Here is a 57671-nt window from a genome sequence, read left to right on the forward strand (position 1 = left end):
GCCGATCCACAGCAGCTCATATCTGAGTTTATGTTGAGCAAACCTAAGTATCGCTCTATCGCTCGCCGCGTATGGACCATGGGACATAAAAAAATGGGTGATATTCAGATGAATGTCTTACATAAGCATACGCCGCCCATGCATCTGCTACGCTGTAAACTATCTATGTTTGGCGCGACCAAGTTCGATCCGAGATCTGATCGCTGGGTGCGAATCACTTTGTTCCAAGGTGCGCCTTTATTTAGCGAAGTACATAGTGATGAATGGCTGTTTCCTTTATTACCTAACTTGTCTACAAAGGATTCATCTACAGAAAATTCGTCTACCCAAAAACTGCCCGCACAAGACTCAACCGTTACTAAGGAGGTTTAAGACATGATTGTATCGCACAATGAAATCGTGGCAATGGTGTATAAAGCCTTTACTGGGATGCACCGAGAAGTAGGCGAAGCTGATGTCATTGCCTCTATGGTGGCTGAGCTTGAGATGGCAGGACTGGACGGTGTACGACATTTTAATAATGCCACCCCTTTTATTTTGTCTGAACAAGATGCGCCCATTGATATTGTCCATCAAGAAGCGGGCGCCATTCGCTTTGATTTGCATAACAGCAGTTTGATTTGTCATTTGCCTGCCATCATGGACTATGCCCTAGAAAAGATGGGCGATTTGGATCATTTTCAGATTTATATAATGAACTGCCACAATCGCTGGCTGGCATATAGTGAGCTGGTCAAGCTCGCTGATAATGGCATTGCCTGTCTGGCGAAATGGGATAATGGCACGGTACCCAAGCATACTTTGTTTACCTTGAACCAAGGCTTTGTCTATCCTGATCTGTACTTTTTTAATGAACCACAAGACAATTATAATACTAATGATATGATCATTGAGCTGGCGACTGCTAACTTCGATATCGAACAAGAAATCGAACACTTTGACCATAAAATATCGACGGATGAATTGTACGCCAACCATCAGCGCTCATGGAAAGAGGGTATCCATATCGATGATGAGCAGTGGGCGATACTCAAAAAAACAGCGGCCGCTATATTGGTAGAAAATAGCGAAGTATCGAGCAAAGGCGCGGGCGGGGTGTAAATCTGACTGATCTTTATACTTTAAATAATTTTTTAATATATTCGGTTGCTCTTGTTGGGTAGTGTAAGCCCAGTTTAGTTGATAGCCTAACTTGTTTATTGACATTAAAAACCCGCTAAATTGTTTTTAGCGGGTTTTTTGCTGTATGATGTGCATTGTCAAAAGTTCTAAGTTATCAATTATCAACACTTCTAATTTATTATTTGTTGAATTATTTTTATATGTCTGTATTATTGGACATATGGAAATAACAACTGCTATCGCAAGCTTCGCGGCACTCTCTCAAGACACGCGTCTAAAAGCCTTTAAATTACTGGTCAGTCAAGAGCCTGAAGGCTTACCAGCGGGTGAAATAGCCCGTCAGCTATGTGTGCCGCATAACACCATGTCCGCGCATCTATCAGTGCTGGCACGAGCAGGGTGGGTGGTGTCAAAACGCCAAAGTCGGCAAATTATCTATCGCGCGTCGTTGTCGCATATGGAGGCGGTCGTGCAGTTTTTGTTGCAAGACTGCTGCGCAGGACATCCAGAGCTGTGTGCTTCGCTGATGGACAGCTTAAGTGGCTGTGAGGCTGCCAAATCTGATAAACAAGATAGTTTTTAGGGCAAGCGCTAAGCTAAGCAGCTAGCTACTTTAATAAACATCTTCTTAATAACTATAGTCGATTCTAAATAAAACAGATACGTTATATGTCAACGTGGAACTGGTATAAATTTTTCTGGCGTGCTGTGCCTGCGCAGACAGAGGCTGCGTAAAATTCATCCCAGTTCCACTGTATCGTTTTTATGCTGAATTCTCTATAGATTCAAAAATAGGTGAAATCGCTATGAAACCATTAATTTTTCATAATCCAAACTGCGGTACCTCTCGCAATACGCTTGCCATCATGAAGGCATCAGGCGAGCAACCGGAAGTAGTGGAGTATCTAAAAAACCCGCCGAGCCGTGACGAGTTGGTTGCGCTATTGGCAAAGATGAATATTTCGCCAAGAGAGTTACTACGTAGCAAAGAAGCCATCAATGATGAGCTGGGTTTAGACAATCCTGAGTTATCTGATGACGACATTATCGATGCGATGATGGCGCATCCTATCTTAATCAACCGTCCTATCGTGGTCACGGATAAGGGCGCAGCCTTGTGCCGACCATCAGAGCGGGTGTTTGAATTGTTAGACAATCCAGTGAGCAGCTTTACTAAAGAGGACGGCGAGACGATTTATCATGACAACAGCCAATAGAAATCAACCTCACGCAGAGGGTTTATTTAATCTAGATGACTTGCCCAATATTGATGCCAGTCAATTACAACCGATCGATATTGATTCCTTGGTTGCGCCAACTGACCCACGTCATCCGCCTAAGATACTGGTGCTATACGGGTCGTTACGTGAGCGCTCATTTTCTCGACTGGCGGCCGAGGAAGCGAGCCGACTACTACGTTGGTATGGCTGCGAGGTGCGGATGTTCAATCCGTCAGGGTTGCCGCTGCCAGATGATGCTGATAGCGATCATCCAAAGGTGCAAGAGCTGCGCGAGCTGGCACAGTGGTCAGAAGGCATGCTGTGGGTGAGTCCAGAGCGCCACGGCAGCATCACCAGTATTATGAAAGCACAAATCGATTGGATACCACTCGCACTGGGCGGCGTACGCCCAACTCAAGGTAAAACCTTGGCAGTGATGCAAGTGAGCGGTGGCAGTCAAAGCTTTAATACCGTCAATCAGCTGCGTATTCTTGGGCGCTGGATGCGTATGATTACCATCCCCAATCAATCGTCTATCCCTAAAGCCTTTTTAGAATTCAATGATGACAATCGCATGGTTATGTCGCCTTTATATCTGCGCCTAGTTGATGTCTGTGAAGAGCTGGTGAAGTTTACATGGCTGACTCGTGGACGCTCGGCCTATCTGACCGATAGGTACTCTGAGCGGGTGGAAAGCGCTGAGGAAGTGTCGCAGCGTGTCAATCAAAAGTCGATTTAGTCTTTTATATAGTTGACCCACTTCAAAAACGATACAGTGCGGTTGGGATGAATTTTGTGCAGCATCGAAAGATAACAGCACGCAAGGAAAATTTATATCAACTGCACGATAGCATCAGCGTATCGATTTTATTTCGAACTGATTATAGATTCAATCGGCTAAACCAAATAGCTCAACAAAATCGGTTAAAACAAGCCGGTTAAACCAATTCGGTTAAAAAAAGCCAGCTTAAATAAGGTTGCTCCATGCTCGCATTAACTATCTTTATCGTGACTTTGGTTTTAGTGATATGGCAGCCTAAAGGCTTGGGCATTGGTTGGAGCGCGCTGGGCGGGGCGTTGGTCGCTTTAGCGTTTGGCGTGGTGCAGTTGTCTGATGTCGCTGTGGTGTGGGATATCGTTTGGGATGCGACCTTTACCTTTGTGGCACTTATCATCATCTCGCTTATCTTAGATAGGGCGGGGTTTTTTGGTTGGGCGGCGCTCCATGTGGCCAGACTTGGCAATGGACAAGGGCGCTTGTTGTTTCCCATGATTGTGATACTGGGCGCGTTTATCTCCGCGTTTTTTGCCAATGATGGCGCTGCATTACTCCTGACACCGATCGTCATCGCCATCTTGCTACGGCTTAAGTTTTCACCGCCGTCGGCATTGGCTTTTATCATCGCCACGGGCTTTATCGCTGACACCGCAAGTTTGCCGTTAGTGACGTCTAATCTGGTCAATATCGTCAGCGCCAATTATTTTGATATTGGCTTTGGACGTTATGCCGCAGTCATGGTGCCAGTCAACATCGTCTCTGTCATCGCGACATTAGCAGTGCTGTGGGTGGTCTATGCCCGCCAAATCCCAACACACTACTCTATTGCCAATCTTAGCGCGCCTACGTCAGCTATCGAAGATCCGCTGGTGTTTAAAGCCGCTTTTCCGCTATTAGCCTTGTTATTGGTTGCTTATTTTGCCACCGAGTCACTAGGTATTCCTATCTCCTTCGTGACTGGCGCTGCTGCGCTGGTGCTGATGGCAATTGCAGGTCGCTGGTGGCAAGGTGGTCGGGGTGCTGTTGTTTCTGTATCTGACGTCGTACGTAAAGCGCCTTGGCAAATCGTATTGTTTTCAATCGGTATGTACTTGGTCGTTTATGGGTTGGGTAACGCAGGACTGACGGCTTATGGTGCCCAAATACTGAATTGGTTAGGGCAGCAGGGCAATATTATCGCGACAGTAGGCACGGGATTTCTTTCAGCGATCGTGGCTTCTATCATGAATAATATGCCATCTACCTTAGTAGGCGCATTGGCTATTGATAGCGCGCAAGTACCCGCAGCGACTCGCGAGCTGATGATATATGCCAATGTCATTGGCAATGATTTGGGGCCAAAGTTTACACCCATCGGTAGCCTTGCGACATTATTATGGCTACATGTGTTGGCAGAGAAGGACTATAAAATCAGCTGGGGGCAGTATATGAAAATCGGGTTGCTCATTACGCCGCCAGTGTTACTAGCTACGCTGTTGGCTTTGGTGGTTTGGTTGCCGATTCTACCGAGTTATTGAGAAGCTATAGTCGATTCGCTTTAAAACCGATACAGTGCTCGCTACAAAATTACCTCAACTTGGAAGTAATAGTCATCTTTGATAGTAATGCTGACTTTGCCGTTATGGGCGTTGACAATAGCTTGCACAATGGATAATCCCAGACCTGATCCTGCGTGCATAGTCTTGGTTTGATCATGTCGATGGAAGCGCTCAAATAATTTATCCGCATCGCTTTGAGTCAGGGGCTTAGCCAATTTATTAGTTATGGTGATTGTTAACGTAGAGGTTGTAGCTGCTTCAATAATAATGACGCTATCACTAGCCGCATAATAGATGGCATTTGACAGTAGATTGGCAAACAATCTTTGCAACAAACTTTTATCGCCTAGCACTGTGCCAAAGCTGCCTGTTTTTTCAAAAGTTATCTCACGATCTTCCGCTATTAACTCAAAGTAATCTATGAGCTTAGTAATAAGTAAGTCTGTATCGACAGGTTTAAGCTGCGAGTCTTCAAGTCCTTTTTGAGTTTTTGCTAGCAAGAGCATGTTATTAATCAGCGCAGATAATTGCTCAAGCGTGTCATGCTGATGATGCAACTGCTCGATATATTCATTGGTGTTTCTTGTCTTGCTAAGCATGACCTGAGTCTGAGTGCCAAGGGTTGCAAGCGGGGTACGCAGTTCATGCGCGATATTATCCGAGAAGCGGGATAGCGATTCAAAGTTGCTCTCAAGCTTACTCATCATCAAGTTATAAGACTCAGCAAGCGGGCGCAGCTCGCGTGGCATATCACTAACGATGACTCGTTCATCCAGCTTTTCAGGGTTGATGCCTTTCATCTTTTGGACGATAGTAGATAAAGGCGCAAAACCCCAGTAGACACTTAATGCGGCGACTGATACCAATAGCAGGGTAATCGCTATCAATATCATACTGAGCTGGCGGTTAAACTGTAATAAATACTGATGATGGACATCAATAGGCAGGGCGATAAGCGCGAGCATTTGATTGTCTTGAATGATAACGGCGCGGTAACTTCTATTATTTATCTCCACGACAAACTGCTGCTCGTGATGGTCTTGCCATAGAGATGGCAGGTTGAAATCTGTGGGTAACTCATCGGCAAAGCTACTCGGAGCACTAGACAATAAGCGACCGTTTTTATCCGCTATGAGCGTCTTTAGATCGTAGTCCAGCCAAGAGGAATGAAGGTGATCAGAGCCAATCGAGGCTGATGTTGGTAAAGTGGGTGAGTTCAGCGAAGTTGCTGCAGATAGTGAAGAAGGTAAAGTTGGAGAAGCCGTTTCTTCATCGAGATGGATTATGCGCTTGCGTAGATTAAACGCGGCATGCGTAATAATCTCTGAATCCATTTGCTCAAAGTGACCATTTACAGAGCGCTGAACCCAGATATAAATAACGATTTGAGAGATGACAACGAATATCGTCAGTAAAAAAATCGTCCGCCATAGCAGAGGTAAGCGTCGATTTTCAAAGTTATATTTCATTTTATTTGGCTTCAGTGCTATTGGTGGCAACACTATTCATTACATTGTCATTGATGGTAGCGTTATCAGTACTCGTATCCGAAGTATTTATGGCATCCAATCGATAGCCCATCCCGCGCACGGTATGAATTAGCTTTATAGCAAATTCATCATCGATTTTGAGTCGCAGACGTCTTATAGCGACGTCAATGACATTGGTATCACTATCAAAATTCATGTCCCATACTTGCGAGGCGATGACGGAGCGTGGCAATACCTCACCTTGACGTTCTAACAAAAATTGCAATAGGGAGAACTCTTTTGCTGTGAGTTTAATGGCGGTATCACCTCTGTGTACAGTGCGCTTGGCAATGTCCATTTTTAGATCTGCTATTTGCATAATAGTGCTTTTATAATCTGCTTGATTGGCGCGGCGGAGCAGACTCTTTATTCTGACTATTAATTCTGCAAAGGCAAAAGGTTTGGTTAGATAGTCATCTCCGCCGATTTCAATGCCTTTGATTTTATCACTCAAATCATCTTTTGCCGTCAAAAATAAGACGGGCGTATGCTTGCCAGCGGCGCGGTAATTGCGTACCAACTCAAAGCCACTGACATCAGGTAGCATCACATCCATTAACACCACGCTGAACTCATCTGTCATCAAGGCATGATAGCCGTCTAGACCAGTTGTATGATGGTCAACGATAAAGCCCGCTTCAGTTAGCCCCTTTTTTATATACTCTCCAAGTTTTATCTCATCTTCTACTAGTAATACTTTCATTGTTGTTCCTTTAAATATCACTCTGATAATTGGTAGCTTAACACTGAATCATTTTTAGACACGTCTATACATCAATTGGTTCGATTGCCTAGTTGTAATAAAGACTTGTATGACAAGTTTGATTTATTTCTAACAAACATGTCATGTCTGCGTCATTAAGCTGTCAGTCTCAGTTTAGTATTCTCAATCAACGCTAAATATGAGGCTTTGTTTGCTAGAGACGGTTTCTAAAAAATAAAGTTAACTTCTATAAATAGCTTCACTAACAAACATTCTACTTGAATGTCCAATTATTTATCTTTGAGAGTATTATATGAAAAATTATGGTCTAAAAAATGCAGCGCTATTGTCGCTATCGATGTCACTGTCAATGTTTGTCGGCATATCAGCAGCAAACGCGCATACTACCAACCTAAGCACTTCAATTCTTAACAACTGCGATGCGGTTACTCAATTTGCAAAAAATGCGGATCACAATGATGCGCAGATATCTGATGCGCAAATGAAAAGCTATATCGATGCAAGAGTAGCCTGTCAAGTTCAGCATCAAGATCAACACCTGCAAGCTGAGAAGTATTTTGTAGACAAGTATGGTCGAGATCGCGACAGTAATGCTAAGGCAATACTAGAGGATTATGTGCAACATTAAAATCTATAGATGCGAAGATGACAGAATTGTCATCTTGGTGTCATCTGTCAGTCAGAATGAGTAAGTTATCATTTAGGCTGATTTGATAGCCTTAGTCTTTGATAGCTTTAAATTTCAATATATTCTTAAGTTTCAAGATGTTAAAGCCAAATTTAACCCAGCGTAAGCTTTACTAGCTGTTAATCAAATCAAATAAGGAATTATTATGTCACCATTTAAATCAATCATCGTTACTGCTGTTGCTCTAGTCGTTTCAACGTCTGCTATGGCTCATGATCCAAAATTGCACGCACAAAAGGATCAAATGAACTGTAAAAAGATGGAAAAACATATGCAAATGATGCAAAAGATGGATCATAGCAAGATGGATATGAACGACCCTGCCATGAAAGCAATGATGGCTAATATGGGAAAAATGAAGCAAATGCATCAAAAACACTGCGTCAGTAGTGACAATGGAAGTAATGACAGTAAATCTTAAGAATTTTGAATATAGTCCTATGAAATATACATCACTATCAGGCAGCTTTGCTGAATAAGCAGTTTTATTAAGTAAACAGCCGTGCTAAATGAGAGTGGTGTATTAACAAAAATAGATTTTAGGATAAATACATGAAATTCTTATTGGGGATACTTTTTGCCGTTGTTGTTGCGATCGCTGGTGTTTTTGCTGTGGTTACTAGTGGTGTCGTAAACGTTGGGGCCGATCAAGAGCATAGCCCAATGATGTATAGCTTCTTAGAAACCGCTCGCAATCGTTCAATAGAAAATGCCAGTAAAGATATCATCGTTCCAGATTTAGCACAGGTAGACATGATTAGCACTGGCGGTGCAGATTATAAAGATATGTGCGCAGGCTGCCATTTATCTCCTGGTGTAGAACAGACTGATCTTAGTCAAGGCCTATATCCAAAGCCACCTAATTTCACCAATACTGATATTGTTGAGCGTTATCAAACGCAGGCGGGTGCTAGACAAGGGTTTTGGGCAATTAAACATGGCATCATGGCGTCTGGGATGCCAGCTTGGGGCGCAACGCATGATGACGATAGAATGTGGGCCATGGTCGCGTTTATCAGATCGTTACCTGAATTAGATAAAAGTCAGTACACTATGCTAACAACAAGATTGGACGACGATATGCTGGATATGGCATTTGATAGTGACATGATGGGTATGTCAGATGACGGATCTGAAATGCAGCATTAATGATTAAATATATACACAAACGCTTAGGAGTGACTTTATGAAGCGCTATACCAATATGTTTTCTAATGAACACAACCGGTTATCTGGTCGTGTTCTTTTAGTGATGGCGACATCTTCACTACTACTAGCGGCTTGTAGCCAATCAAATACGAGCGCTTCTGATTCAAAGCCTGTAGCGTCTGAACCAACGGTCGCTACGCAATCGGCACAGGTAGCACAGCCCCAAGCTGAACTGACGGCGGTTACAGCTCCTATCATTAACCAAACAGAGCTACTTAAAGATGTCTCCGCCACTGTTTATAAAGATGCCAATTGTGGCTGTTGTAAAGAATGGGTAGGTTATGCAGAAGATAATGGTTTAAACGCCACTGCGCAAGACGTTGCAGACTTGTCGGTATTTAAAGAGCGTTATAGCGTACCACCGCAAATGCAGTCTTGTCATACCGCAGTCACCACCGATGGTTATGTCTTTGAAGGTCATGTCCCGGCCAAGCACATGGCACAATTCTTAGAGAATCCACCTAGCGATGCTATTGGACTTGCTGTACCAGGCATGCCAGTCGGTAGCCCTGGTATGGAGTATCAAAACCAGTTTATGCCGTATCAAATCATGCAAATCAATAAAGACGGTACAACCAGCGTTTATGCCGATGTTGAGTCGCCGCAGCAGCAATTGTAATTTGATTGATGTTTAAAGTAGATCGTTTAGTACAAACTCAATTCCCATTTTATGGATTAAGTTAGGTCATTATTATGAATAATAAAAACATGCTTAACCGCAGGCGTTTTTTGACAGGGTCATCGACGCTACTTGGTGCGTCTATGCTATCGACGCTACCAACCATTGCAAATAGTGCCTTGGGTGCAAATCAAAAAAACGTCGTCATTAACAGTGATAAACCCGATCACAAAGTACCCATACTGACAGGCACAGAGTTTGATCTGTATGTCAGCAAAAAGATGATTACGGTTAATGGCAAGACGAGCATGGCGACGCTTATCAATGACTCATTGCCAGCGCCAACGCTAAAAATGCGCGAAGGTGATACGGTAGTGATTCGCGTGCACAATCAGATGAATGAGTCGACCTCTATCCATTGGCATGGTCTGCTAGTGCCATTCGAGATGGACGGCGTGCCAGGTATTAGTTTTGATGGTATCCCAGCCAATAGCACCTTTACGTATAAATTTACCCTAAAACAAGCGGGTACTTATTGGTATCACTCGCATACTGGATTCCAAGAACAAACCGGTATGCGCGGGGCGATTGTCATTGAACCAAAAGGACGCGAACGTCATCCTACCCAAGAAGACCATGTCATTTTACTCAGTGATTGGACGCACCGTGACCCACACAACTTGCTGAAACTATTAAAACAGCGGGCAGACTTTGATAATTATCATTTGCCAGATTTTAAGAAGCTTTTGTCCGATATTGCCGCAACGGATTTAGAAGCTGCTTTTGATAAGCGCAAAATGTGGAATCAGATGCGCATGATGCCGACAGATTTTACCGATCTGTCTGGTGAAAAGACCTTTACTTATTTGATGAATGGTAAAACCACTGCGGCTAACTGGACGCAACTTGTCAAGGCTGGACAGCCTGTCAAACTACGTTTTATCAATGGCTCCGCGCAGACGATATTTGATGTGCGTATACCAGGACTGAAAATAAAAGTAGTTGGTACAGATGGTAATGATGTCGCGCCTGTTGATGTCGATGATTTTCGTATTGGAGTGGCCGAGACTTATGATGTCATCGTCACACCAACCAAAGATGCTCATACTATATTTGCCCAAAATATCGATCGGACGGATTATGTGGCGACCACGCTTGCTACTAAAAAGGGCGCACGTGCACCAATACCGGCTATGGATAAAGTTGAATGGCTAACCATGGCTGATATGATGGGTGCGATGGGAGATAAAGGTTATCACGCTCGACATGCCAAAACAGAATACGACTTTAAGACCGATATGCGCGTCGATAGTCCACGTATGAACCTTGATGATCCAGGCATCAACCTGCGCAACATTGATAGACAGGTTCTGACATACAGTCAGCTGCGTTCTGTTGATGAGCATATTTTGGCTGAGCAGAAAAAACCGACTAGAGAGCTTGAGATTCACTTAACAGGCAATATGGAGCGTTATATTTGGGCATTGGATGGGATTATGTTTCGGGATGCTGCGCCTGTTAACATCAAACCTAATGAGCGCGTGCGTATCACCTTAGTCAATGACACTATGATGAATCATCCGATGCATTTGCATGGTATGTGGAGCGATCTGCGTGCGCCTGATGGTGACTTTCAGGTTCGTAAGCATACGATCACGGTACAACCTGCTCAAAAGATTAGTTTTGATGTTACGGGTGAAGTTGGACGCTGGGCTTGGCATTGCCACCTGCTTTATCACATGGAAGCTGGGATGTTTAGAGAAGTTGCCGTTGTTTAATGAACCTTTGAATATGAGCCTTATTATGAAAATATATAAAGTAGGTCTACCGTTTATTGGCATGTCATCTTTGATATTATTAATGTCACCTTTAGCAAATGCTGCTGAGATGTCGCACATGGATCATGGCAGTATGGACATGTCAGGTGATATGTCAGATATGGATCACAGTGGCATGGATATGTCAGGCGATATGTCAGATATGGACCATAGCGGTATGGATATGTCAGGCGATATGTCAGATATGGACCATAGTGGCATGGATATGTCAGGCGATATGTCAGATATGGACCATAGCGGTATGGATATGTCAGGTGATATGTCAGATATGGACCATAGCGGTATGGATATGTCAGGTGATATGTCGGATATGGACCATAGTGGCATGGATATGTCAGGTATGGATCATGGCAGTATGGACATGTCAGGGATGCAAGGCGGTGAACCGCCAGCCGATGCTCGTAGTCCAGATTATTCAAATGGCGTTCCTTATGGAGAGCATGGCAAGCCTGTGATGATGGGTAGCTTACCGCTATGGGGCGTGTCAGTAGACGATTTGGGCTATCAGTTCGAGGAGGATCAAATCAATTATGAGTTTGACACGTGGTACGGTACAGACAGCAACCGCGTATCGCTACGTAGCGAAGGTAGTATTCAAACTAAAGATGAGAAAGAAATTGATAGCTTAACCTCACTATCTTACTGGAAGCCGCTTAGTATCTTTTGGAATGGGGAGGCTGGTATTGCTTATGATACCGAAAATGACAAGCCTGCTGTGATGGCTGGCATTGTAGGCACTGCGCCATATTTCATCGAAACTGACGCTAGAGCCTATGTATATACCGATGGACAAGTCCGTCTGGATCTAGGTGCGGAGTATGAGTGGCGCTTAGATCAGCATTGGGTAGTCATTCCAGAAGTAGAGCTGACGGCATTTAGTAAAGACGATACGGATAACAATATTAGTAAGGGATTTAACGAACTAGAAACCGAAGTCAGGCTGACTTATGAGACACTGAGTCGACAGCTTGCGCCTTATGTGGGTATTAGCTATGAGACTGCCTTGAGCGACGCACGAGATTTGCGACGCCAAGAAGACGAAGCTGTTGATTCTAGTAGTGTGACAGCCGGTGTGAAGTTTTGGTTCTAGTGTTAATCATCTAAGCAAAAAACAGGCTATAACACTAGCTCCGAAAAAAGGCACCTCTTTAGTTAGGTGCCTTTTTTACTAAATTAAGGACGAAATTATGAATAATCATATGGATAATAAACAGAAACAAATGAACCCCTATGTGAAGTTCACCCTGATGATTTTAACATCGACAGTAGTGATGTTTATCATGATGTACTTTAATACATATAAATGGGATCACGTTTATTTTAGTGAGACCAGAGCTTATATGGCGTTATATATGGGCGCTATGATGGCTATTATCATGCTTGCCTTTATGGGTAATATGTATAAAAAGACCAAGATCAATCTAATGGTCTATGGGATTAGCGTCGTACTATTTGCCTTTGGCATATGGGGCGTTAGATCGCAACAAACGGTTGATCAGGTCGATTGGATGCAAGCGATGATACCGCATCATTCTATTGCTATTTTGACCAGTACCCGTGCTGATATCGAAGATCCGCGTGTGCGCCAGCTTGCTGATGACATTATCGAAGCACAAAAGCGTGAAATCGGTGAGATGCAACAATTGATTGATGAATTGGAATAACTAGAACAGACTATTGCCAATTTCGAGTATTACGTATTCGAGACTATCGAGTAAATAGCTTATTGAAAGGTATACGTTCACCCGCTATTGTTATATCATTACTACTAATAAGGGAATGATAAATAAGGAGTCCTTATAATGGTGATTATGATGCATGGTATGCCTAATGTCGTTATGCACGGCATGATGAATGGTTCAATTCATGGCATGGGATGGGGAAGATCGATAGTCTCCTTATCGTTTACGGTACTGGTTTTTGCTGTACTGATATTGGCTATTTTGGCACTGATTAAATATCTGCGTAAATCAGACTAAGTCTGAGGCTCAATTAAATGGTTAGGCAGGTAAAGCAGAGTAGAAACCACGGCTATCAGCGCTTGATATAATTGGTTCAAAATCTCTACTCGTTGTCTTCAAGGAGTGATTTTATGAAGCATGTTGACGATACAAAGTCTATAGAAGGCGGACAGTACGATAAAGTACCTACTGGCTATAATGGCACAATCTTTATCTGTCCCATGCATCCTGAGGTTAGAGATGTTGAGAAGAGCGATTGCCCAATATGCGGTATGTTTCTACAACCTAAAGACCAAGTTGTTAAAGAGGTCGCTGATTCCAAAGACCATGAAGACAGTCACGCGCATTGTCACGGAGCAGACGCTCACAGCGGCGACGTAAAACCCGTTAAAGGCGGGAAATACGACAAAGTACCAGACGATTACAAGGGTACAGTCTATATCTGTCCCATGCATCCCGAAGTCCGAGACGTTGAGAATAGCGGCTGTCCGATATGCGGCATGGCACTTGAGCCAGAAACGGTTACTGTCGGTGAGGAAGACACGTCTGAGCTTGATGATATGACGCGTCGATTTTGGATTTGTACCGTGCTTACTTTACCGCTATTTATCTACGCTATGGGCGAGATGGTTGGGATAAATTTAGATAATATTGGTCAATATGATATCTCAGGCCCCGTCTCGCAGTGGTTGCAATTAGCGCTTGCTACTCCCGTTGTACTGTGGGGCGCCGCGCCGTTCTTCGTTCGAGGCTGGCAGTCTATAAAAAGCCGCAATCTAAATATGTTTACTTTGATTGCGATAGGCGTAGGCGCTGCTTATATTTTTAGTATTATCGCGACCTTTTTCCCGCATATTTTTCCAGACAGTTTCAGAGATAGCGCTGGTCAAGTCGGTGTGTATTATGAAGCGGCAGCTGTCATCGTAACCTTGGTGCTGTTGGGTCAAGTATTAGAGCTAAAAGCCAGAAGTCAGACCTCGGGCGCAATTCGAGCATTGCTTGAGCTGGCACCGCCAACTGCAAGACGTGTTGATGAACATGACAATGAAGTTGAGGTCGCGCTTGATGAGGTCGTCAGTGGTGATAAGCTAAGAGTTAGACCCGGAGAGAAGCTGCCAGTAGATGGTACTGTACTCGATGGTAATAGCAATGTTGACGAATCAATGGTTACGGGCGAGCCAATCCCTGTCTCAAAAGTAGCAGGAGATACAGTCACTGGCGGTACGGTGAATGGCACTGGCACGTTGCTTATTGAGGCGGTCAACGTCGGAGCAGATTCGGTATTATCCAAAATCGTACAAATGGTTAGCGATGCCCAGCGTAGCCGTGCGCCTATCCAGCGCTTGGTAGATCAGGTGGCTGGCTGGTTTGTGCCTATTGTCATTGTCACCTCCATCATCACCTTTATTGTGTGGGCGATATTCGGACCTGAGCCGGCTATGGCCTATGCACTGGTTAACGCTATCGCAGTACTCATTATCGCCTGTCCTTGTGCGCTTGGGCTGGCAACGCCAATGTCAATCATGGTCGGTACAGGCATGGGCGCACAAAACGGCGTATTGATTAAAAACGCCGAAGCGCTTGAGACTATGGAAAAGGTTGATACTATCGTTGTTGACAAGACCGGTACGCTAACCGCTGGTAAGCCTGAATTGACTGCTATTGATGCGCTGGCAGGTCAAGATGAGGATGAGTTTCTGGCTTTGGTCGCCGCGGTAGAAAGCGCGAGCGAGCACCCTTTGGCAGAAGCTATTGTGAGAGCGGCTCAAGATAAATCGCTTACTATCCCTAAAGCCCAAGACTTTAATTCGACGACGGGTGAAGGCGTACAGGCCGTGGTCAACGGCAAACAAGTCGCTATCGGTAACTCCAAGCTTATGGAGCGTGTAAATAGCTTCGATCAGGATTTATCTACGAAAGCTGACGTGCGTAGAAAAGACGGTGAAACGGTCATGTTTGTGGCGATAGATGGTACAGCTGCAGGTATTATTTCAGTGGCTGACCCTATCAAACCAAGCACCAAGGAAGCTATAGGACTGCTACACGAAGCTGGGCTAAAAGTGGTCATGCTAACCGGTGATAACGAAAAAACCGCGCAGGCCGTCGCCAATAAATTAGGTATCGATGACGTCCATGCCGATGTGTCACCAGAAGACAAAAACCGCATCGTTAAAGAGATGCAAGGCAGTGGTCAGTTGGTTGCAATGGCAGGAGACGGTATCAACGACGCGCCTGCACTAGCGCAAGCAAATGTCGGTATTGCGATGGGCACGGGTACGGACGTGGCGATGGAAAGCGCTGGAGTTACCTTATTAAAAGGTGATTTGATGGGTATTGCCAAAGCCCATAAGCTTAGCCACGCCACCATGCGTAATATTAGACAGAATCTGTTCTTCGCCTTTATCTATAATACGCTTGGCGTACCGATTGCTGCAGGCGTGCTCTATCCCGTGTTTGGGCTGCTGCTTAGTCCTATGATAGCAGCGGCTGCTATGAGCTTGTCGTCAGTCTCGGTGATTGGTAACGCTCTTAGGCTGCGGGGTTTGGATTTATCGAAATAGCACTGGGTATCAAGATCAAACGTAATGTGGTTTAAAAATACCTAAGATAATCTAATAAGAAACAGTGATTGAAAGGGCTAGCACTGCATGCAGTGGTGGCTCTTTTTTATGAACTATAACGATAATTGAACTGTCAAATTCATAATCTTTTAATTTACAAACTTTTCCTGTATCTGAGATTTTAAACTTAAATCAGCATATATCTGTTTGAGTCTGCGGTTTTCTTTAAGCTCTTTTAAATGCTTCACATCAGATGCTTCTATACCACTATATTTAGACTTCCATTTGTAGAAGGTTGAACTAGTGATATCGTATTTACGGCATAGCTTTTTGGCAGGCAACCCCACATCAGCTTCTTTTAAAATGGATATAATTTGCGTTTCAGTGATACGTTTGCTCATGTTAAAACGTTTTATGGATGTTTTATAAAAAACTCTATGGCTAAGGTCTATTAGTTTAGGAAATAGTTATACGAGCATAGAATTTTTATGATTTTTCATCAGCAACTTTTATGCTGATCTCTCGTATATGTTTCTTAGGTTTGTAATTTGGCCTTAAAACTTCTTAATAAAATGATGTCTATTGCACATAACTGACATTAACTGCTCTAGTAGAGCTATGCATTCACATACAAATAAGATACCATCGACAATATTTTCTTAGTCGACTGGTGTACAGCCTACAATATTGTATTTACAGCGATATTTATAACAACTTTATATTAACCTTTTGGACAGTGTTCTTATGAAATTTAGAAAAGATATTAATGGCCTCAGGGCAATCGCAGTTATCGCTGTTCTGCTATTCCATTTCAATCCTTCTTGGATGCCAGGAGGCTTTGCTGGCGTTGATGTCTTTTTTGTAATTTCAGGGTTCTTAATGACTGGAATAATATTTAAAGGGATTGAGCAAGACAGATTTTCTATTCTAAAATTCTATGTTGCTCGCGCCAATAGAATCATTCCTGCTCTAGCATTGCTTTGCTTAGTCCTGATGATTTTTGGTTGGTTTTACCTTACGCCCTTTGATTACAGAGTATTAGGTAAGCATGTTGCCAGTAGTATAGGTTTTTTATCCAACGTCATGTACTGGAGGGAAGCTGGATATTTCGATGCAGCTTCTCTTGAAAAATGGCTGTTACATACTTGGACATTATCAGTAGAATGGCAGTTTTACATTATCTATCCATTGATTCTGGTTGCTATGCGTAAGTTTCTGTCAATAAAGACTATGAAACTTATGATACTAGTGGCAACGGTTCTAGGCTTTATATTTTGTGTTTTTTCTACTTACAAATGGCCCAATGCCTCTTACTTCTTATTGACTACCAGAGCGTGGGAGATGTTGATTGGTGGTGTTGCTTATTCTTATCCTTTTACCTTAAAGGAGAACAGAAAAAGGTTTGTAGAGTGGATAGGGGTAGCTTTGGTTGTCAGCTCTTATTTTTTAATATCAGCAGAAAATCCTTGGCCAGGTTACCTAGCGTTATTTCCGGTTCTAGGATCGTTCCTAATTATCCAAGCACAGCGTAACGACAGTATTATTACGAGTAATATAGTCTTCCAAAAACTAGGAGCTTGGTCTTACTCAATTTACCTTTGGCATTGGCCACTTGTTGTAGCTATATACTACTTCTCACTAAGTAGCTCTTATATTTATTTAGGTATGGCACTCTCTATACTACTTGGGTTTTTGAGCTACAAATATGTTGAAAAAATCAATTTCAGAAGAGAGTTTGGCAACTTATTTACGTATTTAAAGCACAAGCCTATATACATGGTATTGGCAATTGGTGTCCTAGGAAGCTTTGTTTTTGTAGATAAAGGGGTTGAGGAAAGATTTTCGTTAAACGCATCTGACAAAAGTATTATTGATGGCCTAAAAATACCTTATAGAAATAACGGTTATTGTTTTTATTCATCTCACGACCCAAGTTTTGAGGTAAGCCAAAGTAAGGGGATCGATTGTTATTTAGGTAATAAAGAAAAAAATGCCAAAACATTACTATTTGGTGATTCTTTTGCTGGTCATAATGAACCATTTTTTGACGAGGTATTTAAGGCTAATGACGCATCCTTTCAATCAATAGTTACCAACTGGTGTGTTCCGTCTCTTACCGAAAACTTTATAGGTTCGAAAACGAATAAGGCCTATGAGCAATGCTTATTAAACAGGAAATACCTGAAAGAAAATATGCAAAATTATGAAAATTTAATATTCGCAGGATCGTGGGGTAATGCTTTAGAATTTGAACAGTTTAAAGATGTGGAAAAACTGATTGATGAAGCAGCTAAGCTAGATGTAAATATATTCCTTATGGCAGCTCCTTACGATTACAAAAAAAACCCGTTACAAGGTTTTTATAAAAGTATTTACTTTGATCAACCATTTGATATAGATGCTTTCGATGGTAATGACACATTTGTAAGTAAAGCAAACATGAGACTGAACAATTTATCTCAAAAACATGACAATGTTTATTATATTGACAGAACAATGCTCTATGAAAATAACAACACTTTTGATGTTAATGGAACTAATGTTCCGTACACTTTTGATGGAGATCATATCTCAGTTATAGGTTCAAAATATTCTGCAAAACACTTTATGAACCACAGTAATTACCAAGCTATGATAAATAACTTTGAGTTAAACTAACTGTTTGAGGGCTAAAAGGGGGCGTATGCCCCTTATTGTGGCGTCATAACTAGCGATATACGCTAGAACTGTGGTCACAGCTATCAATACAGCGAATTTCTAGTACAAGGCACTATACATGACCAATAACAACCCCTTTAACCTTATTCCGCTCAATCCTACCGGCAGAAACGAAGAAGACAACGTCAATACTTATGCTCCTGAAGACATGATAACCATATACGAGCAACAGTTTCTCACGCCAGTGCCTGAAAATGAGCTGACCGAGTTTTTACCAGCGCTAAAAGCCTTTTATGATATCGATGATAATACTTTAGATATCAGCGCGGTTATCTTTGACGCTATAACTGACGCTACTATCATCTATAATCACAAGGTAAAGACAGGCGATTATCAGATAGTAGGAAGCTTAGTACCAGAGCAGATTGAAAACAGCGAAGACAATGTAGACGATGAAAATAGTGATAGCCAAGCCTACACGATAGACTGTATGCGCACGTTTTTTATCAATGATGTAGAGATACCTTATCATTTTAATTTATTTATCCAAGGCGATGGTTATTCTACCTTGACCGAAAAAAACACCGTGCTAGAAAAAATATATTGGTTCGTCAATGCTGGATTTGATGAGCACTTATTAGGCAATCCTGAGGATGCCGTAAGCTTAGAGTCTATCAATGAAGAGCTGGCCAGATTGGGTATAAGAGAGATGGATCTGAGCACCATACATCAATTGGTTGATTATATTGAAGACAATCTTATCGATGATAAAATGGCTGAAGCGTTGAATACCCTCATAGATGACGCTGAATAGAATTGGTTTTAGTCGTAGGATGCATTGTACGTACTCTATGAGATAGAGCCAGCCAACATATAGTCAGATTGGTATAAAAAAATGCAGAGAGACTGGAATAAATTTTACAAAGCCTCTGTCAGCGCAGACACAGCACGCAAGAAAAATTTGTACCAGTCTCTCATATTAATGCAATGTACCTATTTTATTTAGTAACAACTATATCGTAGATTTTTTAGAACAGTTTTATAAACTAACACACAAAAAAATACCGCTAACCAAATCGTTAGCGGTATTTTAGTATTGGTACCAGTGGTCGGACTCGAACCGACACGCTTTTAAAGGCAACGGATTTTGAATCCGTCATGTCTACCAATTCCATCACACTGGCATGTTAGGGGATAAAGTTTTTACTGCTAAACATTATCGAATTGGGCTACAGGGTTAACTATATAGGCTGCGTATTATAACAGCCTATTTTTAGCCGTCAAGAAATATTTATATAAATTGCATTTTAATGAACTTAGCCTTAGCCAAATTATCCGACGAAGGCACGCTCGACTGCATAATCTGCCTGTACGCCCATACGTGGAGAGACAGTAAGACCAAAGCCATCTAATATCTCTGACACTTCCGCATTAAAAGGCATACTACCACAGAGCATGACGCGATCATCGTCTTTATTCATTGGAGGCAGGCCAATGTCTTCAAACAGTTTGCCTGATTTCATCAAGTCAGTGACGCGTCCAGTGTTTCTGAACGCTTCACGCGTGACAGTCGGATAGTAGATGAACTTTTCGCGGTACCATTCACCAAAGATTTCATCATTTGGTAGCTCATTTTCGAACATATCTCGATAAGCCAAATCATCAACGTAACGTACGCCATGGACCAAAATGATTTTATCAAAGCGCTCATAAACTTCAGGATCACGAGCCAATGCTAAGAATGGCGCAAGCCCAGTACCCGTTGATAGCATATAAAGATGTTTACCTGGCAGTAAATCATCAAGCACTAACGTACCTGTTGGTTTTTTGCTGACCAATAGCTCATCACCGACTTTGATATGTTGCAAACGTGACGTTAATGGACCATCTTGAACCTTGATAGAAAAGAATTCTAAATGCTCTTCATAGTTAGGACTAGCAATCGAGTAAGCGCGCAGTAAGGGTCTACCATCGATAGCGAGACCAATCATCGCAAACTCACCATTACGAAAACGTAAACCGTCATCGCGCGTGGTTTTGATGCTAAATAGAGCGTCATTCCAGTGATGAACCTCTGTGACCGTTTCGGTGCGAAGTTTTGACATAAAGTCCTCGTTAATAGATTGCTGACTACGTTGGTAGGTTTAAATGAGTATTAAATCAAAATTTTCAATGGTAGATTCAATATCTTAAAAGTGTCTGTTGCTTATAACCATTATCAAAATAAAGACAGTTAGCGCAACCGCTTAAGATCTAAAATATTAAACTTACTAATCTTGGGTGTTATAAGTTCAATGGCATTATGAGTCAAGCAAATAGGCTGTATTATAAACCGCTATTTTAGCATTATTATAAGCGTTATAAGGGGCTGGGAATGCCTGCAAAGTCTATGTATAGAGACGCTAGCATACGAATACAAACGATTCTCAACAAATTCCATGCTCATAATACCAAACTTTAGAATAAAAATCCGCTCAGGGGCTCTAAGCGGGCATGATAAAATAGAATATCGTTAGTAAATATTTTTGTATAGTCAGCTCAATATAAAAGAGATACAGCGTGATTAAGGCAGGTTTTTTGGAGAGTTTTATGTCAGGTGGCAATGTGTTAGAGGGCGATAAGTCAAAGGACAATATGTTAGAGAGCTATGCATTAGAAAGCCATCATCACGCGCCAATTATTGGCTACCATCGCGCACCCCTATCACAGAAGTTTGGGGCGCCAAGACAGCCAAATCTGGTGGCATTGACTAGCGTGATTGAGATGTTAGCGCCTTATGATACGCCAGCGGCATTTGTCGGATTAGAAGCCTTTAGTCATATTTGGCTTAGCTGGCAGTTTCATCACAATTATTTAAGTAAAGCCAGTCAAGTAAATGAAAACGGCCATATCAATAAAGCGGATAGCAATTTTCGCGCGCAAGTACGACCACCACGGCTGGGCGGTAATGAGAAGATAGGGGTGTTTGCCAGTCGCAGTATGTATCGACCATCAGGTTTAGGGCTATCTGTGGTCAAACTTGAACGGGTCGAGGTAGTACAAGGTCGCGTATTACTAGTCATTAGCGGTGCTGATATGATTGATGGTACGCCAATTATCGATATCAAACCCTATGTCGCTTATAGCGATGCTGTTGATGATGCAGAGAGTGGCTTTGCACCAACTGCGCCGGTACTGCTGGATGTGACGATAACTGAGTCTGCTCATGAGCAGTTTCTGACTTTGATTAATGTAGAGCAGGTCAAGATAGGTCAATCTGATACAACCAACCATCAAGATGTTGGTACAAATAATGCTACGGTATCTTCGATGGTTTGCAAGATACAAAGCCAATTGCTCATCTCTGATATCGACTCTATAAAAGCCTTAATCGCGCAAGATCCACGTCCCGCTTATCGCCGTACGGAGATAAATACAGCGTTTGTCATGCGTTATAAGACTGTGGATGTCAGCTTTCAGTTGCTAAAGACAGGGCAGTTGCAGATCACGGCAATTGTAGAAGTGGATTGAATTCAAGATAATGAGACCTTGTAGGGTGCTTTTTAAGCACCGCTTACCGATAATAAAAGAAGAAAAATATGTCCGCTCAGCAGTATTCGATAGTGATTGATTTACGTTGGTGTCTTGATGAATTGTTGGCAGACAGGGTGATTGACCAGCGTGGCTACAATTTGGTGATTACCAGTCGCCGTGATAAGGCGCAGCATCCGCTACTGACGATTAGTGAATTTGGTTTGCCAAATGGTCATGCGCTTGATAACAGCTCTGAGAATAAATTAACGCTCGCATGGCTCAACCAATGGCTGGCCGCCAAAGCAGATATGCCAATATTTCGCATTGATCCGTTAAAGGTTGATGTGCCGGCAGTGACGCGGCTGATGTCTTTTGAGTATGCGCGCTCGCAGCATATTTTGCCGATTGAGGTTACATTAGATGAGGTCATCATCGGTACCGATCAGCCGTTTTATACCGATTGGCACACAAACATCGAAAAAATCATCAAATCTAAAAGCTATCGCACGGTTTATATCAATCCTGAACAAATTAATCGCTATCGGCAAGAGTTCTACCAAGTTACGCAAGCGATTGCCGGCGCGAACAGCGTCCATAAGCGTGCAGCTGCTGATGTGACCAATGTTGAGGCCTTATTGCAGCTGGGCGACAATACCAATCCAGATGCCAACGATCAACATATCGTCAAAGTCGTCGATTGGCTGTTGCAATATGCCTTTGAGCAGCGTGCCAGTGATATTCATCTAGAGCCACGCCGTGAGACGGGAAAAGTGCGCTTTCGAATTGATGGCGTGCTGCATACTGTTTATGAGATGCCACTGGCGATTATAGTCGCGGTGACCGCACGTGTTAAAATTTTAGGACGTCTTAATGTCGCAGAAAAGCGCAAACCGCAAGATGGTCGCTTAAAAACACGTACCCATAATGGGATGGAAACCGAGCTACGTCTTTCTACCATGCCGACTGCCTTTGGCGAAAAGCTGGTTATGCGCGTCTTTGACCCAGAAGTACTGGTGCGCTCGTTTGCTCAGCTTGGCCTGTCGGGTAAGCAGCTTGAGACTTGGCATGAGCTGACAGCACATCCCAACGGCATTATTTTGGTCACTGGTCCGACGGGCTCTGGTAAAACCACGACGTTATACAGTACGCTCAAGCAGCTAGCGACGGAGCAGGTCAATGTCTGTACTATCGAAGATCCTATTGAGATGATTGAGCCAGCCTTTAACCAAATGCAGGTCAATGCAGGCGTGGATTTGCACTTCGCTGATGGTATTCGCTCCTTGATGCGTCAAGACCCAGACATCATTATGGTTGGTGAGATTCGTGATGCTGAAACCGCCAACATGGCTGTGCAAGCATCCTTAACTGGACACTTGGTGCTCTCGACGTTGCATACCAATGATGCGCCCAGTTCAATCACTCGCTTACATGATTTAGGAATTCAGCCGTTTTTGACTTCGGCAACTATCTTGGGTGTGATGGCGCAGCGATTATTACGGACGTTATGCCCGCACTGTAAGCAAGCCGTTGATGTTACGCCAGATAGCGAGATAGCTATCCAGTGGCAAGAGTTGGTACAGCCTTGGCGCGCTGCTGTGCCAGCACAAATCTATACGGCGCAGGGCTGTGAGCACTGTCGCCATACAGGTTATCAAGGCCGTGTCGGTCTGTACGAGATCATGCCATTGTCGAATGAGCTCAAAAAGCTGGTCGCCGCTGATGCCAATTTGGATACGCTCAAACAACAAGCGTACCGCGAAGGCGTGCAGCCACTGCGCCTATCTGGGGCAAAGCGTATCAGTGAAGGGGTCACGACCATAGAAGAGGTCATGCGCGTGGTGCCACTTAATTAGCTATTATAGTTTAAGCTATCTTTAGCGCTCCCAGCGTACATTTTGGCGAATGATTTTTGCAGGTGTGCCTGCAACCATACAGTTTGGCGTCTCAATGGGTTTGTTGACAAAAGCGCCTGCTGCAATGATACAACCGCTAGCGATAGTGACGTTTTTAGAAATGGTAACATTGGCGGCAATCCATATGTGATCTCCTAAGACAACATCAGCATGAGCATCATTCAGTCGCGCATTAGAGTCTATATCATAGACCTTGTGGACGTCAGTCGCCCGAATTTCAATGCCGCGCGATATCATGCAAGCGCTACCAATGGTCACGCTCTTATCGCGTGCCAAAATATAGCAATCTATGGCAGTGGTACGCGCACCGATATGAATGTGCAAATGATTGCCAACGATTAATAATTGACCAGAAAATTTGACATGCTCTGCGATAGTGATTTGATTGTGACTGCCATTGATATCAATTTTTAAGGTATTAAATTGTCCATGCTCACTAATGGTGATTTGATTATCATGACCTTTACGAATGGTAATAACTGAATTGCCAATAATACGAGCGTCTTTAGCAATATCGATATGATTATCGTGACCGTTGTCCTGCAATAAGAACCGTTGCTTGTAAAAATACTTAGGTAGCAGAGTCTTTACAATAGGGGGTAGGGTCACGGTTTTTTTCTGATTCATAATGATAAGGCTTGTGAAAGATGAATAAAGGGTACGACGTTTTTGCTAGTGATACGCCATTATTAGGGTAGCGCTTTAGTGTGGTGTTTGCCATATCTATAGCTTTAATAAAGTTAATTTGAATGCCATTAATAGCTAACCTAGTAGTTTACTGTTAAACACCCCTTGAAAACAGTGCTGATTAGAGCAATAAATGTTCAACAGATCCTACACTTATTGATTTTTATTAACGAGATTGTTTATGTTTACTGATACTCATTGCCATCTAAACCGGTTAGATTTAACGAAGTATGACGGTCAGTTGTCCGGTGCAATTGCCGCCATGAAAGAGGCCAATGTCACGCGTGCGATGGCTATTATGTGTGATTTTGCCGAATATGATGAGATTGCCAGTATCGTCAGCACTTACGGTGATGAAACGCTAAATCTTGGTATGAGCGTTGGCATTCACCCTTGTGAAGATATTGGCGTATTGCAATCAGCGACGGTCGAGCGTTTGGTAGAAACCGCTGACGCTGAGCACGTCTGGGCAATAGGCGAGACGGGGCTGGACTACTATTGGTCAACAGAAAATAAAAAAGAGCAACAAGCCAGCCTTGCGCGGCACGTTCACGCCAGCCAAAGTTTGAAGAAACCTCTAGTCGTACATATGCGTGATGCTAAAGAGGATACTATCGATATCTTAAAAGCGGAAGGTGCTGAACATGGCATTATTCATTGCTTTACCGAAGATTGGGAGACGGCCAAACGTGCGCTGGATTTAGGGTTTTATATCTCATTCTCAGGTATTGTCAGCTTTAAGAGTGCGCAAATGATTCAAGATGCTGCGCGCAAAATGCCTAAAGACAGAATACTTATCGAAACAGACAGCCCATATCTTGCACCTGTACCCAAACGTGGTAGGCCTAATGAGCCGGCGTATGTTCCTTACGTTGCCAATTATCTTGCTGATATGTATGGCTGTAGTAGCAATGAAGTAGGAGCGCTAACTGCAAAAAACTTTGAAAATTTACTGGCACAGTACCATTAAAATCGTTATGCTATGACCAGTCAGTCATTAATTGTATAGTCTTTTCGCCGTGTATCCCATTATTAGGTATAAGAGCGTAAGCTTATGATTATGCATAACTATAATTAGTTCGCTATAAAAACGTTACAGCGAGACTGGTATAAATTTTTGCAGCCTCTGTCAGTGTAGACACAGCAAGCAAGAAAAAATTATACCAGTTGCGAATCACGTTACAACGTATTAGCTTTATTCGGTATCGACTACATTAAGCGAATATAAGTATAGTAGCTATTTATAGTTCATTATAGTTTTTATGCAGTCTTTATACTGACATTATCATTTCACTATCTATTGTACTGGTTATCGCAATATGGTCACGTGCTTATTTTGACCAAGTTTTAGGAGAGATTATGAGTCGTCAACATCAGTTTAAAGCGCGCGAAGAGAATATCTTAGCGATGGCTGAGCAGTTATTACTTGAGTCAGGCGACGGTGATATCACTTTAGACAGTTTGGCCGATCAACTAGATTTGGCAAAGGGGACGCTATATAAGCATTTTTCGAGCAAAGATGAGCTGTATCTGCGTATTATTATTCGTTATGAAGAGCAGCTGTTTGAGATAAACCGTATTGATGATTGTCCATCAGCAGGAATTGCGCGGATGATATTTCAGCAACTGCTCAACCCGCAAAAAGCCATGCTGCTCAATCAAATAGAAGAACGTCTGGCAGCTTCAGTGACTGGTCTTAATCGCCTGTTCGGTGAGCTATATGATATTCGCCGCCAGCGTATGAAGCGTTTGCTAGATATTATCAGCATTTATCTAAAAGATGAGCGTAGTAGTTTGAGCACTCGTGATTATTTGTCTTCCATTTGGGCGATGGGTCAAGGCGGGGCGGGGCTGTTAAACTCCAGTTTTTATCAGCGTTATCTAGGTCGCCGCGATACTCTACGTTATGTCTTTGTGCAGCAGATGCTTGAGTTGCCCAGTCATTATCCAGCTGATGCGACGGACCAAGATGTATTGGATGAGGACATGCAAGAATTGGTTGAGCAAATTGATACAGAATCAGAAGAACATCGTAATACGACTTATTGATAACAGGTATAACATGCCGATCACTGCAAAGACCCGTTCCAGCTCAGTGGTCGAGCATGCTTTTTACCCCTCAGAGTATAAGCTATTTGACCTAGGCAACGACTCAGCTATAAAGTTGAGTCATTGTTATCGTAATTCTCCTGAGCATTCTCAAAAAAGCTATTCGCAAAAAAAACATTTCCAAGCATTACCCAATCAAGCACTTTCTTCAAAAACTGTATTGCAAATACTAGCGCGTCCGCAGACTGGTTTTACCCTAGTCGAAATCATGGTGGTCATGGTTATTTTGTCTATATTTGCTGGCATGATTGCTGTATCAGTCGGCAGTAGCGAATCGCGAAAAAACCGCGCCTTTTACGAGCATCTTACTGACTCATTAAGCTATGTCAGGCTACTGGCAGCTGAGCGTATGCAGCCGATGGGTTTAAGCTTACAAGCAGACAAGCAAGGTCAAGTGACGCCCGTTATTATGAGTTTATCAAACCCTTATATTAGCTATCAGACCCAATCAGTCACGCCAAGTAACGGCGATAGTACGCCCAAAAATGCAATGGAGTTGTCTGCAGATTTGTCCGGTATGTCGGGCGCTAATGGCGACAATCCACCAATGCCCAGCTGGGAGCTAGAGACAGAAGTCACATTGCCAGAAATGCCAGCTGGGGTCAGTTTAAGCATTCAAAGTCTGCAGACAAGCAATGCATCGGGACTTGAGTCCACCCAAGTTTTGCAGCCTTGGTTTAATGGGCAGGCAGTGCCGCAGGTATTGTGGTTTGGTACTGGGCAAGCAACTCCTGTCACGATTGAGGTGCGTCATCAGTCACGATTGGTCGGAGAAGTCATCACTATCATGCCGGATGGTAGTATGATGATAGGGCAGGGACTGTAGCAGATGGTAAAGAGAAGTAAACCAACAGCGCACATGGCAACACATAGCACAAGCCAAATCTCGCTTGTCAAGCGTGAAGGTGGATTTACGCTGATTGAAGTGATGGTGGCGCTTGCAATACTAGCGGTGGTTGCTGTTGCCGCTAGCCGTGCCAGTAGTGCATATCTAAGCTCGGTTGAGGTACTACGTACACGCACGCTTGCACACTTTGTGGCACAAAACGCCGCGGCTGATTTACGGATTCAAGAGTCGTGGTTGACAGCCAATAGCACGCAAACGATGGACGCCCAAGGCCGTACGTGGCAAGTAGCCATGACCGTTAATAATACGTTGTCGCCAGCGCTCAAGGAAGTAAATATCAGTGTTGCCCCTATCATTGATGGACAAGTGCGCTCAGCGGTAACAGATATCGATGTGATCTTAGGCAATGCAGAACAAGATGTCGGTAGCTTAGATCTGAGTAGTTTAAATCCAAGTGGAGGTAACTTGTGAGGCAGCAACACGGCTTTACCTTACTTGAGCTGATGGTCGCGATGGCAATATTTGCGATGCTTGCCGTCGCAGGGTGGCAGGTGTTTGATGGGGTTAACCGTGCTCGCGAGCGGGCACAGTTCCATGCCGATCAGCTGGCGGTCTTACAATATGCATATTTACAATTGCAACAAGACATGGGTCAAATCATTGCTTATCAAGCACCTTCTACGCAAAATAGTAGCGCGAACGGCTCCAATCTAAATACCAATACCAATAGCGAGCAAGACTCTGTAGCTGCTGAACCTTTTATGAGTTTAAACGGTGAGCAGCTTAGTTTTGTGCGTTTTGCTGATCCCGATCCGAGCTACCAAACCAGTCCAAGCTTGCAGCGTGTTGAGTATGTCTTTACAGATCAACGTCTTATCCGGCGACAATATAACAGTATCGAAAGTGGAGCTGATAGCGTCAGCCTAGATACAATATTGCTCAGTGGTGTCACAGCAGCGCGCTGGCAGGCCTATTTACCTGAAGTAAGTAACGACTTCCCTAGCGCAGGTAAGCAACAGATTAATAACAATAATAGTAATAACCTTAATATTGATGAGGCAGAGACTGTCTTACTTCCTAAAGGAATAGGGATGAGCTTTACTTATCAAGATATGCCGATTACATGGCAATGGGCGCTCGCGCCGCAACCTCTGCCAGTTAATAGTAGTGGGCTTGATACGAATATAGGCGGTAATAGCGATAACGAAAATGATCCTGATAACATGACAAACGGCCAATAATAGGAGGCGCTTATGACAATGACAGCAGACTCCCAGCGCGGCGTGGCTTTATTGACCATCTTGCTTTTGGTTGTCAGTATTACAGTGGTAGCAGGGGCAATGCTTGCGAGCCAAAAAATCGTTATTCGTCGCAGTGGGCTACTATTTAATCAAGATCAGTTACTACAAGACTTAGAAGCAGGGAAGCAGCTAGCGATTACCATTATTCGCGCTGATGATAAGCTAAATGATAACGATAGCATGCAAGATATTTGGGCGCAGCCGTTGCCGCCTTATACTTTAGGGTCGCATAGTATCACTATCGCGTTGCGCGATGAAGCCAGTCGTTTTAATATCAATAATCTTTATCATGATGACGCAGCCGATACCGATGCATTGGAGATATTTCAGCGTTTGTTAACCCAGTTAAACCTAGAGCCTGAAATTGCGATCGCGGTACTTGACTGGCAAGACCCAGACAATGAAATTTATAACGATGGCGGTGATGAGAGTGTTTTATATGGCGAGCAAACCAATATTCGTGCAAATAAAGCATTGCCCAATCAATCATTGGTTAGTATCGATCAACTCCAAGAGGTACACGGGGTAAACGCTGATACATTGGCAATTTTGCGTCCGTATATTACTGCGGTCCCTTATTTTGTGCCAATTAATATCAATACAGCAAGTCCCGTACTGTTAGCTGCGTTGATGGAGGAGACGACCCCACAGCAGATGCAAACCCTGACAGATCTGCGTGCACAACAAGTATTGGTCTCTGTTGATGATTTATGGCAGCTACCACCATTTATCAGTATGGGTACTGAAGAGCGTCAAGGGTTTGAGTCGTTATTAGCGGTAGATAGTCAAGCGTTCAGAGCGCTCATTACCGCAACTGGCAATAGCGATGTAGGCATCGCGCCGCAGCGGTATGCAACGGTATTAATCAGTAAAACGAACTCTGAAAATGATGACGACGATATAAATAATAATGGTGCTAGCAACAATGATGCTAGTAATACCAGCGGCAATAACAGGGAGGCTAAAACAGTAACAGTCGTAGCACAGCGCTTATGGGCATTTCGCCCTAGTTTTTAACAACCAGTAACATTATTCAAGAATGCATTGTTAATCATTAAGCTGCGTCTTTTCACTTGATTTCCAATTATAAGCACCATAGAACAACATTTGCGCTTGGCGTGTACAGTTGTGTAGCATTAATTGTTTTTTCTCTTCGATTTCTGCCGGATTCATCTCATCATCATGTTCTTCAGAATAGGTGAGTTCCAACCAATCAATAATCCAAGAAAAAAACATATTGACCCCAGCTTCGGCCAATAAACGCCGGTCATAATCATTGATATGCGTAAAGGCAGGCTGCAGTGCTAAATCCTCTCCCAAGATTTTTCCATGCATTTTTATTAGATTACTGATGGCTTTACGGACAGCTTCTGAGCCGCCAAAGCGCTCACTGACCAAAAACTGCCAATAACGAGGCTGTGCATTGACGGTTTGTAAAAACAATTGAATGCTTTTTGCAATTTGACGATCAAAACTGCGCTTGCGACCGATCTGTAGACCATCACGTAAGATAGCAAGGGTACCGCCTAGCTCTTCAACGACCAATGCCTCACCTAGTGATTCCATGTCATCAAAGTGACGATAAAAGGCAGTCGGCACCACACCAACTTCACGAGTGACTTGTCTAAGACTAATGGAGCTAAATGATTGCCCAGTGATGCATAAGTCTAACACTGCATTAAAAAATGCTCGCCGGGTTTGAAGCTTTTTTTGTTCGCGACTGCTCATAATATTTCAAAATTACCTAATAGATGTTTATCATACTCATTTCAACGCAAAAATACGAATGAAATACGCGGTCAGCGTTGATACTGACAGCGAGATTGTCAAACCATTGTACCCCAATGACCCTGCAACTCTTGCGCCAACCTATAAGCTTCATGATCATTCATACCAGTAATAAAATCTAAAATATTTAGAATATTATGATAAATATCATCTGTCAGTATGCGTCTGTTTTCATCAAGATGGGGCTGTAACAAGCTTAATAGGCGTTGCTGCTCAAAAGGTTTCGACGCGCTTGTATGTGCTGTCCATGCCAATGGCATAAATGAATCAAGTAGACGATGCAAGCACTGGTTCGCCATAAGCTCCATGCGAACTTTACTTGGATGATTAAATATCCGTTCGCGCGCTAACTGCTTGGCTTGATTGATACCATTTTGCACACTTGCATCACAATGCGCAAATAGACTGCCATTGAGGGTTCCAGCTAGCAATTTATCGCTATTTACCACAAAAGCATCGGTCACAGTGTTGACCAAGCGCATCATTGCACGTGCTCGCAGTGAGGCTAGGCTCTGTCGGACAGAGAGATGGGCAGGTAAATCAATACTACTAGGACGCTCGCCAATCAACTCATAAAATATCGTCGCCACCTCATGATAGGTGAGCATATTTAAATTGATTCCATCCTCTAGATCTATAAGCGCATAGCAGATATCGTCTGCAGCCTCTAACAAGTAAGCCAGTGGATGACGAGCAAAGCCAGCGTGTTGCTCTGAGCGTGGCAATTGCAAACAGTCCGCCAATTGTTCTAACTGTACAGCCTCACTATAAAAGCAGCCAAATTTTTGTATTTTAGAGGCGTTTTGATCAGCGCTCTGATGCTGGTTGTTTATTGGAGTGCTATTTAGCGGATTGCTGTGCGTCGCTAACCACGGGTATTTCATAAACGCGCCCAAAGTCGCGCAGGTTAGGCGCATACCGCCTAGGTCAGGATGATGCTCATTACGCACCAATAGGCGAAACCCTTGTGCATTGCCTTCATAGGCAAACAGATCAAGACGCTCGTCGTTGCTGATATTTTGCAAGATGGTTTGGCGATCAGGGTGCATAAACCAATCACGAATGGCGTACTCACCAGCATGGCCAAAAGGTGGATTGCCAATATCATGAGCAAGACAGGCAGCTTGCACGATGACGCCTACATCTGCTGGCGTGACACCTGCAGGCAAGCCATTGCCTAATTTATCATGAAGCTTTTCTGCTGCCATGATTCCTAACGAGCGCCCAATACAAGACACTTCTAAAGAGTGAGTCAGGCGCGTATGAATGCCTAGCTGATTGGTTAATGGGTGGACTTGAGTTTTTTGATTGAGCTGGCGAAAGGAGTGTGAGAACACCAAACGATCATAGTCTTTATGAAAGGAGGAGCGAGCACTGTCTTGAATAGGGGCTGGTTTTACACTACCTAATCGCTGTGCGGTGAATAATCGTGCCCAATGATCGGCTGGGGTGGTAAGCTTATTAAAATGAACAACCATAGTTTATATTCCATTATTATTGTCATTAACATTATCGTCTTTTGAGATGTGCTTTATAAAAATATGCGATGTATTTTGACATCCGTTAAATCAGTATAATAAAAAAAGCCAGCGCGAAGGCTGACTTTTGGTTGTACTATGCTAAGACTGTGTAAGTCAGCAAGCAGGCAAAATGCTTATACTGTTGGGATACTTAGACGTTAAAGCGGAAATGCATGACATCGCCATCTTGTACAATGTAGGTTTTGCCTTCTAGGCGTGATTTACCAGCGGCAGCAGCCCCTTTTTCGCCGTTATATTCGATAAAATCATCATAAGCGATGACCTCAGCGCGGATAAAACCACGCTCAAAATCAGTATGAATCACGCCCGCCGCTTGCGGCGCTGTTGCACCAATAGCGACAGTCCAAGCACGCACTTCTTTCACGCCAGCGGTAAAGTAAGTCTGCATATCGAGTAAGTCATAACCACCGCGAATCACTTGATCCAAACCTGCCTCTTCCATACCCATGTCTTCTAAGAAATCTTTTTTGTCATCTTCATCCAGTTGCGCAATTTCAGATTCGATTTGGTTGCATAAGGCGATTACGATAGAGTCTTCACCCGTGGCGTAGTCGCGTACAGCATCGAGATAAGGGTTGTTTTCAAAACCATCCTCAGACACGTTAGCAATATACATGGTAGGCTTTAAGGTAATCAGACCGTAACTTCTGATCAGTTTTTTCTCATCGCTATCTAATCCTGCTGCGCGCGCCGCTTTACCTTCAGCTAAGAGCGGCTCGATTTTTTTGAACACATCAAGCATGGCTCCAGCGTCTTTATCACCGCCCTTGGCTTTTTTGGTTAGGTTAAATACTGCGCGCTCAACAGCTTCAAGATCAGCAAGGGCCAGTTCAGTGTTGATGGTTTCGATATCGTCAATAGGGCTGACGCGGCCATCGACGTGTACGACATTGTCATCATCAAAGCAGCGCACTACGTGAGCGATCGCGTCAGTCTCACGGATATTGGCCAAAAACTGGTTGCCCATGCCTTCGCCTTTTGAGGCGCCAGCGACCAATCCTGCGATATCGACGAATTCCATCGTCGTTGGTAATACGCGCTCAGGATTGACAATATCAGCCAGCTTTTTTAGGCGTGGGTCTGGTACCGGTACGATACCAGTGTTGGGATCTTTGGTACAAAACGGGAAGTTTTCAGCGGCGATTCCCGCTTTGGTTAAGGCATTGAATAAAGTGGACTTGCCTACGTTTGGTAAGCCGACGATGCCGCAGTTAAAACCCATAGTAATCTCTCAATCATTTAATATATTGTGGAACAAAAATTGGCGCTATTGTAGCAAAATTTAGCTGTTAGCGGGCGTATAGATGAGCTAATTTTCTTGTGTTTCAGTGACCCCAATCATCACACCCATCTCTTTTTTGTCATGTTTATCGATACTAGGCGCATATAGTGCTGACGCAATACCGCCATCTAAAAATAGCGCATTCGGACAGTTTAAGTTATCCTTAAATAAGGATGCAAACTGATAAAACGTCACAGGCTCATCGCTATTGACAAATTGTATGCTGCCATCACTACAAACGCCGGCTCCGTTACGAAACTTACTTGAGGTGCTATCAGGATTAAACTGCGGATGTATCTCATCGTTGATAACTAGCATTGGCCCTGATTGCGTGGCGTACCAAGGCTTTGCATCCCTACTGCTCAGCTGTTCAGCTAAAGCATTACTTTCAGTAATTTGCACTTGGCCAGAGGTATCCCACCACATAACCCCATTGGGTAATAAATGAAAATTACCGCCGCCCTCGTTTGAGTTTAAGGCGCGAATCTCATCACCTTCAATGACTGTATAACCAATCGGCGCGTAACGCTCGTTGTACATACCAGCGTTCATAGCAAAAACTAAATGCTGTGATTTTGGCAGTGTATCCACTAAATTGGCAAAAGTGAGCAGCGGTTTTGAGTCATTAGAGGGTTGCCAAAACAACTGTAGAGAGTAGCGTTCGCTATTTAATGCCTCAGCCTTGATGCTACAGGCGCTATAAGTAAAGGGTAACTCTTGCGACTGGCACACCCAACTCTGCGTACTAGTATTAGATTTGTCAGCGTCTATCGGTTGACAAGCACTGATGCTTAACGCGAGTAGTGCAAATGTGAATGGCAACGGTAAGGCAAAAACAAAATTTGGCATCAGTTACTTAACTTTTGAAATACGGATATTATTTATAAATTTTTACTGCTGAACACTATTTAGCTAATTTTTAATGGTCAGTAGTTGGAACGTCGCGAAAGGTATTGTTCACATTACCAATTAGCTGACCGCCATCGACTTCATCATATTCTGAGTTATCAACAGTTTCTTCTGTAGGCGCGCTGGTTTCTTTACCTTTATCACGCGAGTCTTTGTTATAAGCAATCAGTGCATCGTTGTTGGCTAAAAAGCTATCAGGATTGGCCATTACCCACATCTGATTGAATACGTCTGCTCGGGCGCTGTGATCGAGTAAAGCACCTTTATCCGTGAAGTAAAAGTACTTCGATAGCAGCTTAATTTGCCCATCATCAAGGCGGCGTGCAATATGGTAAGGCTGCAATTGGCTTGGATGTTGCAGACCGACGGCACCGACGATGCTGGCAAGCGATTTGAGCGTATTCTTATGAAAGCTTGCAACGCGCTCGGCTTTGCTCGGTACATCCAGCGCTTTTTGACGATACGGGTCTTGGGTCGCTACGCCTACAGGGCAAGTGTTAGTATGACAGGAGCGCGACTGAATACAGCCGACGGCGAACATAAAGCCACGTGCTGAGTTACACCAGTCAGCGCCCAAAGCAATCATTCGAGCAATATCAAAGCCTGAGACAATCTTACCACTAACGCCAAGCTTAACCTTGTCACGGATACCTGCACCAACCAAAGTATTGTGTACCAACAAAAACCCTTCAACCATTGGCATACCGACATTGTCCATAAACTCAACAGGCGCCGCCCCCGTACCGCCTTCAGCACCATCAATCACGATAAAATCAGGGTAATTGTCGGTCTCCATCATGGCTTTGACGATTGCCATAAATTGCCAAGGCTGACCAATACACAGCTTAAAGCCGACGGGCTTGCCACCTGATAACTCACGTAATTGCTGCCAAAACGCGACCAGCTCACGCGGGGTACTAAAAGCGGTATGAGAAGAGGGTGATACGCAGTCTTGACCAGTAGCGACCTGACGAGTATCTGCAATCTCTTGGGTGATTTTTTCTGCTGGTAGTACGCCGCCTTTGCCAGGTTTTGCGCCTTGTGAAAGTTTAATTTCAATCATTTTTACTTGTGGGTCGACTGCTTTTTCGGCAAAGGACTGTGGATCAAAGTTGCCATTTTCATCACGGCAACCAAAATAACCCGTACCAAGCTCCCAAATTAAATCACCGCCGAATTTACGGTGATACGGGCTAATTGCACCTTCACCGGTATCATGAGTAAAGCCGCCCATCTTAGCACCCTGATTGAGCGCCATAATGGCATTGGCAGACAAACTTCCAAAGCTCATCGCTGAGATATTAAATACCGACATATCATGCGGCTGCTGACAACGCTCACCGCCAACCATGATACGAAAGTCTTTATTCTCTAAGGGCTGGCTGACTGCCGACTGTAAAAACCATTCTTTGCCATGCGTGTATAAGTTATCTAATGTACCAAAAGCATTGGTATCACTAACATTTTTGGCACGCTGATACACAAGGGCGCGCTGCTGACGCGAAAACGGTACTTGTTCTTTATCATTTTCTAACAGATACTGTCGAATCTCAGGGCGGAAGTCCTCGAGCACATAACGGATATGACCTGCGACAGGATAGTTGTTTAAGATAGAATGCTTGGATTGAATAAGGTCGTAAATACCTAGACCTACTGCCAACCCGCCAATAACAATCAGCCACCAATTGACTAATAATAGTCCTGCCAAAAAAATTAAAATAGCGGCACCAAAAGTGCTATAGCGCAGCAGTAAACCAACCAAATAAGGAGAGCTGGTCTTGGGTTCAGGATTTAGATTGGTACGAGATTGGGGCATAGCAAGGCTCAACAGTAATACGTAAAGATTAAAAAGGCGATAATAAGTTGATATATGACCACACAGCAGTCTTTCATAAATCTTTTATAAACAAGAAAGCCAGACTGACGTTTTGATCAATAATAGGTATAAATTTGACGGGTATATCATACACTTATGATAACACTACAACGGTGTCATTGAGTAACAACTCCTTAGAGGTATTTTCTCTCAATATGCTTTGACGCTTGGTCAGTAAGACTCTTAACCTCCACTCCCAATACTCTCAGCCAAGGCCTGCAATTTGGGCACAATTATAGCCGCATAGTCATCGCTTTTCCAGTTAGCGCGCGGCACGCTAGCATTCAACGAATATTCATAAAGACCGGTGGCTACATCAAAAACCCCAACCGCAACCGCTAAAATATCAGGAGAGTACTCACCATCAGACAGCGTATGACCATGCTGTTGATAATATTCTGCTGACTGATCTAATGTTGTTTGCGCATGGCTGTAATCTGTGGTGGATAAGCTATCTTGTAGATGAGAGCGAATAAGTGCTTGTCTGGTCGGTAAGCTTGCTGCATAAAAGGCACGTCCAATGGCTGTCCGTGCTACTGGGACGGCCGAGCCAACTTGTAAGTTGACCGATAGGCGAGCGGGGCTACGGCAACAGGCGAGATAACGCATTTCGCCTTCAATTTCTGTGGCTAGGTTCACTGACACTTCGTTTTGTGTTGCAAATTGACGTAGCAGAGGTTCAGCAAACGCCACTGCATCATGACGACTCCATGCCGCCGCGCTCAGTCGTACCGCGCTACTACCCAACTCATACTGACCATGTGCGGTAATACGCAAAAACCCAAGCGTGGTTAGAGTGTAAATTAACCGAGTAATGGTCGCTTTTGGTAGTGCTGTCATCTGACATAATTGCTGATGACTTAACTGGTCTTGATGTTCAAAGGCAGCAAGTAAAGACAAACCACGACCAAGCGCTGTGACAAACTGCCTGTCTTCTTCCTCTTTGCTTTGAATAAGGGCATTATTCATCCTTTCTAATAAAAGCGTAGGTTTTGGCAGGTTTTTTGTCATTTTTTGACCATATATATTCAAAAGGGTTTACAAGAGGGATAAATTTTGCTTAAATAGTTTTACATTATGAAACTTAGTTTCGCATAGTGGAACTAAGTTGTCAAACAAAATTTGCTTGTCACTTAACTGATCATATAAATAGCTTTGATAAAAAGCTAATGAACTGTTTTTTACAAGCCGTCTTAAGTAAAGGAGTACGACATGTCAGCACCTACCAACCTACGAACGAATGCCAGCCCAAGTTTTGATTGGGAAGATCCTTTTTTACTGCGTGATCAGCTTACTGATGAAGAGCGTATGGTCAATGATAGCTCGCATCAGTTTTTTCAAAAAGAGTTGATGCCTGGTATTTTAGAGGCCAATCGTAACGAAAATTTTGATCGTAATATCATGCGTCAAATGGGTGAAATGGGCCTGCTTGGGGTGACTATCGAAGGCTATGGCTGTGCTGGTTTGTCAAGTGTGGCTTATGGTCTTATTGCCAAAGAAGTTGAAGCAGTAGATTCAGGTTATCGTTCAGCGATGAGTGTGCAGTCAAGCTTAGTGATGCATCCTATCTATGAGTATGGTACTGAAGAGCAAAGAGAGAAGTATCTACCAAAACTGGCTTCTGGCGAGTATGTCGGCTGCTTTGGTCTAACCGAGCCTGATTCAGGATCAGACCCTGCCTCTATGTCAACTCGTGCGCGTGCTGTGGATGGCGGTTATGAGCTAACTGGCAATAAGATGTGGATTACCAATAGTCCTATTGCTGATGTGTTCGTCGTTTGGGCAAAAGATGATGAAGGCAAGATTCGTGGTTTTATCTTAGATAAAGGTATGAAAGGTCTATCTGCACCGAAGATTGAAGGTAAGTTTTCACTACGCGCTTCAGTGACTGGCGAGATTGTCATGGACAAAGTCTTTGTTCCAGAAGCCAATGCTTTCCCAGACATTCGCGGACTCAAAGGACCTTTTGGCTGCTTAAATAAAGCCCGTTACGGTATCGCATGGGGCGCTATGGGCGCAGCTGAATTTTGCTGGAAAGGCGCGCGCCAGTACACGCTTGATCGTAAACAGTTTGGCCGTCCATTAGCCGCGACGCAGTTGGTGCAACTAAAACTTGCTAATATGCAAACTGAGATTGCCCTTGGCTTGCAAGCAGCGTTACGAGTCGGTCGTTTGATGGATGAGCATAATGCAGCGCCTGAGATGATATCGCTCATTAAGCGTAACAACTGCGGCAAGGCATTAGACATCGCTCGTGTTGCTCGTGATATGCATGGCGGTAACGGTATCTCTGATGAGTTCCATATTATTCGCCACGTTATGAACCTAGAAGCAGTAAATACTTATGAAGGTACGCATGATATCCATGCTCTTATCCTAGGACGCGCTCAAACGGGTATTCAAGCATTTTATTAATCTAAAACATTTAAGAATGTTTGATTAAATTATCACCCAGTATAGATGTTTAACGACTAACGTACGTTACTGTTTAGCCTTTAACACAGCGCTTAACATTAGCGTGCGTTTTTTTATAAGCTGGAATAACAAAGTGCCAAGATATATCAGCACTTAGAATGATAAATATCTAAATGCTTCTAAAAAGGTAAGGGAATATCATGAATACAACATCGCAACCTTCTAATGCACAATTAAGTAATAGTGACACTCCAAAAGGCGCATTACACGGCATCAAGGTGCTCGACTTATCAAGAGTATTGGCCGGACCATCTTCTACACAAGTGCTCGCTGATCTTGGCGCAGAAGTCATCAAAGTTGAACGTCCCGGTATCGGTGATGAAACGCGTCATTGGGCACCGCCCAAGTTTAGCGATGATACTTCTGCTTATTACGCAACTATTAACCGTAATAAAAAATCGCTCACTGTCGATATCACTACGCCAGAAGGACAGACTATTATTAAGCAGCTTATCGCTGATAGTGACATTGTGGTAGAGAACTTTAAGGTCGGAGGTCTCAAAAAATATGGTTTAGACTATGAGAGCCTAAAACAAGACAATCCGCGCTTGATTTATGCGTCATTGACAGGATTTGGTCAGACAGGACCGGATGCTAAGCGCCCTGGTTATGATTATATTATTCAAGGCTTGTCGGGGCTGATGAGTATTACCGGTCCTAGCGATGGTGAACCACACAAGGTCGGCGTTGCGGTCGTCGATTTATTTGCAGGCTTGCAGTTGACCATCGGTATTCAAGCAGCACTATTAGCGCGTCAACATACTGGCCTTGGTCAACATGTTGATGTGGCTTTGCTAGACAGTGCGCTGGCAATGCTGGCGAACGTCGGTATGAACCATTTGGCATCAGAAAAAGTGCCGCCAAGACTGGGTAACCAGCATCCTAACATCGTGCCTTATCAAGTGTTTGCAGGTCAAGGTGAAGAGCATTTTATATTAGCATGCGGTAATGACAGTCAGTTTGCCAAACTTTGTGATGTACTAGGCGTAGATTGGCATACCGATAGCCGTTTTATGACCAATCCTGCCCGAGTAGCAGAGCGTGAGCTGCTATGCAATGCGCTGGCCAAGAAGTTTGCCGAGCATCCGCGTGTATATTGGTTAGAGGCATTAGAGCAGGCGGGTATTCCGTGCGGTGCCATCCATAACATCGCTGAAGCTTTAGCCATGCCGCAAGCGCAAGCACGTGAGATGATAGTTGATTTTGCCGCGCAAGGCAGTCCGGTAAGAGCGCTTGGTAGTCCTATTAAGTTATCAGCTTCTCCGGTAACTTATCGTACACCGCCGCCGCGACTAAGCGAGCATACCGATAGCACGCTTGCAGAACTTGGTTATGATAGTGAGACGATAGCCAAACTTAAAGCAGACGGTATTGTTTAGTTAAAATGGACGACAAAGTTAGGCTGAGCGTGAAGGTATAAAACCTAAGCGCTGCTCTATCTGTTTGGCAAGCTCGATCAAAACAGCGCTAACCTCAGCGCGTTTGGCTTCATATTCAATTTGCAAAAAGCTGACAGCCATGCCAGCGACTGCGTGACCAGAGGCATTACGGATATAAGTACCTAAGCAATACATACCCTCGCGTAGCTGTCCATCATCTAATGAAATACGGCTGTCATGAATAGCGGCCATCTCATCGGCAAAGCTGACAAAGTTGTCGACGCCATTTGGGGTTAGTGGTTTAGGAAATTGCCCCTCATATATTGTTTCTATAGTATCTATAGGTAAGGTTGAGAGCATGGCTTTGCCCGTCGCCGAAAATACGGCAGGCACACGTACCCCAGCACGGAAGGTAAAACCGAGCGGCGCTGGGGCTTCATGACAGGCCAAAAATATCACTTCTCCTAAGTCCAGTTTAGATAGCGTGACGGTATGCTGTAGTAGGGCAGGATACTGTACGATTAAATCTTTAAATAGCTGGATCACACCTTGTTGCTGCTCATATTTACCTGCCCAGTACATCAAATAAGAGCCTAAATGAAAACGGTTTTCAGTGTCTTTATAAATCACATGTTTGGTAAGCAGGCTTTGCAAAATATTATGAGTTGAGCTACGAGGAAGTTCTAATTCTTTAGCAATATGAGCGGCTGTCAAAGGCTGAGCGCTTGCCGTAATCAAATCTAGAATCTGAAAAGTTTTGTCTAATGCAGGAACAGCAGTTGAGCTCATAAGTGGCCTATAAAGGTGAGTAAAATTAAAAACAATAAAAATAAAGCGTTAAATAGTCATGAAAATGAGAATAAAGGTTGCAAAATGGATCCCATCATTCTTATAATGATGTCTCATATATAGAATCTATGTTCAGTATATTGAACATTATAACAGTTATCAATAATTATTTATGTAGAGTCGTATCAAAACGATCTCATTATTAAAGCTACTAATAGCCGTTTTATCTACCTTTATAATATGCCATTAGTCCAATCGACAAGGAGCGTCACAATGTCACAACGGTCACAATCTACTCTACAGTTGTCAAACCCAGAACTGCTTAAGCAACACTGCTTGATCAAGGATGGATGGCATGCTGCTAGTGATGAAGCCACTCTTGAAGTAAGCAACCCTTTCGGTGGTGACGTCATTGGCACTATTCCAAGTCTTACCACTGAAGACGTCAATGACGCTGTCGCCTATGCGCACGACGTACAAACAGCATGGGCTGCAAAAACCCCAAAAGAACGTGCAGAATTATTACAAAAATGGGCAGATCTCATTGATGCAAATAAAGAAGATCTTGCAATCATTATGACCGCAGAACAAGGCAAGCCTTTGACCGAGTCGCGCGGTGAGATTGGTTATGCCAATAGCTTTATTCGCTGGTTTGCCGAAGAAGGCAAACGCGTTTATGGCGATGTGATTCCTGCCAATCAATCCCAACTGCGTCACGTCGTTCTTAAGCAGCCAGTGGGTGTTTGTGCAGCCATTACACCTTGGAACTTTCCAGCAGCGATGATTACTCGAAAAGCTGCGCCTGCATTAGCGGCAGGCTGTACGATGATTATCAAACCTGCCACTGAAACCCCATTTTCTGCGCTAGCCTTAGGTGCGTTAGCAGAGCAGGCTGGTATTCCAGCTGGTGTCATTCAAGTCGTTACTGGTAAATCATCAACGATCGGTGACATTCTCACAGGCGATACTCGTATTCATAAGTTATCATTCACAGGTTCTACGGAAGTGGGTCGTACTTTGATGGCTCAGTGTGCCCCAACTATCAAAAAGCTGTCATTAGAGCTGGGTGGCAATGCTCCATTTATCGTTTTTGATGACGCAGATCTTGAAAAAGCAGCCGAAGGCTTGATTGCTTCTAAATATCGTAACGCTGGTCAAACCTGTGTGTGCGCCAACCGTGTGTATGTCCAAGACAGCATCAAAGATGAGTTTTTGGATGTGTTTGTCAAAAAAGTAGCTGAACTAAACGTTGGTAACGGCTTAGAGGAAGGCGTGGATATCGGTCCTTTGATCAACAAAAAAGCGCTAGATAAGGTACAAGCACTACTCAAAGATGCATTGGATAAAGGCGCGACACTAATTGCTGGTGGTAGCACCAATAGCGCATCAGAACTAACCTATAACCCAACAGTCATCACCGATATTGATAGTGACATGGACATTGCTCATGAAGAGATTTTTGGTCCTATCGCTACCATATTTACCTTTAACGACGAAGAAGAAGTGATTCGTAGAGCTAACGATACGATTTACGGATTGGCCGCTTACTTCTATAGCGGAGATTATGCTCGCTCATGGCGCGTCTCGGAAGGTCTTGAGTACGGTATCATCGGTCATAATACGGGACTTATCTCTACAGAAGTAGCTCCATTTGGCGGCGTGAAGCAGTCAGGATTCGGCCGTGAAGGTTCTAAATACGGTATCGAAGAATATGTTGTGACCAAGTATTGGTGTTCTGATATCAGTTAATAGTTTGTCTAGCGTATTTAGTTTTCGATAGTTAGTTTTTGACCCTCAGCTTTTTAAATAATTTACCGATTAATTTTAAGCTGAGGGTCGACGTTTTAAAGTTTTTTAGTATTAATTAAAATTAATACATTCTGGTATCTAGTATTTATTAGATAGATCGTTACTCAAGAACCGCCACTTAATAACTGGCACTTATGTTAAAAATAAAGAAAAGGACATTCCTATGACTACTACCAATCAATCATTGTTTGAGCGTCGTAAAGCTGTGTTGCCAAAAGGGCTTGGTATTGCGTTTCCTGTTTTTGCAGAAAAAGCAAAAAATTCTGAAGTTTGGGACGTTGAAGGTAATCGTTATATCGATTTTGTAGGCGGTATCTCAGTACTCAATACTGGTCACAGCCATCCAAAAATCACCCAGCGTGTCCATGAGCAACTAGACAAGTTTACGCATACAGCCGCGCAGATAATGAACTACGAGTGTTATGTTGATCTTGCCGAAAAGCTATGTGAGAAGGCGCCTATCAGCGGTGATAAAAAGGCCTTGTTTTTAACCACTGGTGCAGAAGCGGTCGAAAACTGCGTCAAGATTGCTCGTTCCAAAACAGGACGCCCGGGTATCATCTCTTTTGTCGGTGGCTGGCATGGCCGCACATCCATGTGTATGAGCTTGACGGGTAAAGTCCTACCATACAAAAAGAGCTTTGGCCCGATGCCAGGCCCTGTGTTTCATGCGTTGTTTCCAGCAGAAGAGCTGAACGTCACCGAAGCACAAGCGCTGCATAGCCTTGAGATGATTTTCCAAGCGGATATCGATCCTAGCGAAGTGGCAGCGATGATTATCGAGCCAGTACAAGGCGAGGGCGGTTTTCACCAAGTGACGCCATCGTTTGCCAAAGCACTGCGCGAGATTTGTGATGAGCATGGCATTGTTCTTATCTTTGATGAAGTACAGTGCGGTTTTGCGCGCACGGGCACTTTATTCGCGTGCGAGCAGCTAGGTGTCGAGCCTGACTTAATGACTAGCGCGAAGAGCTTAGCCGGTGGCTATCCTATCTCTGCTGTGATTGGCCGTGCCGATATCATGGATGCGCCGCAAGTAGGCGGCTTGGGCGGTACGTATTCTGGTAACCCGCTTGCTTGCGTAGCTGCTTTGGCAGTGATAGAGGTCATCGAAGAAGAAAATCTACTTGAGCGTAGTGTTGAGATTGGCGATAAAATCGCAAATTTCCTAAAAGACTTGAATCTAAGCAGTATCGGTCATATCCGCTATAAAGGCGCGATGCTAGCGTTTGAGTTGATCGATAGTGATGGCAAGCCTGATACGGATGCAACAGCTAACCTAAAAGCAAAAGCTTTTGAACAAGGACTACTATTAGCGTCTTGTGGTATGCATGGTAACGCCATTCGTATCATGGTACCGTTAACTGTCGAAGATGAGGTACTACAAGAAGGTCTTGATATTATTAAAGGTATCTTAACTGCTTAATTACGGTATAGTTTTAGCGACCTTGTGCTAAAACATATCGTAACGATTGTATCGGTTTTAACTAAATTTTTAGTTTGGTTAAAAGGTAAGGTATAGATATAAAAGCAAGGACGCTTTTGGAGTATTAATTCTGAATAATAAGCTCTATAACGGCGTCTTGTAAATCAAGACGCCGTTGTTGTTTTTGTCAGTTCATATTTTAAGTTACAGTAATGAGAAGCCATTGCTTGCGCTAATACCAAACAAGTAATATGAGTATTAGAGTCTAGGCGGTAGGTTTTAGATATCAAATCAAGCCAGCTTAACCGTAAAAGGTTGACACGGATGATACACGGACAAGGAGCAAGTTATGTCTGCAATGAAAAAATCGTTAGGGGTAGTCGATATTATCGCTCTAGCATTCGGTGCTATGGTAGGTTGGGGCTGGGTCGTTTTGGCTAGTGGTTGGGTAGTCTCAGCCGGGACGTGGGGCGCTATCACCGCGTTCTTAGTCGGTGGACTTGCGGTCGTTATGATCGGTGTGACCTATGCTGAGCTGACCTCATCCATGCCGATTACAGGGGGTGAGCACACTTATACCCACCGTGCTTTAGGGGTTAATGTCTCCTTTATATGCTCTTGGAGTATGCTCTTTGGTTATTTATCGGTCGTGGCTTTTGAAGCCGTTGCTCTACCTACCGTGGTAGAGTATTTGATACCGAATTATAATCAAGGGTATTTATGGAATGTAGCAGGGTGGGATGTCTATGCGACATGGGCAGGCGTCGGTATGGCAGGCTCTGTTTTAGTGACTTGGCTGAACACACGTGGTATGGAAGTCAGTGCTTGGTTTCAAAAAACAGCAGTGGCTGGTATTTTGATTGTTGGTGTTCTATTGTTTATAGGGGCACTGCTCTTCAATCCTGAAACGACAAACACTGAGTTGTCGCCTGCGTTCATTGGTGGTATTGGCGGTATTATGGCCGTTATCGTCATGGTTCCCTTTATGTTTGTGGGTTTTGATGTTATCCCGCAGGCAGCAGAAGAGATGAACTTAACCCGTCCAAATATCGGTAAATTCTTAATTGTCTCGTTAATTGTCGCGGTGATTTGGTATGTTGCGGTCATTTGGAGTGTAGGCGTGACGCTACCGTTGGCGCTAGCTGAAACATCCTCTTTAGGCACTGCTGATGCAATGGAGACCGCATGGCAAGGCAAATGGGCAGGTGTCTTACTGGTCATCGGTGGTGTGCTTGGTATTATGTCAAGCTGGAATGCCTTCTTGATTGGTGGTAGCCGTCTACTTTATGCGATGTCTAAAGCTCATATGCTGCCAGCCTTCTTGGGTAAGTTACATCCTAAGCATAAGACACCAATCAATGCAATCTTACTTATCGGTGGGCTTGCGACGCTTGCACCATTATTTGGTCGTAAGATGCTAGTATGGATCGTCACAGCGGGTGGTTTCGGTGTCGTCATTGCTTATACTTTGGTAGCAGTATCGTTTTTGGTATTGCGTTATCGCGAGCCTAATATGGTACGTCCGTTTAAGATTCCAGCAGGCAAAGTTGTCGGTATGATTACCATTATTCTCAGTTTGGGCTTGTTTGTATTATATCTACCCGGAATGCCATCGGCACTCTCTGGAATTGAATGGTCAATATTCGTCGGCTGGACCATATTGGGTATCATCTTCTTTGCTTATGAGTCGATGAAAAATCCAGGTAAAAGCAAAGTGGTCATGGCAGCTGAGTTAGAAGAGTTAAAGATTGTCAATCAGCAGTGGTTACAAGAGAATCCTTACAAGAAATAAGTTTGTTACGGTTCCAATTGCAAGAAAGCCTAACATCAAATGTTAGGCTTTTTGTTTGTATAAACAATGACTCTATTAATTACGATTTATCACGAATCAACTTATAGTTTAAAAACTCAGTGATACCAAGGGTGCCAAGCTCACGACCAAACCCTGAGCGTTTGACACCGCCAAATGGGGTGTTGGCTTCAGAGCCAGACGGTGAATTAATCGTTACCATACCCACTTCTAGTTGTTCAGCGATCTGTGCTGCTAAAGCCGAATCTTGGGTCTGAATGGACGCGCCAAGACCAAACGGAACATCATTGGCAATTTTAATAGCATGAGCGATATCACGAGCTTTATAGATGACCGCGACAGGACCAAATAGCTCCTCGCGATAAACATCCATCGAATCATCAACGTCTGTCAGTACAGCAGGGGCGAACCAAGCGCCAGGCTTGTCTTTCACCATACCACCCTCAACGAGCACGGTTGCGCCCGCTTTAATAGCACTGTCCAACTGCTCTTGTAAATTCTCTGCTGCACTTTTCGATGACATTGGTCCAATAAAAGTCTTTTCATGGTGCGGATCCGCTAGGCTCATTCCACGTACAGCATCGGTAAAGCCTTTGACAAATTGATCGTATACGCTATCGACAATGATTAAGCGCTTAGCGGCATTACAAGCCTGTCCAGTATTACCAAAGCGACCTTCGATTGCACCTTTAATAGCTTGTTCGATATCAGCGTCTGCTGCGACAATAAAGGCATCAGAACCACCAAGCTCTAATACAACCTTTTTGAGGGCACCGCCCGCTATTTTTGCAACCGCTTGTCCTGCGCGCTCAGAGCCTGTTAATGAGACACCTTGTACTCTACTATCTTCGATAATAGTCGCAGCTTGCTCATTGGTAGCAAACACATTGTTATACACGCCATCAGGTAAGCCTGCATCTTTTAAGATATCAACAATGACTTCTGCGGTATTGGGGCACTGAGGCGCATGCTTTAAGATAATGGTATTGCCTGCCATTACGTTTGGCGCGACAAAACGTGCTACCTGATAATGCGGGTAATTCCACGGCATAATGCCAAGCAATGCACCAACTGGCAACTTTTCTACGGACGCTGAACCTTGGTCAACATCGATCGTATTTGGTGCCAATAGCTGCTCAGCATTGTCTGCATAGTAGCGATAAATCTCAGCAACTAAACCAATCTCACCTTTTGCTTGCCCAACAGGTTTACCCATCTCGTTTGCAACGATACGTGCCAGCTCATCTTTACGATCAATGTAAATGTCAGCGACTTTATTTAATATCGCACTACGTTCGCTAAGAGACGTTTTTTGCCAATCTTGATAAGCGTTGTCTGCTTGCTCAATAGCGTGCTGAATATCTTGCTCAGTCGCCGTCGGGTAAGTGGCTTCAATTTCGCCAGTCGCAGGGTTGCTCACTTGATAATCGCTCATAAATATTCCTTTGGTTAAAATCCATTTTAGTTAATATTTAAACAATTTACGTTTAAGATAGTATTTCTATAAAGTTTGTAAGTGTTTTTATAAACGGTAAAGCTTATTACAGTAAAATACTAAATCGTATGAATAGCTAAAAATTTCAGCAAATTTACTGTTATCTGAGTATTATTGCTTCGTGGCGGGTTGCTGCTGGGTAATACAATGAATGTTACCGCCCCCAAAAACAACTTCTTTTGTCTTTACTCCCACTACTTGATGATGAGGGAATACTTTTTCAAGCTGTGCAATGGCTAAACTGTCGTTGATATCGTCATATTGCGGGACGATGATGGCCTCGTTGCAGATTAAAAAGTTGGCATAGGAGGCAATACATACATCACCTGTACGACGCGCTTTAGCATCATCAGACTGTACTATGTCATAGTTCTCAGGCAAAGTAACTGGCTTTTGGGTACAGCAAAGTTTATGAACTGTTAGACGTCTACCTTTAGCATCTGTCATGTTTGAGAGCTGTTCATAAGCTTTTTGAGTGGCCTTAAAAAATGGATGTTTAGGGTCATCAGTAAATAAGCAAACCACCTCACCAGGGCGTGCAAAACAAGCGATGTCGTCAATATGGCCTGTGGTTTCTTCAGGATCGATACCGTCATCAATCCATAGCACCTTTTGGGCATTCAGATAAGCTTTTAGCTTGTCCTCAATTTGAGACTCGCTAAGATGCGGATTACGTCCAGGACTGAGCAGACACATACGAGTGGTTAATACTGTACCTTCACCATCGACATGAAACGCGCCACCTTCCATCACAAAATTTTCGGTACGATAGCGTTTAATGTCTAAATAGTCGCATAGACGCGCTGCTAACTTATCATCATTATCCCAGGGTGCATAAAGGCCGTCGTAGTTGCCGCCCCAAGCATTAAAAGTCCAATCACAGCCGCGAACCTCTCCTGCATCATTAATCAAAAACGTCGGTACGATGTCGCGTGCCCACGCATCATTGCTTGGCATAGAGATGACTTCAATATCAGCTGGCAAACTATCACGACAAGCTTGGTAGTCATTAGGGTTGACTAAGACTGCAACTTTACAATAGGGCTTAATAGCCAACGCTACCGCTTTGTAAGCTGCTTTAGCAGGGGCAGCATTTTGACGCCAATTATCTTCTCGATAAGGCCAGACCATCCACACTTTTTGTAAGGGCTCAAACTCGGCTGGCATATAAAAACCGTCTTCTGACGGAGTTGAGTCTTGAATGAGTTCAGACATATGAGTCACCTTGTTAGCAGTAATCTTTTAAGAAACTATTTTGTGTGGCCTATATCAGTCACAGTTTGACATTATTTGCAGCTTAGCCATGAGTAAGTAAAGTGCCATACATAGAAGGACGACGATCACGGAAAACGCCCCACTCTTGACGTTCACGAGCAAGTTTGTCTAAGTCAAAAGTGGCGCTGATGATTTCATTTTTATCCGCTGATGCTTCTTGAGTAATCTCGCCTCGGCCATCAGTAATGAATGAGCCACCATAAAACGACATAACGCTATCAACGCCATTTTGCGTGACGGTCTCAGAGCCAATACGGTTAGACGCGACCACTGGCATCAGGTTGGCTGCTGCATGTCCTTGCATACAGCGCTGCCAATGCCCCTTTGATTCGATACCCAATGTTGGCTCATCACCAATAGCTGTTGGATAAAATAATATCTCAGCACCCATCAATGCCATACTACGCGCGCACTCTGGGAACCATTGATCCCAGCAAATACCGACCCCAATCTTGGCATATTTGGTTTGCCATACCTTAAAGCCAGTATCGCCTGGGGTAAAATAGAACTTTTCAGCGTAAGGGATACCATCTGGTATATGCGTCTTACGATAGGTTCCAAGTATTTCGCCATCAGCATCTATCACCGTGACACTATTAAAAAACGTATTGCCTGACTTTTCATAAAAGCTAATCGGTAAGACCACTTCTAGCTCTTTGGCCAATTTTTTGAAATGGTTGATAGCAGTATTATCTGTGACAGAGGTGGCAAGTTTAAAATAATCGAAGTCATGAACTTGGCAGAAGTAGGGCGTTTCAAACAATTCTTGCAGTAAAATAATGTTGGCACCGTCCTTAGCTGCTTTGGTAACTAGGTCAGTTGCAGTATCGATGTTTTGTTGTTTATCCCAACCACAAGCCATTTGTGTGGTAGCTACGGTTACAGTACGCATAATCTAATTCCTTTTATCTATTGGCGGATAAGTAAGGTCGGACAAAAAACCATTCTAAAGAGTCGCTAGTGGACAACTACCAGTTGGTAATTGCCCACATTATAATGGTTTGGTAATAACGCTACCGCTACGCTACATCTAAGCCATCATAAACCCTAAACCTAAGAAAGTTGCGACGGACAGTACAGCACCTAGCATGGCGTAAGGGAACTGTGTAAAGGCGTGCTGCATCGGTGAACAGCCAGCGCCTTGTGCTGCTAATAATGATGAATCACTAAAGAAACAAGCATGACTACCAAATGAAGAGGCAGATAATAAGGCACCAATCATAAGTGGCGTGCTAACCCCTAGAGCCATAGAGATTGGGAAAACAATTGGCATCGCTAAGACGTATAGACCCCAGCTTGACGACGTTGCAAATGTTAAGAAAGCCATGACTGCAAAAATGACAGCAGGGAAGATGATAACGGTCATATATGGAGTGATGGATTCAATAACATACATAGTCATCCCAAGCTCATCATTGATTGCTTTTAGGAAAAAGCCACCAATTACAGTTGAGAGTGGGTATAACATAACTTTAAAGCCTTTAAAGATAGCTTCAACTTGGGTCTCAAAGCTCAAAATTCCTTGTACCCAATATACAAGAACCGTCACAAAACACGTCAATAACGCGCCTCTTAATAAATCAATTTCAAAGTATATGGTTGAGACGATCAATAAGATCATAGGAAAAGCAAAGTTTAAGATATTGGCTTTAAATGATAGCTTACGTTTGGCTTTTACGTTTGAGATTAATTGCTCTTCTACAAAGGCTTCAGGGACAGGGTTACCAGCTTGTGCACGTTTCTCAGCCTTTTTCATTGGACCCCAGTTGCCAAATATACCAGTAGCAACTAAGAATACAATAAGAAGGGCAAACCAAGCATATGCCATATAAGGAATAGCACTGATATAAAGCCCTAAGCCAGCGCCGTCTCCTGCGACGTTATTTTCTTCCAACAAACCTGCAAAATAGACAGCCCAAGTAGAAATAGGAACAATCACACACATAGGCGCCGCTGTAGAGTCAACGATATAAGCCAGTTTCTCACGTGATACGCCATACGCATCTGTGAGTTTTTTGACAGAAGTCGATACGGCTAAACAGTTTAGATAGTCATCAATAAAGACTACAATACCCAAAGCAAAAGTAGCCAAAAGTGACTGTCTACGTGATTTGATGATCTTTTGTAGCCATTCACTAAAGCCATCTAGACAACCACTGATCTCGAGCAGTTGAATAAGCCCACCCATAAGACCACAAACCAAAACGATCCAGATAATCGTTTCATTACCTAAGACCATAGAGATATTGTCAGCGAAGGGGGAGACCAGATCAAAAGGATTGAGCATCACCAGGCCAGCGACACAGCCTGCTATCATTGATTCAAACGGACGTCTTGAAATAATGGCGGTGATTAGGACTAGTAGCGTTGGTAATAGTGATAATGCACCCCAAGATTCTGATGCATCTCGAGTACTTGAAAGCCAGACAAAAGCAAGGTAAATGGCTATACCCGCTACTACCGTTAAAAACACTCGTTTGTTATGAAACAGTCCTTCAACAGCATCATCGAACTTCATATTCATAGTTACACTCCTTGTAAAACCTCATTTTTTGTAGAACAGAATTTGCTCTATAACTCATTCTTGATAGCAGTTATGAACCAACTGGCTATTAAGCCCATCACAACACTCCCTTGTTGTGATGGTGTAATGTAACAACGATCCTCAAAAAATTTCAAAACTAAACTATTATCTATCAATTTATCCTATTGGTCTACATGCCAGTACGATCTTTTAGAGCATACCACCATGAACCCATCATCGAATAAGGTACTCTTAATGCACGGCCCCCTGGGAAAGGTATCCATGGTATTTTGGTAAAAGTATCAAACTCTGCAGTCTTGCCATTGATAGCATCTGCCAATATCTGTCCAAATAGATGCGAGCCTGTCACGCCATGACCACTATAGCCGTGCGCGAAAAATACGCGATCATGTAATTTGCCCAGCTGCGGCACACGAGAAAAGGACAAAGCAAAGTTGCCACTCCATGCGTAATCTATTTTAACATCGCGTAATTCTGGAAATATCTTGTTCATATTGGGTCTGATTTTAGCTGTAATATCAGATGGGTCTTGACCACCATAGACTGTACCACCACCGAATAACATACGTTTGTCAGCAGAAAGACGATAGTAATCAAGAATATAGCGTACATCTTCAACACAGACATCGGTTGGAAGCAGTTGATCTGCTAAATCACCCAAGGGTTCGGTAGCGATGATTTGCGTTGACACTGGCATAACGCGATCAGTCAATTTTGGAATGACTTTATTTAGATAAGCATTACCGCAAATTACAGCCTGTTTGCAAGTAACTGTGCCAAATTCGGTAATGATTTTGATAGAGTCATCAGAGTATTCAATATCGACGACCAACGTATTTTCATAAATGATACCGCCGCCTTGTTCAACAGCAACCGCTTCACCGAGTGCTAAATTTAACGGATGAAAGTGACCGCCTGAATGGTCAATGACGCCGCCCACATAAGCATCTGTTTTTATGTGTTCTTGAATGCCAGACTTGTCTAACATTTCTCGATCATGCATGCCATGGCTCTCCCACAGCGCATGCGTTTCTTGCAAGTCTCTTAGTTGTCCATTGTTTAGAGCTGCAAAGATGTTTTTCTCTTTTAAATCACAATCAATGTTGTAGTCAGCGACAAAACGACGAATGATTTTGCCACCGCGAGTCACTAGTTGACCGACGAAGTCTGCGTTTTTTTGACCATAAGATTTTTTGATCTTTTGTAGGCTGGCGTTAAGACCGTTGACGATCTGACCACCATTACGTCCTGAAGCCCCCCAGCCAATCTGTGCGCCTTCAAGGACGACGACTTCATGATCAGTCTCAATCAGATGTAGGGCAGTTGATAAGCCACTATAACCCCCGCCAACCACACAAACCTCCGTTTGAATGTCATTTTTTAGCGTTGGTCTGTCAGGTTTAGGATTACGACTGGCAGCGTAATAGCTATCAGGATATTGTCCTTTGTCTGAATAATGCGGGATATTGCGCTTGTTATTGGACGGCTTATTTTGCTGAGTGTTTTGATCCATAGGCGGTGTAGTATTGCTATTTGACATATTAGACATCCTGTAAATAGGTGAGGTATTCAAGGTTAGTAACTTGCTGAGCAAAGCGCTTGGCTTCTTGTTTTTTGACGGCGATCAACAGCTCGATCATCTCGCTTGGGAATAATGAGTCAATCAAATCACTACTTTCAAACTTACGAATGGCTGACAACCAATCTAAAGGCAAGGTTTTAAGCTCAGTATCGTCATAAGTAATACTGTTGATGGGTTCTGGGACTTCAAGCTTGTTTTCGATACCATATAGCATGCCTGCTAAGACAGCGCTACAGACCAGATATGGGTTGGCATCTGCACCAGATACACGATGCTCAATTCGGCGTGCTTTAGAGTCGCCACCTGGAATACGCACAGCTGCCGTACGGTTTTCATAACCCCATGAGATATTGTTTGGCGCAAGCGTACCTGGAGTGAACCTCCGATAAGAGTTGACATGAGGTGCGAATAGTATGGTGCAATCTGACATAGTTTTTAGCAGGCCAGCTACCGCATGACGTAACATATCTGATCCAGCTTCTGAGTCATCATCAAAGATATTGTTGCCATCTTTATCAAGCAGACTACAATGAACGTGAAAGCCGTTACCTGACTGTAAGCCAAAAGGCTTTGCCATAAATGTTGCGGTTAGTTTACGACGTGCAGCGACAGCTTTGACAACCTGTTTAAACAAAATAGCATCGTCTGCAGCTTTCAATGGATCATCCACATGTAATAAATTGATTTCAAATTGCCCACAACCATTCTCAGCTAGCGCTGCATCAACTGGAATATCAAGTTTTTTACATTGAGCATAGACTTCATCTAAAAACTCATCAAATTGTAATAAATCATTGATACTCAAAATTGACGTTTTATTCAGTCTTAAGCCACTTTTTGGACGAATAGGGGGTTTTGGGGTTTCACCTTCTGTGTAATCAAGCAAATAAAACTCAAGCTCCGTTGCCATGACCGGTGTCAAACCTAATGCTTTGAATTTTTTACTGATGTAGTCCAATACATGTCGAGCATCACCATAATATGGCTCATTGTCTTCGGTATAGAGCCAAACAGGTAGTAGTGAAGACGGTGCGCTGGTATTGATAAGCGGATAGGCAGCTCGTCCAGTTGGGCGGGCAATAGCATCGATATCTCCATTTGTTTGCGAGGATTCAATGACATCAGCGCCCCATATGTCGACGCCTAAGATTGACAACGGCAAACGGATACTGCCGTTCTGGGCTTTTTCCATTTGGTTAAAAGGGATGCGCTTACCACGAAGCAAACCATTAATATCACCTGCAGCCACATAGACATATTCGGTGTTGTTTGCAGATTCGACCATTCCATTGGTTGTCGTCATGTCTCTAATTCCTATTCATTTTAAAGATTTTTTGGGTTGTTGCTATTAAGTCTTTAATAGCTGTCGTGTATAACCTTCCTATGAAGGTCAACAAAGATTTCAAATAAAACAGTGATTATAAGTGGTGACAGAGATACAAGTTACCGTCTCGCTATAAGTGACTAGTAGGCACGTCTAATTGATTTTCATCAACAATATTAATAACTTAACGTTTCCCTGCATCACTCTTTATCAATATGTTTAATTTATAGAATGTGTCTTTTGTTTTACTGTTCCCCTCCAATATATGGTTGAAATTTATATATGTCAATTCTTATTTAAAACTATTAATAAGTAACTTATTATATTCATTATGATTAATTAATATCAACAATGAAGTTTATAGTTTACATTTTACGAGATAATATGTTAAATTTTAGCTCAATATAAGCTCATCTAATCTGAACTTTTATATTCAGATGTTACACTCAAGGAAGATTGACATGCATACTTACAAACCTGTTATCGCTATTGTTTCTTGTTATAAGATGGTTGATGGTCAGCCATCACAGTCGGTTTATCAAAAATATATCGATGCTGTGAACTTTTATGGTGGTAATCCTATATTGCTACCAAACACAGCTGCTGATAGTGCAAACTTCGACGCATTATTAGAAATTGTTGATGGTATTTTATTGACAGGCAGCTATAGTAACGTTGCACCAACCCGTTATGGCGCAACGCATCTTGAAGAAAAACAAGATTTAGGGCGTGATGATCTGAGTTTTAAGCTACTGGCTCATGCAGATGAGACAGGTACGCCCTTGTTAGCAGTTTGCCGTGGCCTACAAGAGATGAATGTTCATTTTGAGGGTACGCTACATCCAGACTGGCGCGAAGTGGAAGGGTTTTATGAGCCGCATCTAGAAGACAGTACCGCGCCTCTTGAGGTGCAGTATCAGCCTGTACACGACGTTTTAATTCAACCAGAAGGAAGGTTGGCGGAGTTTGGTAAAGAATGGCATGTCAACTCGTTACACAAGCAAGCTATCGATAAAGTCGGAGAACGGTTACTTGTGGAAGCTTTAGCGCCTGATGGTTTAGTAGAAGCAATAAGCTTAGTACAACATCCTTTTATGATTGGTGTACAATGGCATCCTGAGTTAAATTATGCGCAAGATAACTTGTCCAAATTTTTGTTCACGGAATTCATTCAACATGCCAGCAAAAAACTCTCTAGATAATGCTTCAGATAAAACCAATTTAGATGATAAAGTCGTCTCCGAAAAGGCTCAGACAGCCATCAAAGCGGATGAACAACCAGAAGAAGATATTGGTAAAAAAATCAATCAGCTGCGCCTTGCTAAAGGTTATTCACAGCGTAAGCTTGCAAGGCTTGCAGGACTGACCAATACCTCAATCAGCGCCATTGAGCGCAATAAAGTGAGTCCGGCCGTCAATACATTAAAAGCAATTTTAGCGGTGCTAGGCTCTGATTTGACGACTTTTTTTAGTGACGAGTGGAAAGAACCTAAAGCAAGAGTGGTAGTGACTCCCAAAGATTTAATTGAGCTTAGTGAACCAAATAGCAGAGTGTCGCTTAAACAGGTATACAATTGCAGCACAACAAAAAACTTAGGGTTTTTGATTGAGACTTATCAGCCCAACAGCTCAACGGAAGAAAAAATCGCTCATGAAGGAGAAGAGATTGGGACGGTCATCGAAGGCAAGATTCTTATTCGCATCGAGGAGACCACATACTTGCTCAATAAAGGGGACAGTTATGTGATTGATACCATGAAGCCGCATACCTTTATTAATCCTAGTGATACGGTGACTCATATAGTAAGTGCGCATACGCCAACGACTTATTAGATAGAACGATTATATAGAGTTGCTGCTATACTGAGGCGCGACGCTATTCGCTTTTATCTGTTATCTGTTATCTGTTATTTCTAATGGTTATTGTCCGTTTTGCTTTTATCTGTTTTACTTTTATTAGTAGCGACGGCTTTATCACTACTAGCCTGTTCCTTATTCGCCGTTAAGTCGCCCGTCACTTTTGGCGACTTTTTTAATAGATCAATTTTAGTATTTGTTATCCTTTTATCATGAGTATCGATAAAAGGGGGACTGGCAGCCTTTAAATGCCTTTTGGATCTCTGTAGAGAGTGAGCATCTAGTAACGCTTTTTGTTCTTTCTGCGAGGCTTCATACAGACCCTGATAGACTTCAATAGTTTCTTTAATCATCTGACGCATGGTAAACTTATCTGTCATCTCAGGACGAGTGACACTTTCTAACTGACTTTTAACAACTTTGCACAGAGCCTGAGCATTGTATTTTTTAACCAATCCTTGCGGGTACAACGGTTGCAAAATCTCACTAAAAGCCGCCTGATCCCAACCAACCACGGGCGTACCTAGATGAATCGCCTGTAGAGCATTGATACCGATAGATTCAGGTTGATTAGCAAGCGCCATAACGATATTGGCCGCTGACAGCCACTCCCGCATGTCGTTACGTTTACGACCGACATACGTGATACGTTCGGCCAGACCTAGCGTATTGGTGCGTTGACGAAAGTCTTCATGCGCCACGTCACCATCTCTATGGTCGTCGTCCATAATAATAGCGTGGATATTAGGAAATTGTTCTTGTAGGTTTCCTAGAATATCAATCAGCCATTCTTGTCCATATTCATTACCAATGATAGTAGGAAACACCAACCATTTCTTATGTTCAAGCTCAGGATATTCTGCAAAGGTACGGCGTAACCAATATACAGAAGGGTTGTGCCGATACGGATAACGACGCGTATCAACGCCGCGGTAGATACGCTTGATGGACTTTGGATCGATCTCTTCGCGATGTAGACCTTTTCTCAAATAGTTCGTCACACTATCTGATACAGTGATAATGGTATCGACATCCAGTAGTGCTTGTGAATACTTGTTAATTGAATAAAAACCATACATGGTTGAGACTAGCTTTGGTCGATGTTTTACGCGTGCTCGGCGCAGGGCTAAATGCAATATCCAAGCAGGTGTACGTGAATGCACATGGATAATATCAGGATTGTATTGTTCGATAAGATGACGTAGAGGGGCAACTTGTAAGATTGATAACCATGATTTTTTATACATATGCAGCTGATGGTATATATTGCCATCTCGCTCTAAACGTTTGACCAAATCGTTATCATCATCGGCACTAGAGACAATAATAGAAGTATGTCCGTTTTTGGCCAAAGCGCGTCCAAGATGAAAGATCCCACGTTCGGATTCATCATGTTTTAAGGACGACAGTAAACGCATAACTTTCATAATAGCGTGGGCCACCAGTTAGGATATCAAGCTGCTATTGTCAGTTAAAAATGCTGAAAACTCAACCATGAAGACCGATTAGAGGTGACAAATCGCCATGCTAGCTCAAGTTTTTACAGTCTAAAGAATTGATGAGTGGCTAACGACGCTTTTGCAAGTGTTCAGCATTGGGCAATATTTGCTTTTCGCTTAAGTATTTCCAATAGCGCTGCGGTAAATACTGTCTGTGCAAACGAGGGTTTTTGCGCTCTTTAATGTTGACGTTGG

The 57671-nt window shown here is 43.2% G+C and carries 52 protein-coding genes and 1 tRNA gene (2 of these 53 cut by a window edge); 32 read left to right on the plus strand and 21 right to left on the minus strand.

Annotated features, from left to right (window positions below):
- From BTV98_RS11330 to BTV98_RS11355, 6 genes are all read left to right on the plus strand, one after another.
- Positions 1-372, plus strand: the final stretch of a protein-coding gene (locus BTV98_RS11330) for a hypothetical protein (protein ID WP_058369171.1). Its footprint begins 1395 nt before the window's first position; only the last 372 of its 1767 coding nucleotides appear in the window; its start codon lies off the left edge, out of view; its stop codon occupies positions 370-372.
- Between the two features lie 3 nt (positions 373-375).
- Positions 376-1101: a DUF3726 domain-containing protein gene (locus tag BTV98_RS11335; protein WP_058369170.1), complete on the plus strand. Its 726-nt coding sequence runs from the start codon at positions 376-378 to the stop codon at positions 1099-1101.
- A 241-nt stretch (positions 1102-1342) separates the two neighbouring features.
- Positions 1343-1705, plus strand: a complete 363-nt coding sequence (locus BTV98_RS11340) for a helix-turn-helix transcriptional regulator (protein ID WP_058369181.1) — start codon at positions 1343-1345, stop codon at positions 1703-1705.
- A 223-nt stretch (positions 1706-1928) separates the two neighbouring features.
- Positions 1929-2339: an arsenate reductase (glutaredoxin) gene (gene arsC / locus BTV98_RS11345; protein WP_058368439.1), complete on the plus strand. Its 411-nt coding sequence runs from the start codon at positions 1929-1931 to the stop codon at positions 2337-2339.
- A complete protein-coding gene (gene arsH, locus BTV98_RS11350) occupies positions 2323-3081 on the plus strand; it encodes an arsenical resistance protein ArsH (RefSeq protein WP_075103631.1) in 759 nt (252 codons plus the stop codon). The genes arsC and arsH overlap by 17 nt, the downstream gene beginning before the upstream one ends.
- Positions 3082-3326: 245 nt before the next feature.
- On the plus strand, positions 3327-4637 hold the full coding sequence (locus tag BTV98_RS11355; protein ID WP_058368437.1) for an arsenic transporter: 1311 nt from the start codon (positions 3327-3329) through the stop codon (positions 4635-4637).
- A 41-nt stretch (positions 4638-4678) separates the two neighbouring features.
- Here the strand turns inward: BTV98_RS11355 and BTV98_RS11360 are convergent, their stop codons facing one another.
- Together BTV98_RS11360 and BTV98_RS11365 are read right to left on the minus strand one after the other, a co-directional pair.
- Positions 4679-6127, minus strand: coding sequence for an ATP-binding protein (locus BTV98_RS11360; RefSeq protein WP_058368436.1), 1449 nt, complete (start codon positions 6125-6127; stop codon positions 4679-4681).
- Between the two features lies 1 nt (position 6128).
- Positions 6129-6890 (minus strand): heavy metal response regulator transcription factor, encoded by a 762-nt coding sequence (locus BTV98_RS11365; RefSeq protein ID WP_058368435.1) that lies wholly within the window; start codon positions 6888-6890, stop codon positions 6129-6131.
- Between the two features lie 313 nt (positions 6891-7203).
- On the opposite strand from BTV98_RS11365, the gene BTV98_RS11370 reads away from it, so the two are divergent.
- From BTV98_RS11370 to BTV98_RS11405, 9 genes are all read left to right on the plus strand, one after another.
- Positions 7204-7539, plus strand: a complete 336-nt coding sequence (locus BTV98_RS11370) for a hypothetical protein (protein WP_075103632.1) — start codon at positions 7204-7206, stop codon at positions 7537-7539.
- Positions 7540-7744: 205 nt separating this feature from the next.
- On the plus strand, positions 7745-8020 hold the full coding sequence (locus tag BTV98_RS11375) for a hypothetical protein (RefSeq protein ID WP_058368433.1): 276 nt from the start codon (positions 7745-7747) through the stop codon (positions 8018-8020).
- 131 nt (positions 8021-8151) lie between these two features.
- Positions 8152-8748: a cytochrome c gene (locus BTV98_RS11380; protein WP_058368432.1), complete on the plus strand. Its 597-nt coding sequence runs from the start codon at positions 8152-8154 to the stop codon at positions 8746-8748.
- A gap of 37 nt (positions 8749-8785) precedes the next feature.
- Positions 8786-9427: a DUF411 domain-containing protein gene (locus BTV98_RS11385; protein WP_058368431.1), complete on the plus strand. Its 642-nt coding sequence runs from the start codon at positions 8786-8788 to the stop codon at positions 9425-9427.
- Between the two features lie 74 nt (positions 9428-9501).
- Entirely contained in the window at positions 9502-11205 is a 1704-nt protein-coding gene (locus BTV98_RS11390) for a copper resistance system multicopper oxidase (RefSeq protein WP_075103633.1), read from the plus strand.
- Between the two features lie 25 nt (positions 11206-11230).
- Entirely contained in the window at positions 11231-12355 is a 1125-nt protein-coding gene (locus tag BTV98_RS11395; RefSeq protein WP_075103634.1) for a copper resistance protein B, read from the plus strand.
- Between the two features lie 97 nt (positions 12356-12452).
- Entirely contained in the window at positions 12453-12929 is a 477-nt protein-coding gene (locus BTV98_RS11400) for a DUF305 domain-containing protein (protein ID WP_058368429.1), read from the plus strand.
- A 138-nt stretch (positions 12930-13067) separates the two neighbouring features.
- Positions 13068-13244: a hypothetical protein gene (locus BTV98_RS13665; protein ID WP_156410065.1), complete on the plus strand. Its 177-nt coding sequence runs from the start codon at positions 13068-13070 to the stop codon at positions 13242-13244.
- Between the two features lie 113 nt (positions 13245-13357).
- Complete coding sequence (locus tag BTV98_RS11405) at positions 13358-15787, plus strand: copper-translocating P-type ATPase (protein ID WP_058368428.1); 2430 nt, start codon at positions 13358-13360, stop codon at positions 15785-15787.
- 149 nt (positions 15788-15936) lie between these two features.
- On the opposite strand, the gene BTV98_RS11410 is transcribed toward BTV98_RS11405, so the two are convergent.
- Positions 15937-16188 (minus strand): transposase, encoded by a 252-nt coding sequence (locus BTV98_RS11410; protein WP_075103635.1) that lies wholly within the window; start codon positions 16186-16188, stop codon positions 15937-15939.
- 343 nt (positions 16189-16531) lie between these two features.
- On the opposite strand from BTV98_RS11410, the gene BTV98_RS11415 reads away from it, so the two are divergent.
- Positions 16532-18445: an acyltransferase family protein gene (locus BTV98_RS11415; RefSeq protein WP_075103636.1), complete on the plus strand. Its 1914-nt coding sequence runs from the start codon at positions 16532-16534 to the stop codon at positions 18443-18445.
- Between the two features lie 118 nt (positions 18446-18563).
- On the plus strand, positions 18564-19259 hold the full coding sequence (locus BTV98_RS11420; protein ID WP_058368425.1) for a hypothetical protein: 696 nt from the start codon (positions 18564-18566) through the stop codon (positions 19257-19259).
- A gap of 283 nt (positions 19260-19542) precedes the next feature.
- On the opposite strand, the gene BTV98_RS11425 is transcribed toward BTV98_RS11420, so the two are convergent.
- Together BTV98_RS11425 and BTV98_RS11430 are read right to left on the minus strand one after the other, a co-directional pair.
- Positions 19543-19629 (minus strand) — tRNA-Leu (locus BTV98_RS11425).
- Positions 19630-19776: 147 nt separating this feature from the next.
- A complete protein-coding gene (locus BTV98_RS11430; RefSeq protein ID WP_058368442.1) occupies positions 19777-20550 on the minus strand; it encodes a ferredoxin--NADP reductase in 774 nt (257 codons plus the stop codon).
- A gap of 529 nt (positions 20551-21079) precedes the next feature.
- On the opposite strand from BTV98_RS11430, the gene tsaA reads away from it, so the two are divergent.
- Together tsaA and BTV98_RS11440 are read left to right on the plus strand one after the other, a co-directional pair.
- Positions 21080-21955: a tRNA (N6-threonylcarbamoyladenosine(37)-N6)-methyltransferase TrmO gene (tsaA, locus tag BTV98_RS11435; RefSeq protein ID WP_058368444.1), complete on the plus strand. Its 876-nt coding sequence runs from the start codon at positions 21080-21082 to the stop codon at positions 21953-21955.
- Between the two features lie 68 nt (positions 21956-22023).
- Positions 22024-23811: a GspE/PulE family protein gene (locus tag BTV98_RS11440; RefSeq protein WP_058368441.1), complete on the plus strand. Its 1788-nt coding sequence runs from the start codon at positions 22024-22026 to the stop codon at positions 23809-23811.
- 21 nt (positions 23812-23832) lie between these two features.
- On the opposite strand, the gene BTV98_RS11445 is transcribed toward BTV98_RS11440, so the two are convergent.
- Positions 23833-24498, minus strand: coding sequence for an acyltransferase (locus tag BTV98_RS11445; protein WP_075103637.1), 666 nt, complete (start codon positions 24496-24498; stop codon positions 23833-23835).
- A gap of 241 nt (positions 24499-24739) precedes the next feature.
- On the opposite strand from BTV98_RS11445, the gene BTV98_RS11450 reads away from it, so the two are divergent.
- The 6 genes from BTV98_RS11450 to gspK all read left to right on the plus strand — a co-directional run bounded on the left by BTV98_RS11450 (position 24740) and on the right by gspK (position 29832).
- Positions 24740-25528 carry a TatD family hydrolase gene (locus tag BTV98_RS11450; RefSeq protein WP_075103638.1) on the plus strand — a complete coding sequence of 263 codons (789 nt, stop codon included), beginning with the start codon at positions 24740-24742 and terminating at the stop codon, positions 25526-25528.
- Positions 25529-25917: 389 nt separating this feature from the next.
- Entirely contained in the window at positions 25918-26607 is a 690-nt protein-coding gene (locus tag BTV98_RS11455; protein ID WP_058369688.1) for a TetR/AcrR family transcriptional regulator, read from the plus strand.
- A gap of 13 nt (positions 26608-26620) precedes the next feature.
- The gene (locus BTV98_RS11460; protein ID WP_083606201.1) at positions 26621-27493 is read left to right on the plus strand and encodes a Tfp pilus assembly protein FimT/FimU; all 873 of its coding nucleotides are present in this window, start codon (positions 26621-26623) and stop codon (positions 27491-27493) included.
- Positions 27494-27496: 3 nt separating this feature from the next.
- On the plus strand, positions 27497-27985 hold the full coding sequence (gspI, locus tag BTV98_RS11465; protein ID WP_075103639.1) for a type II secretion system minor pseudopilin GspI: 489 nt from the start codon (positions 27497-27499) through the stop codon (positions 27983-27985).
- Positions 27982-28755 carry a type II secretion system minor pseudopilin GspJ gene (gene gspJ / locus BTV98_RS11470; protein WP_075103640.1) on the plus strand — a complete coding sequence of 258 codons (774 nt, stop codon included), beginning with the start codon at positions 27982-27984 and terminating at the stop codon, positions 28753-28755. The genes gspI and gspJ overlap by 4 nt, the downstream gene beginning before the upstream one ends.
- Positions 28756-28767: 12 nt before the next feature.
- Positions 28768-29832 carry a type II secretion system minor pseudopilin GspK gene (gene gspK, locus BTV98_RS11475; RefSeq protein WP_256713904.1) on the plus strand — a complete coding sequence of 355 codons (1065 nt, stop codon included), beginning with the start codon at positions 28768-28770 and terminating at the stop codon, positions 29830-29832.
- Positions 29833-29862: 30 nt separating this feature from the next.
- On the opposite strand, the gene BTV98_RS11480 is transcribed toward gspK, so the two are convergent.
- The 6 genes from BTV98_RS11480 to BTV98_RS11505 all read right to left on the minus strand — a co-directional run bounded on the left by BTV98_RS11480 (position 29863) and on the right by BTV98_RS11505 (position 37222).
- Positions 29863-30543, minus strand: coding sequence for a TetR family transcriptional regulator (locus tag BTV98_RS11480; protein ID WP_075103641.1), 681 nt, complete (start codon positions 30541-30543; stop codon positions 29863-29865).
- Between the two features lie 98 nt (positions 30544-30641).
- Positions 30642-32081 (minus strand): deoxyguanosinetriphosphate triphosphohydrolase, encoded by a 1440-nt coding sequence (locus BTV98_RS11485; RefSeq protein WP_075103642.1) that lies wholly within the window; start codon positions 32079-32081, stop codon positions 30642-30644.
- A gap of 193 nt (positions 32082-32274) precedes the next feature.
- On the minus strand, positions 32275-33366 hold the full coding sequence (gene ychF, locus BTV98_RS11490; RefSeq protein ID WP_058369693.1) for a redox-regulated ATPase YchF: 1092 nt from the start codon (positions 33364-33366) through the stop codon (positions 32275-32277).
- Between the two features lie 87 nt (positions 33367-33453).
- Positions 33454-34275: a phosphodiester glycosidase family protein gene (locus tag BTV98_RS11495; protein ID WP_075103643.1), complete on the minus strand. Its 822-nt coding sequence runs from the start codon at positions 34273-34275 to the stop codon at positions 33454-33456.
- Between the two features lie 70 nt (positions 34276-34345).
- Positions 34346-36151 carry an FMN-binding glutamate synthase family protein gene (locus tag BTV98_RS11500; RefSeq protein WP_075103644.1) on the minus strand — a complete coding sequence of 602 codons (1806 nt, stop codon included), beginning with the start codon at positions 36149-36151 and terminating at the stop codon, positions 34346-34348.
- Between the two features lie 243 nt (positions 36152-36394).
- Positions 36395-37222 (minus strand): IclR family transcriptional regulator, encoded by an 828-nt coding sequence (locus BTV98_RS11505; protein ID WP_075103645.1) that lies wholly within the window; start codon positions 37220-37222, stop codon positions 36395-36397.
- A 201-nt stretch (positions 37223-37423) separates the two neighbouring features.
- Between BTV98_RS11505 and BTV98_RS11510 the strand changes: the two genes are divergently transcribed.
- Together BTV98_RS11510 and BTV98_RS11515 are read left to right on the plus strand one after the other, a co-directional pair.
- Positions 37424-38626 (plus strand): acyl-CoA dehydrogenase, encoded by a 1203-nt coding sequence (locus BTV98_RS11510; RefSeq protein WP_058369696.1) that lies wholly within the window; start codon positions 37424-37426, stop codon positions 38624-38626.
- A gap of 200 nt (positions 38627-38826) precedes the next feature.
- A complete protein-coding gene (locus BTV98_RS11515) occupies positions 38827-40065 on the plus strand; it encodes a CaiB/BaiF CoA-transferase family protein (RefSeq protein ID WP_058369697.1) in 1239 nt (412 codons plus the stop codon).
- Positions 40066-40083: 18 nt separating this feature from the next.
- Here the strand turns inward: BTV98_RS11515 and BTV98_RS11520 are convergent, their stop codons facing one another.
- Positions 40084-40854, minus strand: a complete 771-nt coding sequence (locus BTV98_RS11520; RefSeq protein ID WP_075103646.1) for an IclR family transcriptional regulator — start codon at positions 40852-40854, stop codon at positions 40084-40086.
- A gap of 273 nt (positions 40855-41127) precedes the next feature.
- On the opposite strand from BTV98_RS11520, the gene BTV98_RS11525 reads away from it, so the two are divergent.
- The 3 genes from BTV98_RS11525 to BTV98_RS11535 all read left to right on the plus strand — a co-directional run bounded on the left by BTV98_RS11525 (position 41128) and on the right by BTV98_RS11535 (position 45881).
- Positions 41128-42603 (plus strand): NAD-dependent succinate-semialdehyde dehydrogenase, encoded by a 1476-nt coding sequence (locus BTV98_RS11525; RefSeq protein WP_058369699.1) that lies wholly within the window; start codon positions 41128-41130, stop codon positions 42601-42603.
- Positions 42604-42826: 223 nt separating this feature from the next.
- Positions 42827-44089, plus strand: coding sequence for a 4-aminobutyrate--2-oxoglutarate transaminase (gene gabT, locus BTV98_RS11530; protein WP_058369700.1), 1263 nt, complete (start codon positions 42827-42829; stop codon positions 44087-44089).
- A gap of 349 nt (positions 44090-44438) precedes the next feature.
- On the plus strand, positions 44439-45881 hold the full coding sequence (locus BTV98_RS11535; RefSeq protein ID WP_075103647.1) for an APC family permease: 1443 nt from the start codon (positions 44439-44441) through the stop codon (positions 45879-45881).
- 79 nt (positions 45882-45960) lie between these two features.
- Here BTV98_RS11535 and BTV98_RS11540 read toward each other — a convergent pair whose 3' ends face one another.
- The 6 genes from BTV98_RS11540 to BTV98_RS11565 all read right to left on the minus strand — a co-directional run bounded on the left by BTV98_RS11540 (position 45961) and on the right by BTV98_RS11565 (position 54099).
- The gene (locus tag BTV98_RS11540) at positions 45961-47334 is read right to left on the minus strand and encodes an NAD-dependent succinate-semialdehyde dehydrogenase (RefSeq protein ID WP_058369800.1); all 1374 of its coding nucleotides are present in this window, start codon (positions 47332-47334) and stop codon (positions 45961-45963) included.
- 171 nt (positions 47335-47505) lie between these two features.
- Entirely contained in the window at positions 47506-48609 is a 1104-nt protein-coding gene (gene aguA / locus BTV98_RS11545) for an agmatine deiminase (RefSeq protein ID WP_075103648.1), read from the minus strand.
- A gap of 82 nt (positions 48610-48691) precedes the next feature.
- A complete protein-coding gene (gene aguB / locus BTV98_RS11550) occupies positions 48692-49564 on the minus strand; it encodes an N-carbamoylputrescine amidase (protein WP_197409104.1) in 873 nt (290 codons plus the stop codon).
- A gap of 135 nt (positions 49565-49699) precedes the next feature.
- Entirely contained in the window at positions 49700-51193 is a 1494-nt protein-coding gene (locus BTV98_RS11555; protein ID WP_058369803.1) for a Na+/H+ antiporter NhaC family protein, read from the minus strand.
- Between the two features lie 190 nt (positions 51194-51383).
- A complete protein-coding gene (locus BTV98_RS11560; RefSeq protein WP_256713905.1) occupies positions 51384-52754 on the minus strand; it encodes an FAD-binding oxidoreductase in 1371 nt (456 codons plus the stop codon).
- 1 nt (position 52755) lies between these two features.
- On the minus strand, positions 52756-54099 hold the full coding sequence (locus BTV98_RS11565) for a glutamine synthetase family protein (protein ID WP_058369804.1): 1344 nt from the start codon (positions 54097-54099) through the stop codon (positions 52756-52758).
- A gap of 482 nt (positions 54100-54581) precedes the next feature.
- Between BTV98_RS11565 and BTV98_RS11570 the strand changes: the two genes are divergently transcribed.
- Together BTV98_RS11570 and BTV98_RS11575 are read left to right on the plus strand one after the other, a co-directional pair.
- Positions 54582-55322 carry a gamma-glutamyl-gamma-aminobutyrate hydrolase family protein gene (locus BTV98_RS11570; RefSeq protein WP_058369805.1) on the plus strand — a complete coding sequence of 247 codons (741 nt, stop codon included), beginning with the start codon at positions 54582-54584 and terminating at the stop codon, positions 55320-55322.
- Positions 55297-55953, plus strand: a complete 657-nt coding sequence (locus tag BTV98_RS11575) for a cupin domain-containing protein (RefSeq protein ID WP_256713906.1) — start codon at positions 55297-55299, stop codon at positions 55951-55953. Before BTV98_RS11570 ends, BTV98_RS11575 begins: the two co-directional genes overlap by 26 nt.
- Before the next feature lie 80 nt (positions 55954-56033).
- Here the strand turns inward: BTV98_RS11575 and BTV98_RS11580 are convergent, their stop codons facing one another.
- Positions 56034-57404, minus strand: a complete 1371-nt coding sequence (locus BTV98_RS11580; protein WP_082638097.1) for a glycosyltransferase — start codon at positions 57402-57404, stop codon at positions 56034-56036.
- Positions 57405-57543: 139 nt separating this feature from the next.
- Positions 57544-57671, minus strand: the 3' portion of a protein-coding gene (locus BTV98_RS11585; RefSeq protein WP_058369966.1) for a TIGR03915 family putative DNA repair protein. Its footprint extends 745 nt past the window's final position; the window shows 128 of its 873 coding nt (coding positions 746-873); the start codon falls outside the window, past its right edge; it ends in the stop codon at positions 57544-57546.

Source organism: Psychrobacter sp. Cmf 22.2, from assembly GCF_001921745.1.
GTDB lineage: Bacteria > Pseudomonadota > Gammaproteobacteria > Pseudomonadales > Moraxellaceae > Psychrobacter.

Bases quoted from the DNA above. Each gene is read 5' to 3' on its own strand.
- BTV98_RS11335 (WP_058369170.1), top strand. From the start codon at position 376: ATGATTGTATCGCACAATGAAATCGTGGCAATGGTGTATAAAGCCTTT.
- BTV98_RS11340 (WP_058369181.1), top strand. From the start codon at position 1,343: ATGGAAATAACAACTGCTATCGCAAGCTTCGCGGCACTCTCTCAAGAC.
- arsC (WP_058368439.1), top strand. From the start codon at position 1,929: ATGAAACCATTAATTTTTCATAATCCAAACTGCGGTACCTCTCGCAAT.
- arsH (WP_075103631.1), top strand. From the start codon at position 2,323: ATGACAACAGCCAATAGAAATCAACCTCACGCAGAGGGTTTATTTAAT.
- BTV98_RS11355 (WP_058368437.1), top strand. From the start codon at position 3,327: ATGCTCGCATTAACTATCTTTATCGTGACTTTGGTTTTAGTGATATGG.
- BTV98_RS11360 (WP_058368436.1), bottom strand. From the start codon at position 6,127: ATGAAATATAACTTTGAAAATCGACGCTTACCTCTGCTATGGCGGACG.
- BTV98_RS11365 (WP_058368435.1), bottom strand. From the start codon at position 6,890: ATGAAAGTATTACTAGTAGAAGATGAGATAAAACTTGGAGAGTATATA.
- BTV98_RS11370 (WP_075103632.1), top strand. From the start codon at position 7,204: ATGAAAAATTATGGTCTAAAAAATGCAGCGCTATTGTCGCTATCGATG.
- BTV98_RS11375 (WP_058368433.1), top strand. From the start codon at position 7,745: ATGTCACCATTTAAATCAATCATCGTTACTGCTGTTGCTCTAGTCGTT.
- BTV98_RS11380 (WP_058368432.1), top strand. From the start codon at position 8,152: ATGAAATTCTTATTGGGGATACTTTTTGCCGTTGTTGTTGCGATCGCT.
- BTV98_RS11385 (WP_058368431.1), top strand. From the start codon at position 8,786: ATGAAGCGCTATACCAATATGTTTTCTAATGAACACAACCGGTTATCT.
- BTV98_RS11390 (WP_075103633.1), top strand. From the start codon at position 9,502: ATGAATAATAAAAACATGCTTAACCGCAGGCGTTTTTTGACAGGGTCA.
- BTV98_RS11395 (WP_075103634.1), top strand. From the start codon at position 11,231: ATGAAAATATATAAAGTAGGTCTACCGTTTATTGGCATGTCATCTTTG.
- BTV98_RS11400 (WP_058368429.1), top strand. From the start codon at position 12,453: ATGAATAATCATATGGATAATAAACAGAAACAAATGAACCCCTATGTG.
- BTV98_RS13665 (WP_156410065.1), top strand. From the start codon at position 13,068: ATGGTGATTATGATGCATGGTATGCCTAATGTCGTTATGCACGGCATG.
- BTV98_RS11405 (WP_058368428.1), top strand. From the start codon at position 13,358: ATGAAGCATGTTGACGATACAAAGTCTATAGAAGGCGGACAGTACGAT.
- BTV98_RS11410 (WP_075103635.1), bottom strand. From the start codon at position 16,188: ATGAGCAAACGTATCACTGAAACGCAAATTATATCCATTTTAAAAGAA.
- BTV98_RS11415 (WP_075103636.1), top strand. From the start codon at position 16,532: ATGAAATTTAGAAAAGATATTAATGGCCTCAGGGCAATCGCAGTTATC.
- BTV98_RS11420 (WP_058368425.1), top strand. From the start codon at position 18,564: ATGACCAATAACAACCCCTTTAACCTTATTCCGCTCAATCCTACCGGC.
- BTV98_RS11430 (WP_058368442.1), bottom strand. From the start codon at position 20,550: ATGTCAAAACTTCGCACCGAAACGGTCACAGAGGTTCATCACTGGAAT.
- tsaA (WP_058368444.1), top strand. From the start codon at position 21,080: ATGTTAGAGAGCTATGCATTAGAAAGCCATCATCACGCGCCAATTATT.
- BTV98_RS11440 (WP_058368441.1), top strand. From the start codon at position 22,024: ATGTCCGCTCAGCAGTATTCGATAGTGATTGATTTACGTTGGTGTCTT.
- BTV98_RS11445 (WP_075103637.1), bottom strand. From the start codon at position 24,498: ATGAATCAGAAAAAAACCGTGACCCTACCCCCTATTGTAAAGACTCTG.
- BTV98_RS11450 (WP_075103638.1), top strand. From the start codon at position 24,740: ATGTTTACTGATACTCATTGCCATCTAAACCGGTTAGATTTAACGAAG.
- BTV98_RS11455 (WP_058369688.1), top strand. From the start codon at position 25,918: ATGAGTCGTCAACATCAGTTTAAAGCGCGCGAAGAGAATATCTTAGCG.
- BTV98_RS11460 (WP_083606201.1), top strand. From the start codon at position 26,621: ATGCCGATCACTGCAAAGACCCGTTCCAGCTCAGTGGTCGAGCATGCT.
- gspI (WP_075103639.1), top strand. From the start codon at position 27,497: ATGGTAAAGAGAAGTAAACCAACAGCGCACATGGCAACACATAGCACA.
- gspK (WP_256713904.1), top strand. From the start codon at position 28,768: ATGACAATGACAGCAGACTCCCAGCGCGGCGTGGCTTTATTGACCATC.
- BTV98_RS11480 (WP_075103641.1), bottom strand. From the start codon at position 30,543: ATGAGCAGTCGCGAACAAAAAAAGCTTCAAACCCGGCGAGCATTTTTT.
- BTV98_RS11485 (WP_075103642.1), bottom strand. From the start codon at position 32,081: ATGGTTGTTCATTTTAATAAGCTTACCACCCCAGCCGATCATTGGGCA.
- ychF (WP_058369693.1), bottom strand. From the start codon at position 33,366: ATGGGTTTTAACTGCGGCATCGTCGGCTTACCAAACGTAGGCAAGTCC.
- BTV98_RS11495 (WP_075103643.1), bottom strand. From the start codon at position 34,275: ATGCCAAATTTTGTTTTTGCCTTACCGTTGCCATTCACATTTGCACTA.
- BTV98_RS11500 (WP_075103644.1), bottom strand. From the start codon at position 36,151: ATGCCCCAATCTCGTACCAATCTAAATCCTGAACCCAAGACCAGCTCT.
- BTV98_RS11505 (WP_075103645.1), bottom strand. From the start codon at position 37,222: ATGACAAAAAACCTGCCAAAACCTACGCTTTTATTAGAAAGGATGAAT.
- BTV98_RS11510 (WP_058369696.1), top strand. From the start codon at position 37,424: ATGTCAGCACCTACCAACCTACGAACGAATGCCAGCCCAAGTTTTGAT.
- BTV98_RS11515 (WP_058369697.1), top strand. From the start codon at position 38,827: ATGAATACAACATCGCAACCTTCTAATGCACAATTAAGTAATAGTGAC.
- BTV98_RS11520 (WP_075103646.1), bottom strand. From the start codon at position 40,854: ATGAGCTCAACTGCTGTTCCTGCATTAGACAAAACTTTTCAGATTCTA.
- BTV98_RS11525 (WP_058369699.1), top strand. From the start codon at position 41,128: ATGTCACAACGGTCACAATCTACTCTACAGTTGTCAAACCCAGAACTG.
- gabT (WP_058369700.1), top strand. From the start codon at position 42,827: ATGACTACTACCAATCAATCATTGTTTGAGCGTCGTAAAGCTGTGTTG.
- BTV98_RS11535 (WP_075103647.1), top strand. From the start codon at position 44,439: ATGTCTGCAATGAAAAAATCGTTAGGGGTAGTCGATATTATCGCTCTA.
- BTV98_RS11540 (WP_058369800.1), bottom strand. From the start codon at position 47,334: ATGAGCGATTATCAAGTGAGCAACCCTGCGACTGGCGAAATTGAAGCC.
- aguA (WP_075103648.1), bottom strand. From the start codon at position 48,609: ATGTCTGAACTCATTCAAGACTCAACTCCGTCAGAAGACGGTTTTTAT.
- BTV98_RS11555 (WP_058369803.1), bottom strand. From the start codon at position 51,193: ATGAATATGAAGTTCGATGATGCTGTTGAAGGACTGTTTCATAACAAA.
- BTV98_RS11560 (WP_256713905.1), bottom strand. From the start codon at position 52,754: ATGTCAAATAGCAATACTACACCGCCTATGGATCAAAACACTCAGCAA.
- BTV98_RS11565 (WP_058369804.1), bottom strand. From the start codon at position 54,099: ATGACGACAACCAATGGAATGGTCGAATCTGCAAACAACACCGAATAT.
- BTV98_RS11570 (WP_058369805.1), top strand. From the start codon at position 54,582: ATGCATACTTACAAACCTGTTATCGCTATTGTTTCTTGTTATAAGATG.
- BTV98_RS11575 (WP_256713906.1), top strand. From the start codon at position 55,297: ATGCCAGCAAAAAACTCTCTAGATAATGCTTCAGATAAAACCAATTTA.
- BTV98_RS11580 (WP_082638097.1), bottom strand. From the start codon at position 57,404: ATGAAAGTTATGCGTTTACTGTCGTCCTTAAAACATGATGAATCCGAA.